This is a genomic window from Actinomycetospora atypica (assembly GCF_042653685.1).
In the GTDB taxonomy this organism is placed as follows: domain Bacteria; phylum Actinomycetota; class Actinomycetes; order Mycobacteriales; family Pseudonocardiaceae; genus Actinomycetospora; species Actinomycetospora atypica.
Genome location: NZ_JBHSIV010000039.1, coordinates 1 through 41,868, shown reverse-complemented (window position 1 = coordinate 41,868; position 41,868 = coordinate 1). Strand labels below are relative to the sequence as shown.

The 41,868-nt window shown below is 74.4% G+C and carries 38 protein-coding genes, 1 tRNA gene and 1 pseudogene; 17 read left to right on the top strand and 23 right to left on the bottom strand.

Annotation, left to right across the window (positions count from 1 at the left end; translation table 11 throughout):
- Nucleotides 1–79: 79 nt before the first annotated feature.
- Genes ACFPBZ_RS25280 through nth form a run of 4 tightly spaced genes read right to left on the bottom strand, consistent with a single transcriptional unit; the run spans nucleotide 80 to nucleotide 3,436 of the window.
- Nucleotides 80–1,279 (bottom strand): MarP family serine protease, encoded by a 1,200-nt coding sequence (locus tag ACFPBZ_RS25280; protein ID WP_378038881.1) that lies wholly within the window; start codon nucleotides 1,277–1,279, stop codon nucleotides 80–82.
- Nucleotides 1,276–2,028 carry an NUDIX hydrolase gene (locus ACFPBZ_RS25275; RefSeq protein WP_378038880.1) on the bottom strand — a complete coding sequence of 251 codons (753 nt, stop codon included), beginning with the start codon at nucleotides 2,026–2,028 and terminating at the stop codon, nucleotides 1,276–1,278. The genes ACFPBZ_RS25280 and ACFPBZ_RS25275 overlap by 4 nt, the downstream gene beginning before the upstream one ends.
- Nucleotides 2,025–2,654 carry a TlpA family protein disulfide reductase gene (locus ACFPBZ_RS25270; RefSeq protein ID WP_378038879.1) on the bottom strand — a complete coding sequence of 210 codons (630 nt, stop codon included), beginning with the start codon at nucleotides 2,652–2,654 and terminating at the stop codon, nucleotides 2,025–2,027. The genes ACFPBZ_RS25275 and ACFPBZ_RS25270 overlap by 4 nt, the downstream gene beginning before the upstream one ends.
- Nucleotides 2,651–3,436: an endonuclease III gene (gene nth / locus ACFPBZ_RS25265; RefSeq protein WP_378038878.1), complete on the bottom strand. Its 786-nt coding sequence runs from the start codon at nucleotides 3,434–3,436 to the stop codon at nucleotides 2,651–2,653. Before nth ends, ACFPBZ_RS25270 begins: the two co-directional genes overlap by 4 nt.
- 115 nt (nucleotides 3,437–3,551) lie before the next feature.
- Between nth and ACFPBZ_RS25260 the strand changes: the two genes are divergently transcribed.
- Both ACFPBZ_RS25260 and ACFPBZ_RS25255 read left to right on the top strand, forming a co-directional pair.
- The gene (locus ACFPBZ_RS25260) at nucleotides 3,552–3,833 is read left to right on the top strand and encodes a hypothetical protein (protein ID WP_378038877.1); all 282 of its coding nucleotides are present in this window, start codon (nucleotides 3,552–3,554) and stop codon (nucleotides 3,831–3,833) included.
- A gap of 228 nt (nucleotides 3,834–4,061) precedes the next feature.
- Nucleotides 4,062–4,736 (top strand): cyclic nucleotide-binding domain-containing protein, encoded by a 675-nt coding sequence (locus ACFPBZ_RS25255; protein ID WP_179796085.1) that lies wholly within the window; start codon nucleotides 4,062–4,064, stop codon nucleotides 4,734–4,736.
- A gap of 43 nt (nucleotides 4,737–4,779) precedes the next feature.
- Here the strand turns inward: ACFPBZ_RS25255 and ACFPBZ_RS25250 are convergent, their stop codons facing one another.
- Genes ACFPBZ_RS25250 through ACFPBZ_RS25230 form a run of 5 tightly spaced genes read right to left on the bottom strand, consistent with a single transcriptional unit; the run spans nucleotide 4,780 to nucleotide 9,692 of the window.
- The gene (locus ACFPBZ_RS25250) at nucleotides 4,780–5,604 is read right to left on the bottom strand and encodes an MBL fold metallo-hydrolase (protein ID WP_378038876.1); all 825 of its coding nucleotides are present in this window, start codon (nucleotides 5,602–5,604) and stop codon (nucleotides 4,780–4,782) included.
- Nucleotides 5,605–5,627: 23 nt separating this feature from the next.
- Nucleotides 5,628–8,309, bottom strand: coding sequence for a hypothetical protein (locus ACFPBZ_RS25245; RefSeq protein WP_378038875.1), 2,682 nt, complete (start codon nucleotides 8,307–8,309; stop codon nucleotides 5,628–5,630).
- Nucleotides 8,302–9,027, bottom strand: a complete 726-nt coding sequence (locus ACFPBZ_RS25240) for a hypothetical protein (RefSeq protein WP_378038874.1) — start codon at nucleotides 9,025–9,027, stop codon at nucleotides 8,302–8,304. Before ACFPBZ_RS25240 ends, ACFPBZ_RS25245 begins: the two co-directional genes overlap by 8 nt.
- A gap of 48 nt (nucleotides 9,028–9,075) precedes the next feature.
- The gene (locus ACFPBZ_RS25235) at nucleotides 9,076–9,534 is read right to left on the bottom strand and encodes a RidA family protein (protein WP_378038873.1); all 459 of its coding nucleotides are present in this window, start codon (nucleotides 9,532–9,534) and stop codon (nucleotides 9,076–9,078) included.
- Entirely contained in the window at nucleotides 9,531–9,692 is a 162-nt protein-coding gene (locus ACFPBZ_RS25230; protein WP_331629688.1) for a DUF4177 domain-containing protein, read from the bottom strand. The genes ACFPBZ_RS25235 and ACFPBZ_RS25230 overlap by 4 nt, the downstream gene beginning before the upstream one ends.
- Nucleotides 9,693–9,857: 165 nt before the next feature.
- Between ACFPBZ_RS25230 and bagA the strand changes: the two genes are divergently transcribed.
- Both bagA and bagB read left to right on the top strand, forming a co-directional pair.
- Nucleotides 9,858–10,913 (top strand): ATPase BagA, encoded by a 1,056-nt coding sequence (bagA, locus tag ACFPBZ_RS25225; protein ID WP_378038872.1) that lies wholly within the window; start codon nucleotides 9,858–9,860, stop codon nucleotides 10,911–10,913.
- Nucleotides 10,903–12,060, top strand: coding sequence for an ATPase BagB (bagB, locus tag ACFPBZ_RS25220; protein WP_378038871.1), 1,158 nt, complete (start codon nucleotides 10,903–10,905; stop codon nucleotides 12,058–12,060). Before bagA ends, bagB begins: the two co-directional genes overlap by 11 nt.
- A gap of 134 nt (nucleotides 12,061–12,194) precedes the next feature.
- Here the strand turns inward: bagB and ACFPBZ_RS25215 are convergent, their stop codons facing one another.
- On the bottom strand, nucleotides 12,195–12,617 hold the full coding sequence (locus tag ACFPBZ_RS25215) for a WhiB family transcriptional regulator (RefSeq protein ID WP_378038870.1): 423 nt from the start codon (nucleotides 12,615–12,617) through the stop codon (nucleotides 12,195–12,197).
- 231 nt (nucleotides 12,618–12,848) lie between these two features.
- Between ACFPBZ_RS25215 and ACFPBZ_RS25210 the strand changes: the two genes are divergently transcribed.
- The 5 genes from ACFPBZ_RS25210 (at nucleotide 12,849) to ACFPBZ_RS25190 (ending at nucleotide 18,407) form a co-directional block, all read left to right on the top strand.
- Entirely contained in the window at nucleotides 12,849–15,248 is a 2,400-nt protein-coding gene (locus ACFPBZ_RS25210) for a penicillin-binding protein (RefSeq protein ID WP_378038869.1), read from the top strand.
- Nucleotides 15,249–15,262: 14 nt separating this feature from the next.
- A complete protein-coding gene (locus ACFPBZ_RS25205; RefSeq protein ID WP_378038868.1) occupies nucleotides 15,263–16,261 on the top strand; it encodes a metallophosphoesterase in 999 nt (332 codons plus the stop codon).
- A 35-nt stretch (nucleotides 16,262–16,296) separates the two neighbouring features.
- Nucleotides 16,297–16,370 (top strand) — tRNA-Pro (locus ACFPBZ_RS25200).
- A gap of 196 nt (nucleotides 16,371–16,566) precedes the next feature.
- The gene (locus tag ACFPBZ_RS25195) at nucleotides 16,567–17,352 is read left to right on the top strand and encodes a hypothetical protein (protein ID WP_378038867.1); all 786 of its coding nucleotides are present in this window, start codon (nucleotides 16,567–16,569) and stop codon (nucleotides 17,350–17,352) included.
- Nucleotides 17,349–18,407, top strand: a complete 1,059-nt coding sequence (locus tag ACFPBZ_RS25190) for a glycoside hydrolase family 18 protein (RefSeq protein WP_378038866.1) — start codon at nucleotides 17,349–17,351, stop codon at nucleotides 18,405–18,407. Before ACFPBZ_RS25195 ends, ACFPBZ_RS25190 begins: the two co-directional genes overlap by 4 nt.
- A 27-nt stretch (nucleotides 18,408–18,434) precedes the next feature.
- Here ACFPBZ_RS25190 and ACFPBZ_RS25185 read toward each other — a convergent pair whose 3' ends face one another.
- Complete coding sequence (locus ACFPBZ_RS25185) at nucleotides 18,435–19,451, bottom strand: alcohol dehydrogenase (RefSeq protein WP_378038865.1); 1,017 nt, start codon at nucleotides 19,449–19,451, stop codon at nucleotides 18,435–18,437.
- 194 nt (nucleotides 19,452–19,645) lie between these two features.
- Here ACFPBZ_RS25185 and ACFPBZ_RS25180 point away from each other — a divergent pair, with 194 nt between their 5' ends.
- Both ACFPBZ_RS25180 and ACFPBZ_RS25175 read left to right on the top strand, forming a co-directional pair.
- Nucleotides 19,646–22,078, top strand: coding sequence for a glycerol-3-phosphate 1-O-acyltransferase (locus tag ACFPBZ_RS25180; RefSeq protein WP_378038864.1), 2,433 nt, complete (start codon nucleotides 19,646–19,648; stop codon nucleotides 22,076–22,078).
- Nucleotides 22,065–23,510 carry an HAD-IB family hydrolase gene (locus ACFPBZ_RS25175; RefSeq protein WP_378038863.1) on the top strand — a complete coding sequence of 482 codons (1,446 nt, stop codon included), beginning with the start codon at nucleotides 22,065–22,067 and terminating at the stop codon, nucleotides 23,508–23,510. The genes ACFPBZ_RS25180 and ACFPBZ_RS25175 overlap by 14 nt, the downstream gene beginning before the upstream one ends.
- Nucleotides 23,511–23,513: 3 nt before the next feature.
- On the opposite strand, the gene gabP is transcribed toward ACFPBZ_RS25175, so the two are convergent.
- The 3 genes from gabP to ACFPBZ_RS25160 all read right to left on the bottom strand — a co-directional run bounded on the left by gabP (nucleotide 23,514) and on the right by ACFPBZ_RS25160 (nucleotide 26,524).
- Nucleotides 23,514–24,887: a GABA permease gene (gene gabP, locus ACFPBZ_RS25170; RefSeq protein ID WP_378038862.1), complete on the bottom strand. Its 1,374-nt coding sequence runs from the start codon at nucleotides 24,885–24,887 to the stop codon at nucleotides 23,514–23,516.
- Between the two features lie 35 nt (nucleotides 24,888–24,922).
- Complete coding sequence (locus ACFPBZ_RS25165) at nucleotides 24,923–25,654, bottom strand: enoyl-CoA hydratase (protein ID WP_378038861.1); 732 nt, start codon at nucleotides 25,652–25,654, stop codon at nucleotides 24,923–24,925.
- A 75-nt stretch (nucleotides 25,655–25,729) separates the two neighbouring features.
- Complete coding sequence (locus ACFPBZ_RS25160; RefSeq protein ID WP_378038860.1) at nucleotides 25,730–26,524, bottom strand: SAM-dependent methyltransferase; 795 nt, start codon at nucleotides 26,522–26,524, stop codon at nucleotides 25,730–25,732.
- A 58-nt stretch (nucleotides 26,525–26,582) separates the two neighbouring features.
- Here ACFPBZ_RS25160 and ACFPBZ_RS25155 point away from each other — a divergent pair, with 58 nt between their 5' ends.
- Together ACFPBZ_RS25155 and ACFPBZ_RS25150 are read left to right on the top strand one after the other, a co-directional pair.
- Nucleotides 26,583–28,430 carry a S9 family peptidase gene (locus ACFPBZ_RS25155; protein WP_378038859.1) on the top strand — a complete coding sequence of 616 codons (1,848 nt, stop codon included), beginning with the start codon at nucleotides 26,583–26,585 and terminating at the stop codon, nucleotides 28,428–28,430.
- Between the two features lie 4 nt (nucleotides 28,431–28,434).
- Entirely contained in the window at nucleotides 28,435–29,184 is a 750-nt protein-coding gene (locus ACFPBZ_RS25150; RefSeq protein WP_378038858.1) for an HpcH/HpaI aldolase family protein, read from the top strand.
- Here the strand turns inward: ACFPBZ_RS25150 and ACFPBZ_RS25145 are convergent.
- The gene (locus ACFPBZ_RS25145; protein ID WP_378038857.1) at nucleotides 29,181–29,729 is read right to left on the bottom strand and encodes a TetR/AcrR family transcriptional regulator; all 549 of its coding nucleotides are present in this window, start codon (nucleotides 29,727–29,729) and stop codon (nucleotides 29,181–29,183) included. The two genes, ACFPBZ_RS25150 and ACFPBZ_RS25145, sit on opposite strands and share 4 nt — an antisense overlap.
- A gap of 87 nt (nucleotides 29,730–29,816) precedes the next feature.
- Here ACFPBZ_RS25145 and ACFPBZ_RS25140 point away from each other — a divergent pair, with 87 nt between their 5' ends.
- Together ACFPBZ_RS25140 and ACFPBZ_RS25135 are read left to right on the top strand one after the other, a co-directional pair.
- On the top strand, nucleotides 29,817–30,737 hold the full coding sequence (locus tag ACFPBZ_RS25140; protein WP_378038856.1) for an SDR family oxidoreductase: 921 nt from the start codon (nucleotides 29,817–29,819) through the stop codon (nucleotides 30,735–30,737).
- Nucleotides 30,738–30,774: 37 nt separating this feature from the next.
- Nucleotides 30,775–31,590, top strand: a complete 816-nt coding sequence (locus ACFPBZ_RS25135) for an ANTAR domain-containing protein (protein ID WP_378038855.1) — start codon at nucleotides 30,775–30,777, stop codon at nucleotides 31,588–31,590.
- Nucleotides 31,591–31,653: 63 nt separating this feature from the next.
- Here the strand turns inward: ACFPBZ_RS25135 and ACFPBZ_RS25130 are convergent, their stop codons facing one another.
- The 5 genes from ACFPBZ_RS25130 to ACFPBZ_RS25110 all read right to left on the bottom strand — a co-directional run bounded on the left by ACFPBZ_RS25130 (nucleotide 31,654) and on the right by ACFPBZ_RS25110 (nucleotide 36,619).
- Nucleotides 31,654–32,130, bottom strand: coding sequence for a Dps family protein (locus tag ACFPBZ_RS25130; protein ID WP_378038854.1), 477 nt, complete (start codon nucleotides 32,128–32,130; stop codon nucleotides 31,654–31,656).
- Nucleotides 32,131–32,237: 107 nt separating this feature from the next.
- On the bottom strand, nucleotides 32,238–33,731 hold the full coding sequence (locus ACFPBZ_RS25125; protein WP_378038853.1) for a catalase: 1,494 nt from the start codon (nucleotides 33,729–33,731) through the stop codon (nucleotides 32,238–32,240).
- A gap of 79 nt (nucleotides 33,732–33,810) precedes the next feature.
- Nucleotides 33,811–34,863, bottom strand: coding sequence for an aspartate-semialdehyde dehydrogenase (locus ACFPBZ_RS25120; RefSeq protein ID WP_378038852.1), 1,053 nt, complete (start codon nucleotides 34,861–34,863; stop codon nucleotides 33,811–33,813).
- Between the two features lie 5 nt (nucleotides 34,864–34,868).
- Complete coding sequence (locus ACFPBZ_RS25115) at nucleotides 34,869–36,134, bottom strand: aspartate kinase (protein WP_378038851.1); 1,266 nt, start codon at nucleotides 36,132–36,134, stop codon at nucleotides 34,869–34,871.
- A gap of 119 nt (nucleotides 36,135–36,253) precedes the next feature.
- On the bottom strand, nucleotides 36,254–36,619 hold the full coding sequence (locus ACFPBZ_RS25110; protein WP_378038850.1) for a hypothetical protein: 366 nt from the start codon (nucleotides 36,617–36,619) through the stop codon (nucleotides 36,254–36,256).
- Between the two features lie 263 nt (nucleotides 36,620–36,882).
- On the opposite strand from ACFPBZ_RS25110, the gene leuA reads away from it, so the two are divergent.
- The gene (leuA, locus tag ACFPBZ_RS25105) at nucleotides 36,883–38,676 is read left to right on the top strand and encodes a 2-isopropylmalate synthase (protein WP_378038883.1); all 1,794 of its coding nucleotides are present in this window, start codon (nucleotides 36,883–36,885) and stop codon (nucleotides 38,674–38,676) included.
- Nucleotides 38,677–38,721: 45 nt separating this feature from the next.
- Here leuA and recR read toward each other — a convergent pair whose 3' ends face one another.
- Together recR and ACFPBZ_RS25095 are read right to left on the bottom strand one after the other, a co-directional pair.
- A complete protein-coding gene (gene recR, locus ACFPBZ_RS25100) occupies nucleotides 38,722–39,351 on the bottom strand; it encodes a recombination mediator RecR (RefSeq protein ID WP_378038849.1) in 630 nt (209 codons plus the stop codon).
- Nucleotides 39,352–39,681: a YbaB/EbfC family nucleoid-associated protein gene (locus ACFPBZ_RS25095; protein ID WP_378038882.1), complete on the bottom strand. Its 330-nt coding sequence runs from the start codon at nucleotides 39,679–39,681 to the stop codon at nucleotides 39,352–39,354.
- A gap of 72 nt (nucleotides 39,682–39,753) precedes the next feature.
- Between ACFPBZ_RS25095 and ACFPBZ_RS25090 the strand changes: the two genes are divergently transcribed.
- On the top strand, nucleotides 39,754–41,559 hold the full coding sequence (locus ACFPBZ_RS25090; RefSeq protein WP_378038848.1) for a S9 family peptidase: 1,806 nt from the start codon (nucleotides 39,754–39,756) through the stop codon (nucleotides 41,557–41,559).
- 16 nt (nucleotides 41,560–41,575) lie between these two features.
- Here the strand turns inward: ACFPBZ_RS25090 and ACFPBZ_RS25085 are convergent.
- A pseudogene (locus ACFPBZ_RS25085) lies at nucleotides 41,576–41,868 on the bottom strand (hypothetical protein); the annotation flags it as partial.

Here is a 41,868-nt window from a genome sequence, read left to right as displayed (position 1 = left end):
AACCTGTCCGCGATGTGCTGAGACACATCTGTCCTAGATGTGCTGAGACATCACACCGTGTCCAGGCACGGACTAGTGCTCACGAAGCGCAGCTACCTGTCGACACCCGCGAGGTCGCCCCGCCGGCCGCGTCGAGCGCGGAGCGCACCTGGTCGGCGGTGAGGACGAAGCCGGTGTCGCCCTGGTCGACCGCGGCGCCGAACACGACGCCGATCACCTCGCCCTGCGGGTTCACCAGCGGCCCGCCCGAGTTCCCCGACTTCACGGTGCCGCGGATCGTGTAGACGTCGCGGGTCACGGTCTGCGAGTCGTAGATGTCGGGGCCGCGCAGCTGGATGCGCTGGCGCACCTTCGCGGGGCTCGAGGAGAACGGACCGTCGAGCGGGTAGCCGAGCGCCACCGAGTTGTCGCCGGTCTTCGCGCCGGAGAAGTTGACCTCGAGCGCGCGGGCCTCGAGGCCCGGCACCGCGAGCACGGCCACGTCGACCTCGGGGTCGTAGTAGACGACCCGGGCGGCCTCGGTGTTCGAGCCGCCGCCGCTCGAGCGCGGCACCTCGACCGACACCTCGCTGGTGCCCGCGACCACGTGGGCGTTGGTCATCACGCGCTCCGGGCCGATGACGAAGCCGGTGCCCTCGAGCGCCCGCGAGCACGACGGCGCCCGGCCCCGGATCTTCAGCACGCTCGCCCGGGCCCGCTGGACCACCGGGTCGCGCACCAGGTCGGCCTCGGGCTCGGGCACCTCGGCGACCGGGGTCGAGGCGAACGGGGAGAGCACGTCGGGGAAGCCGGAGGCGTCGAACATGGCCCGCAGCTCGTTGGGCAGCGCCCGCAAAGGGGTCGGCATCACGGAGTCGACCGTGGAGAGCACCGCGGAGTTCCGCAGCGCCGAGGACAGCGCCACGTTCGACGAGGTGGCGAGCGGCAGCGCGATCAGCCAGGCCACGACGAGGGCGGTGATGGCCTGCAGCACCGACCCGAACGTCGAGTCGACGGTGCGCACCGCACCGAGGCGCATCCGGTCGCGCACGGCCCGCCCGAGGTAGACCCCCAGGGTCTCGCCGAGCGCCACCAGCGCGATGACGATCAGCACGCTGACGACCACGCGGCTGGTGTCGCTCGCGAACGTCCCGACGATCAGCGGGGCGATCTTGAGCCCGAGCAGGGCGCCGCCGATCACGCCGAGGAAGGACAGGGCGGCCACCGCGAGCCCGTGGCGCCACCCGGAGATCGCCGCGGCGATCGCGAGCAGCACGACGACGACGTCGACCCAGCTCATCGGATCGTCTCTCCCTCACGGCGGCCGGCCGTCTCGGTGTCAGGACGGCGGGCCGTCGGGGTGGCGGGGCTGTCGTGGCGGCGGGCCCAGGCCTCGTCCAGGTCGCGGACGTCCCCGGAGTCCCAGGGCACCGTCCACCCCGCCAGATCGAACACCCAGGAGAGCACCACGGCTGTGAAGCCCCAGACGAGCAGGCCCTGCACGGCGAAGGCGGGGCCCACGTAGCCGCCGGGCGAGGTGACGCTGAAGCGGCGGGCCGGGTCGGTCAGCTCGGCCAGCGGCACCCGCACCACCGCGGCGGTCTCGCCCGGGTCGACCACCCCGACGCCGCTCGGGCGGGCCCAGTACGCGACGACCGGGGTCACGGCGAAGCCCGACACCGGGATCGTCACGGCGGGCAGCGTGGTCAGCGGGACGATCCCGGCCGGATCGGCGCCGGTCTCCTCCTGCGTCTCGCGGAGCCCGGCGGTGACGATCCCGTCGAGGCCCGTGCCGTCGGCGGCGTCGAGCCCGCCGCCGGGGAAGGCGACCTGCCCGGCGTGCTCGCGCAGGCTCGCGGCCCGCTCGGTGAGCAGCACGTCGGGGGCGCCGTCCTCGCCCTCGCCGAAGAGCAGCACCACCGCGGCCTCCCGGCCGGAGCCGTCGGGCCGGCGCCGGAAGGGCACGTCGTCCGCGGAGACCCCGGCGCAGGCGGCGACGAGCCCGCCCAGCCAGCCCGGGGCCTCGTCGGGACGCAGCAGCGCGCTCACGCGGCCGCCCTCGCGACGGCCGCCCGGACCTCGTCGGGCGTCGTGAAGACCTGCGGCGGGAGGGGGACCACGGTGCCGTCGGCCTTCACGACGAGGCTCGCGGGCAGCACCGGCGCCGCGCCGAGGCGGCGGGCGACGACCTGCTCGGGGTCGGACACCGAGGGGTAGCGCGCGCCGAGGTCGGCCATCAGGGCGAGGGCGTCGGCGGGGTCGTCCGCGACGTCGACCCCGAGCACCGACGCCGCCCCGGGCTGCGCGGCGTAGGTGCTGATCGCCGGGATCTCCTCGCGGCAGGGCCCGCACCAGGAGGCCCAGAGGTTGACCAGCGTGACCCGGCCCGGCAGGGCGGCGGCGAGGTCGACGCCGCCCGGGGCGCCGAGGCACTCGAGGGTGAGCCCGGCGAGCGGGGCTCCCGCCGAGGTGGGGCCGGGCGTCGGGCAGGCCTCGAGCGCGGCGCGCAGCCGGGCCCGGCCGAGCTCGGCCGGGTCGCTGCGCGCGGTGGGGGCACCGGACACCGGCACGGGCGCGGCGGACGGGCCGGCGGCGTCGCGGGGCCAGAGCGCGATGACGCCGACCACCACCACGATGAGGACGAGCAGGGTCGATCCGACCTCGGTGCGCGTCACCGCTCGAGGCCGACGAGGGCGAGGAGGTGGTCGGCCTCCGGCCCCTTGACGAGCTTGGCGGCCTTCGCGGGGTCGGTCTCGCCGATCCCGGCCGAGGGACAGTCCTTCGCGATCGAGCACGCGCCGCAGGCGGGCTTCTTGGCGTGGCAGACGCGGCGGCCGTGGAAGATCACGCGGTGGGACAACATCGTCCAGTCCTTGCGCTCGATGAGCTCCCCCACCTCCTTCTCCACCTGCACCGGGTCCTCCGAGGCGGTCCACGCCCACCGTCGGGTCAACCGGCCGAAGTGGGTGTCGACGGTGATCCCCGGGACGCCGAAGGCGTTGCCGAGCACGACGTTGGCGGTCTTGCGCCCGACGCCCGGCAGCTTCACCAGCGCCTCGAGCTTCGCGGGGACCTCGCCGCCGTGGTCGGCGACGAGGGCCTGCCCGAGCGAGATGACCGAGTTCGTCTTCGCCCGGTAGAAGCCGGTGGGACGGAGGATCTCCTCCATCTCGACGCGGTCGGCGCCCGCCAGCGAGGCGGCGTCGGGGTAGCGGGCGAACAGCGCCGGGGTGACCCGGTTGACCGTCACGTCGGTGGTCTGCGCGGAGAGCACGGTGGCGACGAGGAGCTCGAGCGGCGTGCTGAAGTCGAGCTCGCAGTGGGCGTCGACGTGCGCCGAGGCCAGGGCCCGGTGCATCCGTCGCGCCCGGCGCACGAGCCCGAGCTGCGTCTCGCCCGGCTTCACCGCGGCGGCCGCCGTGGAGCTGCGCCGCGTCGCGTTCCCCGCCGAGGTCATCCCTGCAGGGTAGAGAACGGGCCCGACGACGTGACGGGGCACGGTCGCCCACGACACGCCGGGCACACCCCCGGTGCCGGGCGTGAGGCGTGCGTGCGGGACCATTCCCCTCACCATGACCGCCTGGATCGCGATCCTCATCCCCCTGCTCATCATGGTCTTCGCCCTGGGCATGGAGCGCCTGGAGACGAGACTGCGTGCGGGCACCGTCCGCGAGGACGAGGTCGAGGACTTCCTCGAGCGCGCTCGTCCCGACGAGGTCAAGGCCCTGTTCCGGCAGGGCATCGGCGGGGCGCTCACGATGTTCCGCCTGCGCAACCTCGGCAAGCGCAACGGCGGGGCCCGCCGGGGCGGTCGACCGTCCGAGCCAGCTGGTCGGAGTACCACGAGCGGCTGACGGTCACCCAGCGGCGTCATGCCTGGCAGGTAGGGTCGTCCATCCGGTGGGACCGACACGTGGCCGACGCCGCGCGGAGAGAACCCGAGGCCATATCCGCCGCGTGTTGCGTGATCTTGTGGTTGCGCACCATTAGACTCGCGGTGGACGTGACCGGTGACACAGCGGTACCGGGAGGATCCACCTCCCCGAGATCGCATGGTCCGACGAGTCGGCGAGGAGCGGACGGTGGACGAGGTACTGGCCCGGGCAGGGATCTTCCAAGGGGTGGATCCGGCCGCGATCGAGGTGTTGACGGAGTCCCTCGATCGCGTCGAGTTCCCACGCGGAACCGTCATCTTCAACGAGGGTGAGCCCGGCGACCGGCTGTTCATCGTGCAGAGCGGCAAGGTCAAGATCGGCCGCCGCTCGCCCGACGGCCGCGAGAACCTGCTCTCGATCTTCGGCCCGTCTGACATGTTCGGCGAGCTCTCGATCTTCGACCCGGGCCCCCGGACGTCGACGGCCACCTGCGTCACCGACGTGCGGGCCTACTCGATGGACCGCACGGCGCTCAAGGAGTGGATCGGGCAGCGCCCGGAGATCGCCGAGCAGCTGCTGCGGGTGGTCGCCCGCCGGCTGCGGCGCACCAACAACCTGCTCGCCGACCTCATCTTCACCGACGTCCCCGGGCGCGTGGCGAAGGCGCTGCTGCAGCTCGCGCAGCGCTTCGGCTCGCAGGAGGCCGGCCTGCTCCGCGTGACGCACGACCTCACGCAGGAGGAGATCGCCCAGCTCGTCGGCGCCTCCCGCGAGACGGTGAACAAGGCGCTGGCCGACTTCGCCGCGCGCGGCTGGCTGCGCCTCGAGGGCAAGAGCGTGCTCATCCTCGAGCCCGACCGCCTGGCCCGCCGCGCCCGCTGAGGCCTTCCCGACGACGGCCGCCACCGGCCGCCGTCGTCGGGGGTCAGCTCCAGCTCTCCCGCAGGTACGCCAGCTGGGCCGCGACGGACATGTCCGCCGCCGGCCACAGTGACTCGTCGACGTCCGCGTAGACGATCTCGACGACCTGCCGGGGCGTCGGCTCCCCGCCGAGCCGCCGGACGGCCTCACGGACCTGCTCGAGCCGCTGCTTGCGGTGCGCGAGGTAGTCGCGTGCGGTCTGCGACGCGTCGGGCAGGTCGGGACCGTGCCCGGGAAGCAGCGTCGTCCCGTCCGGCAGGGCGGCGAGCCGGTCGAGCGAGCCCAGGTAGTCCCCGAGCGCGCCGTGGTGGTCGCCCAGCACCGTGGTGCCGCGGCCGAGCACCGTGTCGCCGGTGAGCACGCTGTGGTCGCCGTCGACGACGAAGCAGAGCGAGTCGGTGGTGTGCCCGGGCGTCGCGAGGACCCGGACGTCGAGGCCCGCCGCCCCGACGGCCTCCCCCGCCCGCAGGCCCTCCGCGCCGAGGCAGAGCTCCGGGTCGAGCGCCCGGACCGGAGCCCCGGTGGCCGCCGAGAACGCCCGGGCGCCCTCGGAGTGGTCGAGGTGGTGGTGGGTGAGCAGGATCAGCTCCACCGGGCCCTGCTCGCGCAGGCGGTCGAGGTGGGCGTCGTCCGGCCCGGGGTCGACGACGATGCAGCCGCGCTGCCCCGGGGCGCGCAGGATCCAGCTGTTGGTGCCGTCGAGGGTCATCCCCGACGGGTTGGCGGCGAGGACCACCCCCGCGGCCGCGGTGACCGGGCGCAGGACCTCGTAGGCCGGGTGGTCGGGGGCGTCGGACGTCGGGGAGCCGGCGGCGGGGTCCTGGGACACGCCGGCGACCCTACGACGACCCTTCAGGCGCCCGCGTCCTCCGGGCCGTGCGGCAGGCCGTGACCGTTGACCCGTCCGTTGGGCGGGGGCTGCGGACCCCGGGGGCCGGCCGGCGGCTGCGGGCGCGACGGCCCCGGCGACGGTCGTCCGGGACGGGACGGCGGGGTGCCGGGACCGGCGAACGGGTCGGCCCCCTCCGCCCGCTCGCGCTGGGCGAGCTCCTCGTGCAGCCGGGCCAGCAGCTCGCGCTCCCGGTCGGAGAGCTGGGCGACCGAGTCGTCCGTCTCGGGGCTCCACGCGGCGGTGGTCTCCGCCGGGTGGGGCTCGGCGGGCGGCGACCACGGAGCCGGCTCGCCCGACCAGCCGGCCGGGCTCGCCGCGGCCCACGGCGGGGCGACGTCCTGCTCGCCGGGGGGCGGTCCGTCGGACGGCCGGGACGCGGGCCCGGCCCAGGAGACGGGTCCGGTGTCGGGCTCCTCGGCCACCCGGCCCGTGGGCGACTCGTGCCGGTGCCCGTTGGTCCCGAGGGTGACGGGGTCGCCGGGGATCTCGACCGGGGACGTGAACAGGGTGTCGGGGCCCGGCACCGGGTGGCTCCCGGTCACGGGCGCTCCCGGCCACGCGGGACCGGAGCCGGCGCCGAACCGGGCGTCGTGCCCGAAGCGGGCCGGGGCGTCGGTCACCTCCCCGTCGCGGGTCCGGCTGTGGCGGGCCCGCAGGACCTGCGCGTCGGTGTCGGCGCTGTCGGAGGCGTCGGTGGGGGCGGTGCCGTTCCTGCTCTCCGGCGGCTGGGCGGGGCCCTGCCCGGGCAGGTCGGCGGTGTCGGCGCGGTCGTCGGCGGTGGGCAGTGGGTGCCCGTTGGACCGCGGGGCGGGGTCGGGCGCCCGGAAGGCCCGGGTCCCGAGGTCGTCGGGCTCCGCGCGGCCGTGGCGCCCGAGGGGCTCGTCGTCGGCCGGGCCGGGCCGGGCGTCGTCGTGCTGCTCGTCCCCGACCGGTCCGTAGGGCTCGTCCTCGTCGACCAGGCCGGGCAGCTCGTCGTCGTCCCCGGACGGGCCCTCGGGCTCGAGCCGGGTGTGCGCGAGCGAGTGCGGCGGCAGCGGGGCGGAGAAGTCCTCCGGCGCGGGGCGGGCCCAGAGCGCGGCGATCCGGCGGGCGGTGACCGAGAGGTCGTCGTCGATGGTCGTCGGGCCCGGGGCGCCGTCGACGGGCTCGTCGGCGGCCGCGGGGACGTCCGGCTCCGCAGGGCGAGTCGGGTCCGGGCGGGCCGGTTCCGGGCGCGTGGCGTCGGGACGGGCGGGTTCCGGCGCGGTGGTGCGTGCGACCCCGGCGTCGGCGACGGTGCGCCACGTCTCGCCGTCGTCCTCGACGACCTCGACGGCTCCCGTGCCGAAACGGGGCGGCTCGGCGCGCTCCGGCGCGGCCGTCTCGGGAGCGGCCCGGCCGGCGGTGGGCTCGTCGGCGGCCAGCGGGCGGGCCGCGGCGAGGGCGTCCCGGTGGTAGGCGGGGAGGCCGGCGCCGGTGGCGAACACCTCGACCGAGGTGCCGCCCAGGCCCCGGGCCGCGTGGGCCAGGTGGTGGACGACGTGGTCGCAGTCGTCGGGGTCGCTCGTCTCGACGAGCACCACGCGGTGCGGGACCGGGCCGGGAGCGGCGCCGGCGGGGGTGACCCGCCAGCTCTCGCGGACCGCGACGACGCCGGTGAGACGGCGGGCGGCGCGGGCCAGCGGCAGCCCCGAGGGCCGGTCGCCCGCGGCCGGGACGAAGCGGTGGACGCGGTGGCGGGCGGCGTCGGGGTCGATGGGGAGCCGGCCGAGCACGTCGGGGTCGACCCGGGCCACCCCGAACCACGGGGCGAGCGCCGTGCGCTCGTCGGGCGTGATCGCGACGGCGTCCGCGAGCAGGCACCCGGCGAGGAGCTCCGCGGCCTCGGCGTCGTCCTCGACCGCGACCATCTCGCGGACCGCGGTGAGGGCGTCGTCGTCGACGCGGCCCGCGAGGCCGAGCAGGACGTCGTGCAGGCGGCCGGGGGTGGGCGGGCCGTCGTCGGGCCGGGCGGACGGGCCCTGGTGGTCGGCCGCCGCGGACGTCCAGGCCGACCCGGGGGTGCGGCGCGGCTCGTCGGAGACCCGGGGCGCGGGGGCGGGCGGGGTCTCGACCACGGGCTCGGAGGTCCCGCGCCCGTCCGTGGCGCCGACCGGCTCGGCCGCTCGCGCGGGGTCGGGGGACCGGGACGGCTCGGCGGGCCGGGGCACGTCAGCGGCCCGAACCGGCCCGGCCTCCCGGGGCGGCTCGGCGTCCCGGGACGCCTGGGCGGCCGATGACACCTGGGCCCGGGGGGACTCGCTGCGCGGCGGCTCCGCGGTCCCGGGCGGCTCGGCGACGGGGACGGGCTCGGCGGCGAGGACGGGCTCGGTGACCCGGGCCGGCTCGACCCGGGGCTGTTCCGCGGTCCGGGGCGACTGCGGGTCCCGCGCGGGCGCCGCGGCCTGCGCCGGGCCGGCGGTGTCGGCCACCGGGGTGTCGGCCGTGTCGGGCTCCGGCGCCGGGTCGGCGCCGCGGCGGCGCTGCTCGGCGACCCGTCGCCAGGCGGCCAGGGCCACCGGGTCGCGCCCGGCGGCACGGCCCGCGCCTGGGGACGGCGGTCGCCCGGCGGGACGCCGGTCGGGACCCGATGGCTCGGGGCGCGGGAATCCGGCCTCAGCCATGACGTACCAGCTCCGCAGGGGACGAGGGGGCGCCGGACCGCTGGTCGGCGGGGCGGGCCGTGGAGCGGGCCGAGGTGCCCTCGGGCGCGGGGACCGGGCCGAGGGTCCCCGCCCGCCAGAGCACCTCGGACGAGGCGAAGGCCGCGCGGTGGTAGCCGGTGGTGGGGGTCCCGTCGCCGATCACCTCGACGCAGGGCGTGCCGTCACCGTGGGCCCGCAGAGCTCGCTGGACGGTGCCGGTGAGGGCGCGCAGGTCGCCCGCGGCGCTGACGAGGACCACGCGGGCGCGGTCGGGCCCGCTGCGCCAGGCCCGCCGGACCTCGCCCACGTCGCCGATCGCGGGGACGAGGGCGCGCAGCACGAGGTCGGCGGAGTCCCACGGGACGGTCGACGGGTCGTCGAACCCGGCGGTGGGGTCCGGCGCCGGGTCGGCGTGCAGCACCGCGTCGACGAGGCGGACGGGCCCTCGCCAGGCGTGGACGGCCTCGCGCAGCAGGGCCCGCTCGGTCTCGGTGACGCCCACGCGGTGGCGCAGCAGCGTGCGCGGCACCGCGGAGCGCAGGGCGACGTCGGCATCCGCGGCGAGCCAGTCCCGCAGCCGCCAGAGCGCGCGGTCGGGCACGCGGCCGGCGAGGGACACGAGCAGGTCGTGGCACGCCCGGGCCGCCTCCGGCCCCGCGCCGACCGATCCCACTGCGTCCTGGCCCGTGCTCGCCACGTCCGTACTCCCCACCGCCGCGGCTGCCCGCGGCTCTCGCACGTCAGCTCACGCGAGGTCGACGACGACCTCAACCTCGACCGGTGCACCCAGCGGCAGCGCCGCCACCCCGATCGCCGAACGGGCGTGTTCGCCCGCCGGGCCGAACACCTCGCCCATCAGTTCCGAGGCGCCGTTCACCACCTGCGGCTGGCCGCCGAACCCCGGCGCGGACGCCACGAACCCGACGATCTTGGCCACCGACACGACGGCGTCGAGGCCCACGAGGGCGTCGATCGCGGCCAGGGCGTTGAGCGCCGCGGTGCGGGCGTAGGCCTTCGCGTCCTCGACCGACACCTCGGCGCCGACCACCCCGGTGGCCGGGAGCTCGCCGCCCACCAGCGGCAGCTGGCCCGACGTCCACACCTGGGTGCCGACCTTCTTGGCCGGCACGTAGACGCCCTTCGGCGGGGCGACCGGCGGGAGCTCGATGCCGAGCTCCGCCAGCCGGGCCGTCGGGCTCGTCACGACAGCGGACGCTTCAGGTACGCGACGTGCTGCTCGCCCGTGGGCCCCGGCAGGACGGTGACCAGCTCCCAGCCGTCGACACCCCACTGGTCGAGAATCTGCTTGGTCGCGTGGGTCAGGAGGGGGACCGTGGCGTACTCCCACGTCTGGGCACTCATGGACGCGAGAGTAGATGTCCACCCCGACACGCCCGGCCGGGCCCCGAGACACGCCACCGCCGGGCCCGGCGCGGACACGCTTCGTGACGGGGCCGGTGATCGCGGTGTGACCCAGCCCTCCGGCCGGGGAACGCGGGTCCGGGACGTCGGACCTACCCTGGATGCGTGAGTACTCAGCGTCGCCCGGGAGGTGTGGGGGTCTACGACGAGGCCGGTGTCGAGCGCTGGCCCGACGCCCTGGCCTCCGCCCGCCTCCACGTCGTGACCGGCAAGGGCGGCACGGGCAAGTCGACCCTGGCCGCCTCCCTGGCGCTCGCGCTGGCCGCCGGCGGGGGACGCACCCTGCTCGTGGAGGTCGAGGGCCGCCAGGGCATCGCGCAGCTCTTCGACACCCCGCCGCTGCCCTACGCCGAGCAGCGCATCGCGGTCGCCCCCGACGGCGGCGAGGTCCGCGGCCTCGCGGTCGACGCCGAGGAGTCGCTGCTCGAGTACCTCGAGATGTTCTACAACCTCGGGCTCGCCGGCCGGACCCTGCGCCGCATGGGCGCGGTCGAGTTCGCGACGACGCTCGCGCCCGGTCTCCGGGACGTCCTGCTCTCGGGCAAGGTCAAGGAGTGCGTCGGGCGCACGGTCGGCGACGACCGCCGCCACCGCGGCTCGCGCACCCCGCTCTACGACGCCGTGATCCTCGACGCGCCGCCCACGGGCCGCGTCGTGAAGTTCCTCGACGTCACGAAGGCGATGGGGTCGCTCGCCCGCACCGGCCCGATCCGCACCCAGAGCGAGGGCGTCGTCGAGCTGCTGCACTCGCCGCAGACGGTGGTGCACGTGGTCACCCAGCTCGAGGACCTGCCGGTGCAGGAGACCCTCGACACCGTCGACGAGCTCACCGAGGCCCGGCTCCCGGTCGGCGCCGTGATGGTGAACCGCGTGCGGCCCGCCCGCCTGCCCGCGGCGCGCCCCGGGGTCGACCAGGCCGGCCTGCGGGCCGGTCTCGAGGCGGCCGGGCTCTTCCTCAAGGACGACGAGGTCGACGGCCTGCTGACCGAGGTCGGCGAGCACACCGAGCGCCTGGGCGTCGAGTCCGGCGTCCGCTCGCGCCTCGACGCGGCCGGGATGCCGCAGATCGAACTGCCCGAGCTGTCCGACGGCGTCGACCTCGGCGGCCTGTACGAGCTCGCCGAGCTGCTGCGCGAGCAGGGAGTGCGTCATGAGCGCTGAACCGGTCGGCCGGAGCGGCGCGCGCCGTCCCCAGCACCTCGACCTCGACGCCCTGATCGACGACCGGTCCACCCACACCCTCGTCTGCTGCGGCTCCGGCGGCGTCGGCAAGACGACGACCGCCGCCGCGCTGGCCCTGCGGGCAGCCGCCCGGGGCCGTCGGGTCGTGGTGCTGACGATCGACCCGGCCCGCCGGCTCGCCCAGTCGATGGGCCTCGAGGAGCTCGACAACGAGCCGCGCGTGGTGCCCGGGACCGAGTCCGACTCGGGCGGCGAGCTGCAGGCGATGATGCTCGACATGCGCCGGACCTTCGACGAGATGGTCGCCGGGCACGCCACCCCCGACCGCGCGCAGGCGATCTTCGACAACCCCTTCTACCAGACGATCTCCACGTCGTTCTCCGGCACGCAGGAGTACATGGCGATGGAGAAGCTGGGCCAGCTCGCCGCCACGGGACGCTGGGACCTGATCATCGTCGACACCCCGCCCTCGCGGTCGGCGCTCGACTTCCTCGACGCCCCGCAGCGGCTGTCGTCGTTCCTCGACGGCCGCATGATCCGGCTGCTCTCCGCGCCGGCCCGGGCGGGCGGCAGCGCCCTGCGCAAGCTCGTGGGGTCGACCTTCAACCTGTTCGCCAAGGCCGTCTCGACGATCCTCGGCGGACAGCTGCTGTCCGACGCCTCGGCCTTCGTGCAGGCGTTCGACACGCTCTTCGGCGGCTTCCAGGAGCGGGCCACGGCGACCTACCAGCTGCTGCGGGCGCCGGGGACGGCGTTCGTCGTGGTGGCCTCGCCCGAGCCCGACGCCCTGCGCGAGGCCTCCTACTTCGTCGAGCGGCTCGGCGCCGAGCGGATGCCGCTGGCGGGCCTGGTGCTCAACCGGACCCACCCCGTGCACGCCACGCTCTCCGGCGCCCGGGCCCGCGAGGGCGCCGAGGCACTGGAGGCCGCGCGCGGCGACGCCACCACCGCGGCCGTGCTGCGGCTGCACGCCGACCGCGTGGAGACCGCCGAGCGCGAGCGCCGCGTCCTCGCGCGGTTCACCCGGGCGCACCCGGGCGTCCCGATCGTCGACGTGCCGGCCATGGCCACCGACGTGCACGATCTCGACGGCCTGCGGGCCATCGGGGAGCTCCTCACGTCCTGAGGGGTCGCGGTGGCAGCGATGGCACATCGCTGACATCCCACATCAGGGAAGTGCCACGCTCGCCTGCCCGGGAACCCGGCCCGGACGGCAGCCGTGGCACTTCGCTGACAACCAATGTCAGCGAGGCGCCACGCTCACCCCGCGCGGCGGTCGCCCTTCGCCGGGCGCTCGTCCGACCCGCCCTCGGCCGCGCGCCGGGCCGCCGGGCGCCGCGGGACGGGCTGCTGGGGGGCGGGCTCCTGCGGGCGCAGGGCCGCCCGCCGGGCCGCCTCGAGCAACGCCGACCACGACACGACGTCGGGCCGGCGCTTGAGCAGCGCCCGCCGCTCCCGCTCGGTCATGCCGCCCCACACCCCGAACCGGATCCGGTTGTCGAGCGCGTGGGCCAGGCACTCGGTGCGCACCGGGCACGACCGGCACACCTCGCGGACGTCGCGCTGCTGCGCGCCCTGCACGAACAGGGTGTCCGGGTCCTCGTCGCGGCAGCGCGCACGGTGCCGCCAGTCCGGTGCCGCCGTCCGCGGCGCCGGGTTCGTCCGTCCTGCCTCGTCGTCCACGTCATCCCGCCCTCGCTGGTGCCCCGTGGCACCGGGGACGCCGGCCACCCCGCCGGCCGCCCCGGTACGCGCGACCCCGCCTGGTCGCACGCTCCGCCCTCTCACGGGGTTCGACGCACTCTAGGTTCGGACGGTTCCACGAACCACCCGGGAAACCGGATCCTCCTCGTGATCGGGTCGAGGGACGCGGGCAGCACGGAACACACCGGGGGGCCAGTAACCTGGACTCCGATGACCGGGGGAACGGAACGGGCCGACACCGACACCGACGACGTCCAGGGGCGGCGTGGCCTCGCCGCGCGCCCGATCGCCCGCCTGCTCGGCCTGTGCCTGGTCGCCGGACTGATCCTCGCCGGGGTGGCGTTCCCCCTGGTCGGTGGGGTCGGGCTGCTGAGCAACGACGCGAGCGACACCGTCAGCGCCACGTCGTCCGACCTCGCGGCCGGCCAGCTGCCCCTGGTCACCACGGTGACCGACCGGCAGGGCGCCCCGATCGCCTACCTCTACGACCAGAACCGCCAGAACACGCCGTTCGAGCAGATCTCGCCGACGATGCGGGCGGCGATCGTCGCGATCGAGGACCGGCGGTTCTACGAGCACGACGGCGTCGACTGGACCGGCACGCTGCGCGCCCTGGTGACCAACCAGTCGGCCGGGTCCACCCAGCAGGGCGCCTCGACGCTGACGCAGCAGTACATCAAGAACTACCAGCTCTACGTCACGGCGCAGAGCGCGTCCGAGCGGTTGAAGGCCACCGAGGCCACCTACGCCCGCAAGCTGCGCGAGGTGCGCGTCGCCCTGCAGCTCGAGCGCCAGCTCGGCGAGGGCACCAGCAAGCGCCAGGCCAAGGACGAGATCCTCCAGCGCTACCTCAACATCGTCTTCCTCGGGAACAACTCCTACGGGGTCGGCGCCGCGGCGCGCACCTACTTCAACACCACGCCCGACCGCCTGACGATTCCGCAGGCCGCGATGCTCGCCGGGATGGTCCAGTCGACCGCGGCGTTCGACCCGGTGGCCCACCCGCAGGCGGCCACCGGCCGGCGCAACGAGGTCATCAACCAGATGGCCCTGCAGGGGATGATCACCCAGCAGCAGGCCCAGGAGGCGCTGGCGAGCCCGCTCGGCGTCTCGAACGCCGCCCCGCCCGCCAACGGCTGCATCGGCGCGGGCGACGCCGCGTTCTTCTGCAAGTACGTCGTCGACTACCTCGGCGAGGCCGGCCTGCCCGCCGAGCAGCTCAACCGCGGCGGCTACACCATCCGCACCACGCTCGACCGGACCGCGCTCACCGCGATGACGGCGGCGCTGCGCGGCGAGGTCCCGGCCCAGGCGCGCAACGTCGCCGACGTCATGGCCGCGGTCGCGCCCGGCCAGGACCGCCACGAGGTCACCGCGATGGGCGCCAACCGCGTCTTCGGCGTCGACGGCGGCGCCCTGGAGACGAGCTACGGCCTGCCCTGGGAGCCGGTCAACCTGGGTGCCGGCTCGGTCTACAAGGTGTTCACCGCGGCGGCCGCGCTCGACAAGGGTCTGGGCATCAACTACCAGATGCAGATCCCGCCCGACGGCTACGCGTCGCCGATCTACCGCGACGGGCAGGGCAACCCGTTCCCGGTGCGCAACGCCGGCACCTACTCCCCCGTGCTGTCGATGACGGACGCCCTCGCGCAGTCGCCGAACACCGGCTTCGTCAAGCTCATGGAGTACACCGGCGTCGCGCCGGTGGTCGACATGGCGGTGAAGCTCGGCATGCGCTCGCTCGCCGAGCCGCAGGGCCGGGGCGGCAAGTCGATCGCCGAGATCGCGAAGGAGCAGAACCAGGGCTCCTTCACCCTCGGCGTCACGCCCACCAGCGTCCTCGAGCTCTCGAACGTCGGCGCCACCCTCGCCTCGCGCGGCAAGTGGTGCCCGCCCACGCCGCTGCTCGGGATCACCGACGCGGGCGGCGCCCCGGTGCCGGTCCCCGAGCAGCCCTGCGAGCAGGTCGTCCCGCCCACGCTCGCCGACACCCTGATGAACGGGATGAGCAAGGACGACCAGCCCGGCGGCACCTCGGCCGCGGCCGCGGGGGAGAACGGCTGGACCCGTCCCATGTCGGGCAAGACCGGGACCACGCAGGAGAACAAGTCGGCGGCGTTCCTCGGGTTCACCCCCGGCATCTCGGGCGCGGTCATCACGTTCGACGACTCGTCGTCCCCGCGGCCGCTGTGCGACGGCGGCGGCGACAGCCCGCCGTTCCCCTGCTCGCGCGGCAACATCTTCGGTGGCAAGACGCCGGCACGGACCTGGTACAAGACGATGACCCCGCTGCTGGCCGCCACCCCGGTGCAGCCGCTGCCCGCCACCGACCCGCGCTACGTGGCCGGTGGCACCGACGAGCAGATTCCCGAGGTCGTGGGGCAGCAGGTCGCCGACGCCACCCGGGCCCTCGAGGACGCCGGCTTCCGGGTCAACCCGACGACGGTGAGCAACCGCGCCCCCGCCGGTACCGTGGTCGGGCAGTCCCCGCGCGGGTCCGCGCTGCCCGACCAGGCGATCACCCTGCAGGTCGCGAGCGGCTCGGTCGCCGCGCCGCCCCCGCCACCCGGTGCCGTGGCGGCCCCGGCGGTGGCCACGGCACCGGGCTGAGCGGAGGCACCCCGGTGACGCAGCGAATTCCCGACGACCGGCCGCACCGGCTCCTGCGGACGGCCGGCCGGGCGGCCCTCGGCGCCACCGCCGCGGGGGTGCTGGGCCTCGGCTACGCGACCGTGCTCGAACGGCACTGGTTCGCGCTGCGGCACGCGACGATGCCCGTGCTCCCGCCCGGGAGCCGGCCGTTGCGCGTGCTGCACGTCTCCGACCTGCACCTGCGGCCCGGCCAGCGGCTCGAGGAGCGGTTCGTCGCCGGGCTCGCGGCGCTCGAGCCCGACCTCGTCGTGAACACCGGGGACAACCTGTCCCACCAGCGCGGCGTGCCGGTGGCGCTGCGGGCGCTCGGGCGGCTGCTCGACCGGCCGGGCGTGTTCGTCTTCGGGAGCAACGACTACCACGGCCCGAAGCCCAAGAACCCCGCGAACTACCTCTTCCGGCCCCAGCACCGCGTCCTCGGTCCGGAGCTGCCCTGGCGGGACCTGCGGGCGGCGTTCCTGGAGCGCGGCTGGCACGACGCGACGCACACCCGCCTGGAGATCGACGTCGACGGACGGCGGATCGCCGTGGCGGGGGTCGACGACCCGCACATCGGCCGGGACGACTACGACCGCATCGCCGGACCCGCCGACCCGGCCGGGGAGACCGGCACCGACGGCCCGCCGGTGCTGCGCCTCGGTCTCACGCACTCCCCCGAGCCCCGGGTCCTCGACGGCTTCGCCGCGGACGGCTACGACCTCGTCCTGGCCGGCCACACCCACGGGGGGCAGCTCTGCCTGCCCGGCTACGGGGCCCTGGTGACGAACTGCGGGATCGACCGCTCGCGGGTGAAGGGCCCGTCGCGGTGGGGCGCCCACATGCGGCTGCACGTCTCGGCGGGCGTCGGGACCTCGCCGTACGCCCCGGCCCGGTTCTGCTGCCGCCCGGAGGCCACGCTGCTCGAGCTCGTGCCCGCTGCCGTCGGCGACGCCACCCGGCCCCCGTCACGCCCGGCCGGCGACGCCAGGTAGAGTTCCGGGTGCAGCGCTGCAGAGTGCCTGATGCTCGGGGTGTGGCGCAGCTTGGTAGCGCGCCTCGTTCGGGACGAGGAGGTCGTGGGTTCGAATCCCGCCACCCCGACAGCAAGGCCCCGGTCCGTCCAGGACCGGGGCCTTCGTCGTGTCCGGTCCGGGAACGCCCTGCAGCGGTCCGGCCCGGTGACGAAAGGCACGAACTGGTCACCGGGAGGTAACGGTGCCATCATCACCCCCGATGACACGGATGGGTGACGCTCGGCCGGGCGTCGCGCACCGATCGGGGACGGCAGGAACGGATCATGGCTAACCACCGCATACCGGACGGCGTCGCGCGCCGCTACACGGTGAACGACTCCGCCGATCGGGCGCCGCAGCGCACCGCAGCGTCACCTCACGCCACCCTCGGCCGTCCGGCCGTGCCGGCGCCGCGGGCCGCCCCGGCCGGGCCGGCCCTGCCGCCCCTCGCGCAGCGACCCCTCGCCGCTGCCCCGGCGCCGCGCACCGTCGCCATGGCGGCCTCGTCGGCCCGGCGCAGCTCGCCCGACGAGATCGCCGCGATGGCCAGCACCACCCTCATCCCGAGCTCGCCGGGCGCGCGGGCCCACTCCGGTCCGATCTTCGTCGACGGCAGCGGGCGACGGGCCCGGCGCTTCAAGGGCGTCGCCGCGGCCGCGGCCGCCCTCGCCGCCGGCTACGTCGGCGTCGTCGTGACCGGCGCCCTCGCGGGCGCCAGCGGACCCGTCGGCGGCGGCGCGGTGCCGGTGGCCGCCGGGGCCTCGCTCGCGCCGACCGGCGCGCCCGCCCCGGCCGTCGTCCCCACCCCGGTCGTCGCCGACGCGTCCGAGGGGGTCACCACCACGACGAGGCCGAAGCCGCGGACCACGACGAAGAAGGCGGTCCCGAAGGCGACGCCGAAGAAGGTCGTGCCGAAGGTCGTGCCGCCCGTGGCGCCGAAGCCCGCGGCCCCCGTGGTCCCGGCGAAGCCGCCCGTCGTCGAGGAGCCGGCGACGCCGGTGACGCCGGACAAGCCCGAGCAGGGCGGGAACCAGCCGAAGCCGGCGCAGCAGCCCACCCTCGACACGTGATCCTCGCCCTCCGCGCCGCCCTGGGCGGAGTGCTCCTGACGATGGTGCTGGTCGCCTGCTCGGTACTGCCCTCGCCCGTGCGCACCGCGGAGAGCGCCCCGGCCGGGGGCGGCGGCACGAGCGCGGCCCCCGCCGCCGCCCGGCCCGGCCCGAAGGCCCCGCAGGGTCCGCTGCCGACCGTGCGGGTCGCCCCGTACGTCGACCTCACCACCCCGCCCCTGCCCGACCTGGGGGCGGTCGCCGACGCGTCGGGCCAGCGCGACGTCGTCCTCGGCTTCGTCCTCGCGGGCGACGGCTGCACGCCGACGTGGGGCGGCACCACCCCGCTCTCCGACCCCGCCGTCACGGCGTCGATCGCGGGGCTGCGGGCGCGCGGCGGAATCCCCACCGTGTCCTCGGGCGGCGCCGTCGGCGACTACCTGGAGACGCGCTGCCCCGACGCCGCCTCCCTGGCGCGGGCGTACACCCAGTCCCTCGACGCCGCGGGCAGCGACCACCTCGACGTCGACATCGAGACCGACAAGGGCCGCGCCGTGTCGATGGCCCGGGTCGCCGACGCCCTCGCGATCGTCCAGCGCGAGCGCGGGGCCCGGATCACGCTCACCGTGCAGGTGGAGAGCGCGTCGGTCGGGATGACCGACGACGCCCGCGAGCTCGTCACCGAGGTCGCCGACCGCGGCGTGGCCACCCGCGTCAACCTCATGGTCATGAACTTCGAGCAGGAGGGGACGTGGTCGGGCTCCATGCTCGACGCGGCCGACATCTCGCTCGCCACCCTGCAGCGGCTCTGGCCGGGCAGCGAGCCCGCCGACGTGGCGAACCGCGTCGGGCTGACCCTCATGATCGGGCGCAACGACACCTCGGCGACCACCTCGGTCGCGGACGCCGAGGCGGTCGTCGAGGCCGCCCGGGCCCGCGGGTACGGCTACGTCGGGGCGTGGTCACTGCTGCGCGACAACGGCGGCTGTCCCGGCACCGAGACCGAGGCCGACGACTGCAGCGGCGTCGCCCAGTCCCCGTGGGCGTACACGCGGGCGTTGCAGCGCTTCGCCTAGCTCCGACCGGCCCCGGCTCCGACCGGCCTAGTTGCCGGTCACCAGCACCATCCGGAACCGCGCGTCGTTCGCCATCATCTTCTCGTAGGCCTCGGCCGCCTTCTCGAGCGGCATCGTCTCGACCATCGGCCGGACGCCGGTGATCCGCGAGAAGTTCAGGGTGTCCTCGGAGTCCTTCGAGGTGCCCGAGGGGTGGCCCGCGACCTGCGCCGCCGGCCCGATGAGCGACATCGCCTGGATCGTGAGCGGGGTCTCGGCGGCGCCGACCACCACCAGCTGACCGCGGGGCGCGAGGCCCGGGACGAGCGCCGAGATCGCCTCGCCGCTCGTGGCGGTCGCGATGATCGTGACGGCCCCGCCCATGTCGGCGAGCGCCTGCCCGGGGTCGGTCGCCTCCGAGTCGATGTGGTGGTGCGCGCCGAGCTGCTTCGCGAGGTCGGCCTTGGCGGTGCCGCGGGAGATCGCGACGACCTCGCAGCCCATCCGCGCCGCGAACTGGATCGCCAGGTGGCCCAGTCCGCCGATGCCCAGGACCGCGACGCGGTCGCCGGGACGGGCCGCGCTCGAGCGCAGCGCGTGGAAGGTCGTCACGCCGGCGCACAGCAGCGGCGCCGCGTCCTCCGACGACAGCTCCTCGGGCACCCGCGCGAGGGCGTCGGCCGGCACGACGACCGCGTCGGCGTAGCCGCCGTCGAAGGTCACCCCGGGGATGCGTCCGTTCGCGCAGGTGATGAAGTCGCCGCGGCGGCAGGACTCGCAGTGGTGGCAGGCCCCGCCGAACCAGCCCACGCCCACGCGGTCGCCCGGGCTCCAGTCGCCCCGCACACCGGGGCCGACGGTGTCGATCGTCCCGACGATCTCGTGGCCCGGCACGATCGGGAACGGCGTGGCGTCCCCCATCGCGCCCTCCTTGGCGAACATGTCCGAGTGGCAGACCCCGCAGGCCTGCACCGTCACCCGGACCTCGCCCTCGCCCGGCTCCGGGAGGTCCCGCTCCACCAGCTCGAAGTCCCCGCCGGCCTGAGGCACCTGTACTGCGCGCACGTCGTCACTCCCACTGCTCGTCGTCGTCTGACCCGGACGGCCTACCCGTTCGTCCACCGGGCATGTGCGTCCGCCCCGTGGCGCGGGGCACGGGGCGCACGCACGGCGCCGAAGGTCAAACCGCCGGGTAGGGTGGTCGCACCCGCGCCGGAGCTCGTCGACGCCCCGCGGGCGCCACGCGCGGGAGGTGCACCGTGGAGTCTCCGACCGACCTCGCGCCGGTCCCGGGCGACCTGCCCGTGACCGTCCGCGCCGCCCTCGCCGACGGTGTCCTGCCCGACTCCGGCGACCGCCCCCTCGTCGTCCTGGTCGACGCGCCGAGCGTGCTCGAGCGGCGGCTCATCGACCGCTGGCTCGCCGACGCGCAGCCCGCCAACGCCCGGCGGGTCGAGTCGCTGCCGACCGGCAGCGAGCAGCTCGCGAGCCGGCTGACCGGCGGGGACAACCCGCTGCTCGTCCCCGTGCGCCTGCTGTGGGAGCCGGCCGTCACCGAGCCGGAGAAGCCGCTGCTGCGGCTGCTCGACCGGGTCACGCGCCGGTCGAAGCTGCGCGACCGGGCGCGGGCCGCGCGGGAGCAGCAGGACCGCGGCGAGGGCCGCCGGTACCGCATCGTCGTCGGGCGCCCCGCCACGGCCCGCGAACTCCTGGTCCGCCACCGCCGGGAGCGGATGTCGACCGACACCGAGGACTTCGTCCGCTTCGTCTCCCAGCAGGCCGCGCTCGCCCTCGACCGGGCCGAGCGCAGCGTGCTCGGCAACCGGTCCAAGGTCCCGCACGAGGTCAGCGACCAGATCGTCGGCGGCGCGCACTTCGCCCGCGAGGTGCGCCGCGTCGCGCAGGAGACGGGGCGCGACGAGGTCGAGGTGGCCGCCGAGGCCGAGAAGCACCTGCAGGGCCTCGTGGCGGCGATGGACCCCACCGCGGTCGACATGTTCTCTGGCGTGCTGCGCCCGATGCACGAGCGCGCCTGGGAGGTCCACGCCGACACCAGCGGGCTCGAGCCGCTGCGCAAGCTCAACGCCGAGCACGCGCTGGTCTTCCTGCCCTCGCACCGCTCGTACACCGACCCGTTCGTCCTCGCCGAGGTGCTGCGGGAGAACGACTTCCCGCGCAACCACGTGCTCGGGGGCAACAACCTGCGGATCTGGGGCCTCGAGGCCCTGGCCCGGCGCAGCGGGATCATCTTCATCCGCCGCAGCTTCGGCAAGGACGAGGTCTACAAGGCGATGGTCCGGGAGTACTTCTCCTGGCTCGCGGCCAAGCGGTTCAACCTCGAGTGGTACATGGAGGGCGGCCGGTCGCGGACGGGCAAGCTGCGCCCGCCCAAGTACGGCCTGCTCTCCGACGTGGCCCACGCCGTGGAGACCCGTCGCACCTCCGACGTCTACCTGGTCCCGGTGTCGATCACGCACGACCAGCTGCAGGAGGTCCACCAGATGGCCGCCGAGCAGGCGGGCGCCCCGAAGACCCCGGAGGGCGTGCGCTGGCTCGCGGGGTACGCACGCGCCCAGCGTCGTCGGGTCGGCGCGGTGCACGTGAGCTTCGGCGAGCCGCTCTCGCTGCGGCAGTCCCTGTCCCTGGCCGGTGACCCGGGGCTCGAGCGCGATCCCGACTCGCTCGACGAGAACGGCGACTCCCCCGCTCGCCGGCTGGCGCTGCAGAAGACCGCCTTCGAGGTGTTCGTCCGCATCAACCGGGTCACGCCGGTGACGCCGATCGCGCTCGCGGCGCTCGCGCTGCTCGGGGTCCGCGACCGGGCGCTGACGCTCTCCCAGGTGCGGCGCGTCGTCGAGCCGGTGCTCGACTACGTGGAGGCGCGCAAGCTCCCGCACACCGGCATCGAGTCGCTGCGCACCAACGGCGGCGTCGCCGAGGCGCTGCTCTCGCTGCGCCAGGAGAAGGTCGTCACCGCCTACACCGAGGGCACCGAGCCGGTGTTCTCGGTGGAGCCGGGCCACCACATCGTCGCCGCGTTCTACCGCAACTCCGCGATCCACCACTTCGTCAACCGGGCCATCGTCGAGCTGGCGGTGCTGGAGGTCGACGACGTCGAGGACGGCCGGGAGGCGCTGGCCGCCGGGTTCACCCACGCCCTGGCGCTGCGCGACCTGCTGAAGTACGAGTTCTTCTTCCCCGACAAGGAGACGTTCCGCAGCGAGCTGGCCGACGAGCTCTCCCTGATCGACCCCGACTGGACCGAGGTCGGCCGACCCGTCGCCCGGACCCAGGAGATCCTGCTCGCGAGCCCGTTCCTCTGCGCGCACCGCGTGCTGCGCTCCTTCGTCGACGCGCAGTGGCTGCTCGCGGAGCGCCTCGCGGCGTGGGAGCCCGAGCGGCCGGTCGTCGAGGCCGAGCTGTTCGACGACTGCTCGGCGGTGGGTCAGCAGCTCCTGCTGCAGGGCCGGCTGCACGGTCCCGAGGCCCTCTCGCGCGAGCTGTTCGCTTCGGCCCTGCGTCTCGCGGGGAACAGGGGGCTCGTGACCCTGCCCGAGAACGGGACGAGCACCGAGCTCGCGGCGCGCCGACGCGCGTTCGCCGACGAGGTCCGGGCCGTCGTGGGCCGGGTCGTCCGCATCGACGAGACCGATGCCCGCAACCGACAGGAGAGCACCGGTGTCCGGCCCTGATCCCGCGACGTTGCTCGAGGACGTCCGCAACTCCCCGGAGGGCCCCGCCGTCGGCGCCTTCTTCGACTTCGACGGCACCGTGATCGCGGGCTACTCGGTGGCGGCGTTCATCCGCCACCACGTCAAGACCCTCGACCTCAACGCCTCGGCCACCGTGAAGACGCTCCTCGCGGGCACGCAGGGGATCGAGACCGAGGAGGACTTCGTCAAGTTCCTCGGGATCACGCTGCGCCTCTGGGCGGGCCGCACCCCCGAGGAGCTCGAGAAGCTCGGGCGGCAGCTCTTCCGCGACGAGATCGGGCCCTCCGTCTACCCGGAGTCGTGGCGGCTGGTGCGCGCCCACCTCGAGCGGGGCCACACCGTGGTGCTCGCGTCGTCGGCGACCCGCTTCCAGACCGACCCCGCCGCGAAGGCGCTCGGCATCCCGCACCAGATCTACACGGCGGTGGAGGTCGGCGAGGACGGCCGGCTGACCGGGCACCCCGACGGCCGCAGCCCCTACGGCGAGGGCAAGGCCGCCGCGGTGAAGGACTTCGCCGCCGAGCACGGGGTCGACCTCGACCAGAGCTTCGCCTACTCCAACGGCAACGAGGACGTCGCCTTCCTCGCGACCGTGGGCCGCCCCACCGCGCTCAACCCGTCGGCGGGCCTGCGCCGTGCCGCCGCCGAGCGGGGCTGGCCGGCCGTCGACCTCCCCGGGCGACCGTGGACCACCCCGCTGCAGGTCGCGCGCACCGTCGGCACCTACGCCGGGATGATGGGCGGCTTCGTCACGGGCCTCGGGCTCGGCCTGGTCGGCGGCTCCCGCCGCGCGGGGCTGAACCTCGGCATCGGGCTCGGCGGCGACCTCTCGCTGCTCGCCTCCGGGGTGCAGCTCGACATCCACGGCGGCCACCACATCTGGGAGGCCCAGCCCGCGGTCTTCCTGTTCAACCACCAGAGCCAGCTCGACGTGCTCGTCCTCGGCGGCCTGCTGCGCGGCAACTTCGCGCCGGTCGCCAAGAAGGAGCTCGCGACGAACCCGCTGTTCGGCCCGCTGATGCGGCTGCTCGAGACGGCGTTCATCGACCGCAGCGACAACGCGCAGGCGCGCAAGGCCCTCGAGCCCGCCGTCGAGCGGCTGCGCTCCGGGGTCTCGGTGGTCATCGCCCCCGAGGGCACCCGCTCGGCCACGCCGAGCCCGGGGACGTTCAAGAAGGGCGCGTTCCACGTCGCCCGCCAGGCCGGGGTGCCGGTGGTACCGCTGGTCTTCCGCAACACCGGCGAGCTGATGAGCCGCAACGCGATGGTCATCCACCCGGGCGTGGTGCAGGTGGCGGTGCTGCCGCCGATCGACGTCTCGTCCTGGGACCCCTCCGAGCTCGACGAGCGCGTCGAGGAGGTCCGTCAGCAGTACCTGACCACGCTGGCGAACTGGCCGGGCGAGGACTGACCCTCACGCGTCCCGCTGCCGGCGCGTGACCACCACCGACACCACCACCACGGCGAGCGCGATCACCGCCGTCATCGCGAGGTCGAAGCGGGAGCCCTCGCGGGTGGCCATGTAGACCAGGATCACCGGGATGATCACGACGACCGCCCACGTCAGGTACGGGTAGGCCCACATCCGCACCGGCATGTCGGTCCCGTCGCGCTCGAGCGCCCGACGCATCCGCAGCTGGGACACCGCGATCACGAGGTAGACCAGCAGCGCCACGGCCCCGGAGGTGGCGAGCAGGGTCGCGAAGACCTCCTCCGGGAAGGCGTAGTTCGCGATCACCGTCAGGAACCCGATCGCGGTGGAGGCCAGCACGGCGGTCCGCGGGACGCCCCGGGCCGTCGTCCGGGTCACCGCGTCCGGCGCCTGCCCCCGGCGGCCGAGCGAGTAGATCATCCGCGAGGCGGTGTAGAGCGCCGAGTTCAGGCAGCTCGCGACGGCGACGAGGACGACCACGTCGACGATCGCCTTCGCCCCGGGGATGCCGAGCACGTCGAGCGCGGCCTGGTAGGAGCCGTCGTCGGGCAGGCGGGGATCGGTCCACGGCACGATGGCGACGACCAGCAGGATCGAGGCGAGGTAGAAGATCGAGATCCGCCAGATCACCGAGCGGGTGGCCTTGCGGATCCGTTCGGCCGGGCGGTCGGACTCGGCGGCCGCGATCGTGACGATCTCGGTGCCCATGAAGCTGAACATCGTCACCAGCACGGCCGCGACCACGGCGCCGAACCCGTTCGGCGCGAAGCCGCCCTGCGACACCAGGTTGGACAGCCCGCTCACGTCGCCGATCGGCAGGACCCCGGCGACGACCAGCGCCGCGAAGACGATGAAGGCGACGATCGCGACCACCTTGAGCAGGGCGAACCAGAACTCGAACTCGCCGTAGTTCGACACGTCGAAGAGATTGGTGAGCGTGAGCAGCGCCGTGATCACCAGCGCCCAGGCCCACTGCGGGACGGAGTCGACCCAGGAGTTGAGGATCGTGGCCGCGGCCGTCGCCTCCACCGGGATCACGAGCACCCAGAACCACCAGTACAGCCACCCGACGGTGAAGCCCGCCCACGGCCCGATCGCGTCGTCGGCGTAGGTGGAGAACGAGCCGGAGTCGGGCCGGGCGGCCGCCATCTCCCCCAGCATCCGCATCACCAGTACGACCAGCGTGCCGGCGAACAGATAGGAGAGCAGCACGGCCGGGCCTGCGGTGGAGATCGCCGTCCCCGACCCCACGAACAGGCCGGCGCCGATCACCCCGGCGATGCTGATCATCGTGACGTGGCGGTCGCGCAGACCCGCCTGCAACTGCGTGCCCGACTCCTGCTCGGTACCGGTCACGTGGCCCCCCCGAGGTGCGTCCGCTGCGGGAGAACCTACTTCCCGACGAAGCGCGGCGCGCGCTTCTCCTCCCGGGCCCGGCGGCCCTCGACGAGGTCGTCGCTCGCCCAGCAGGCGGAGAACGCCGCGCCGAGGGCGTCGAGGGTCTCCGGGTCGGTGGCGTCCTCGAGGAGCCGGTTCACGGCGAGCTTGTTGTACGCGAGCGTCAGCGGGGCCAGCTCCGCCATCTCCCCGGCCCACGCGAGCGCGTCGTCCGGGGTCCCGAGCCGGTCGACCAGCCCCGCCGCCGCGGTGACGTCGAGCCGCTCGCACGCCAGCAGCATCCGGCGCGCCGGCCCGCCGCCCGCCAGCAGCGCGAGCCGGCGGACGGTCCACGGGTCGACCGCCAGCCCGAGGCCGGCCGTGGGGAGGCCGAACACGGCGCCCTCGGCCACCACGCGCAGGTCGGCGGCGATCGCCAGCTGCGTGCCCGCGCCGATCGCCGGGCCGTTCACCGCGGCGACCACCGGGACCGGCACCTCGACCACCCGCTGCAGCATCGCGTAGAGCGCGTCGAGGAAGCCGGCGTCGCCGACGGTGTGCAGGTCGGCCCCGGAGCAGAACGCGGTGCCCTCCCCGGTGAGCACGATCGCCCGGGCGCCGTCGGCGAGCGCGGCGTCGAGGGCCGCGTGCAGGTCCCGGCAGTGCGCGGTGTCGAGGGCGTTGCGCCGCTCGGGCCGGGCGATGCGGAGCTCGGTTACGGCGCCGTGGGCCAGGGAGTCGATCACCTCGCCATGGTGTCAGCGATGGCACGTCGCTGACACTGGACGTCAGTCAGGCGCCACGCTCAGGCCGCCGGTATCTCAGACCCGCCGGGCCACCACACCCCACTGAGCGGAGCGGGTCTCCGCCGGGCCCGGGACCGCGGCATCGTCGGGAACCCAGTGCGGCGCCGACACCCAACCCGGCGGGAGGATCTCCCAGTCGGCCAACCACTGCGCCAGCTCCTCGAGCGGGCGCAGCCGCGGCGGGTAGGACAGGCCCTGGTGGGAGTAGGCGACCCAGTCGGTGATGTCGGGTCGGCCGACGTCGGTGATCGCGTTGACGGCGACGACGCTGCCGGGGACCACGGCCGCGTGCAGCTCGCGCAGGGCGCGCCGCGCCTCGGCCTCCTCCACGTAGTGGAGCAGGCCGATGAGGAGCACGCCGAGGGGGCGGGCGAGGTCGATCGTCCTCCGGAACGCCGGGTCGGCGAGGATCGCCGGGACGTCCCGGACGTCGCCCTGCAGGGCCACCAGGCCGGGCCGGTCGGGCAGCAGGCGCCGGGCGTGCTCCACCGTGCGGTCGTCGACGTCGACGTAGACGACGCGGGCCCCGGGCGCGACCTCGTGCACGGGCCGCACGGTCGGCAGGCCGGAACCGATCTCGAGGAACTGGTCGATCCCGGAGGCGGCGAGGTGGCCGACGACGGCCCGGGAGAAGGTCCGCACGTCGCGCGCGATCGGGGCCATGTCGGGGAGGACGACGCGGGCGGCGGCGATGAACTCCCGGTCGACGAGGGTGTTCGCGTCGCCCCCGAGCAGGAAGTCGAAGGCGCGGGCCGGACTGGGGAGGTCGTCGTCGGGCGGATCCGTCCGACTCGTCGCGTCACGCTCCATCGCGCACGCATCCTGCCCGACGGGCGCCGGAACCCGTCGGGCCGGGCATGATCGGGCCGTGGACACCCGTACCGACCCCACCGTGGACGTCCCCGAGGCCCTGTTCGCCGATCCGGAGGCCGAGGCCCGATGGCGCGGGCGGTTCACCGCCGCCCGCATCTCGGTGCCCGACTGGGCCCGCGACGCCCCGGCCCGCAGCGTCTACTCCTCCAACGCGAGCGGGACGTGGGAGGTCTACGCCTGGGACCGCGGCAGCGGCGAGCAGTGGCAGGTGACCGACCGGCCGAACGGCACCCGCGGGGCCACCGTCTCCACCGACGGCGAGTGGATCTGGTGGTTCGACGACACCGACGGCGACGAGTTCGGCACCTGGGTGTGCGAGCCGTTCGCCGGCGGGGACGCCGCCCCGGCCGTGCCGGGCGCCGAGCGCGGCTACCCGGCGGGCCTCGACCTCGGCACGACGACCACCGCGATCGGCTGGTCCACCGACGACGGCTCGGTGCTGGCCGTCCGCGTCGGGGAGACCGACCTGCGGACGGTCTACGCCCACACCGAGGACGCCGGCATCGGCGCCCTCTCGCGCGACGAGTCGCTGCTCGCGATCTCCCACTCCGAGCACGGCGACTCCCGCCATCCCGCGATCCGGGTGCTCACGGTGGCCGACGGCTCGGCGGTCGCGGACCTGTACGACGGCGAGGGCAAGGGGCTCGACCCCGTGGAGTTCGCGCCGGTGGCGGGCGACAGCCGCCTGCTCGTGGCCCACGAGCGCCGCGGCCGCGACGAGCTGTTGATCTGGGACCCGGTGACGGGCACCGAGACCGAGCTCGACATCGACCTCCCCGGCGACGTCAGCGCCGGCTTCTACCCCGACGCGAGGGCGCTGATCGTGGCGCACACCCGCGCCGGCCGGACGTCGCTGCACCGCTTCGACCTCGAGACCCGCGAGCTGACCGACCTCCCCACCGCGCAGGGCTCGGTGGGCGGCGCGGACGTACGGCCCGACGGCTCGATCGAGTACGGCTGGTCCTCGGCGGAGCAGCCGTCGTCGGTGCGGGTGCTGCGGCCCGACGGCACGGACGAGGTGCTGCTCACCCCGCCCGGCGACCGGCCGGCCCCGTCGGTCCGGCTCGACGACGCCTGGGTCCCGGGCCCGGGCGGCGACGTCCACGCGCTCTACGCGCGACCCGAGGGCACCGAGGGCCCGGTCCCGACACTGTTCATGATCCACGGCGGTCCGCAGGCGGCCGACGAGGACCGGTACTCCGCCGTGCGGGCGGTGTGGCTCGACGCGGGCTTCGCCGTGGTGCACGTGAACTACCGCGGGTCGTCGGGCTACGGCACGGCGTGGCGCGACGCGATCGAGGGCCGACCGGGCACCACCGAGCTCGAGGACCTCGCGGTCGTCCAGGCCTGGGCCGTGGAGTCGGGCCTGGCCGATCCGCGGGCGTGCGTGCTCGAGGGCTGGTCGTGGGGCGGGTACCTCACGCTGCTCGGCCTGGGGGTGCAGCCGGAGCGCTGGGCCGTCGGGGCCGCGGGCGTGCCGGTGGCCGACTACCTCGCGGCGTACGAGGACGAGATGGAGCCGTTGCGGGCCTTCGACCGCTCGCTGTTCGGCGGCTCGCCCACCGAGGTGCCGGACCGGTACCGGACGGCCTCGCCGCTGACCTACGTCGACGCGGTCGTCGCGCCGGTGCTGGTGCTCGCGGGCGAGAACGACCCGCGCTGCCCGATCCGCCAGATCGACAACTACCTGGCCGCCCTCGCCGAACGCGGCAAGCCCTACGCGATGGTGCGCTACGACGCCGGGCACGGTTCGCTCGTGGTCGCCGAGACCCTGCGCCACACGGCGGCCGAGATCGCGTTCGTGCGCCGCGCCCTCGACCTGTCCGTCCCGATCGGAGGATGACCCCATGACTCTCGCGGAGAAGCTGCGCAGCGGGGCGCGGACCGTCGGCTACTGGGTGCTCAGCGACAACCCGCAGGCCGTCGAGCGGATCGCGGGTACCGGCTACGACTACGTCTGCTTCGACGCCCAGCACGGCCTGCTCGACTACCGGGCGATCCTCGACGGCCTGACCGCGCTCGACGCCCGGGGCTGCGCCGGGCTCGTCCGGGTGCAGGACAACCGGCAGTTCTGGATCGGGCAGGCGCTCGACGCGGGCGCGGCGGGCGTGATCATCCCGATGGTGAACTCCGCCGAGGACGCCCGCGCCGCGGTCGCGGCGTGCCGCTACCCGCCCGTGGGACGACGCTCGATGGGCCCGGTCCGCGCCGAACTGCGGTTCCCGACGACGCCCGCGGAGACCGACGCGGCCGTGCTCTGCCTCCCGATGATCGAGACCGCCGAGGGTCTGGAGAACGTCGAGGAGATCGCCGCGACCCCGGGCGTCGACGGCCTCTACATCGGCCCGTCCGACCTGCGGCTCGGCCTCGGCGGCGCCACTCCCGACGACCCGGCCTACGACGACGTGTTCGCCGCCGCCCTCGAGCGGGTCCGGGCGGCGGCCGCCTCGGCCGGCGTCGTCGCGGGCATCCACACCCCGAGCGGGGACGGGGCCGCCCGGCGCTTCGCGGAGGGCTTCACCTGGGTCAGCGTCGCGAGCGACCTCACCCACCTCGAGCAGGCCGCCCGCAGCCACCTGGGGACGGCGCTCGGTTAGCCGACGACGGCGCGGAGCTCGGCGAAGGTCTCCCGCAGGACCTCGTCGAGCCCGCGGTCGGCGTCCTCGGCCACCCAGCGCCCGAACGCGACCCGGAAGACCGTCACGCCGGACTCGGCCGCGAGCGTCGCGGCCGGCTCCCCCACCCCGCGCCCGCGCAGCGCCGCCGCCACGCCCGCGGCGACCCGGGCCAGCTTCGCGAGCTCACGTTCCTGCAGCTCGGGGTGGGCGTCGACGACCTCCTGGCGCACCCGGGCGCCGGCGCGGCGGTCGGCGAAGAACGACGTCGCGCCCTCGAACGCGCGGACGACCGCCTCGAGGGGCGGGCCGTCGGTGATCCCGCCGACCACGAGGTCGACGAGGCCGTCCTGGCCCGCGAAGAACACCTCGCGCTTGTCGGTGTAGTGCCGGAAGAAGGTCCGCTCGGTCAGCCCGGCGCGCGCGGCGATGTCGGCGACGGTGGTCTGCTCGTAGCCGCGCTCGGCGAACAGCTCGTAGGCCGCCTGCTGCAGGCGGCCGCCCGCGCCCGGTGCCCAACGACCCATGAGCCAGAGTCTAGTGATGGCAGCACCTGACATCGCAGTGTACGGTCCATGTCAGTCCCTGACATGAGAGTTCGAGAGGTCGTCCCCATGCGCGTCTTCGTCACCGGTGCCTCCGGCTGGATCGGCTCCGCCGTCGTCCCGGAGCTCGTCCGGGCGGGCCACGACGTCCGGGGCCTCGCCCGCTCCGACGCCTCCGCGGCGGCGGTCGAGGCCGCCGGCGCCACCGCCGTCCGGGGCGACATCGGCGACCTCGACGTCCTGCGCGCGGCCGCCGCCGACGCGGACGCCGTCGTCCACCTCGCCTTCCGCCACGACGTCGCCTTCTCGGGCGGCTACGCCGAGGCGATCGGCTCCGACCTCGCGGCCATCGAGGCCCTGGGCGGGGCGCTGCCCGACGGCGGCGCGCTCACCATCGCCGGCGGGATCCTCGGGCTCGCCGACGGTCGGCCCGCCACCGAGCGCGACGTCCCGCTCCCGGGCACCCCCGCCGCCGGCCGGCAGGCGAGCGCCGACCTCGCCCTCGGCCTCGCCCCGCGGCTGCGCTCGAGCGTCGTCCGCCTCTCCCCCACGGTGCACGGCGAGGGCGACGGCGGCTTCGTCCCCACGCTCGTCGGGATCGCCCGCCGGCGGGGCGTCGCGGGCTTCCCCGGGGACGGGTCGGCCCGCTGGACGGCCGTGCACGTGCAGGATGCGGCGCGGCTCTTCCGCCTGGCGATCGAGGTCGCGCCGGCCGGGTCGGTCCTGCACGGGGCCGACGACGAGGGCGTGCCGGTCCGCGAGATCGCCGAGGTGATCGGGCGCCACCTCGACGTGCCGGTGCGCCCGGTGCCCGACGACGAGGCCGGGGAGCACTTCGGCTTCCTCGCGATGTTCCTCGGGCTCGACAGTCCGGCCTCCAGCGCCCTCACCCGGGAGGTCACGGGCTGGGCCCCGACCGGGCCCGGGCTGCTGGAGGACCTCGAGAAGGGGCACTACTTCGAGGCGGGTTCCGGCAGCAAGTACGCGTGATGGTTGAAGGCCCACCGACCGGGGCAGACACCGTGTCATGGCGACCGACGAGCAGTGGATGCTGGCCCGGCGCCGCTTCGTCGACGACGGGCACGGTGAGAGCGTCGACGGCGTCGTCCTGCCGCGGCAGGACGAGCTCGGGCCGCTCGCCGAGCAGTTCCTGGCGTTGAGCCACGATCTGTTCACCGTGCCGCCGGAGGAGGGCGTCGTCGGGGTCCTCGAGCGCGTGGTCCGCCGGGCCGCCGAGATCGGGCCGAAGACCGCGACCGTCTCGGTCACCCTGCGGGAGCCCGACGGCACCTTCCACACCCCGGTCGAGACCGACCCGACGGCCTCGCGGGCCGACGAGATCCAGTACGGGACGAACGAGGGGCCCTGCATCGAGGTCACCGCCGACTCGAGCTCGGCCTTCACCGTCAGCCGCGACCTCGCCCACGACGAGCGCTACCCCCGCTTCGGCCCGCGCGTGGCCGAGCTGGGCTTCCGGGCCGTGTGCGCCACGGGCATGTTCCCCGGCGGCGAGCGGCCGCGGCTGGGGGCGCTCAACCTGTACTTCTCCGATCCCGACGACGTCGACGGCGTCGACCGCGACTCGATGCTGCTCCTCGCCGCCCACGCCGCCGTCGCCCTGCGCGCGGCCCGCCACCTCGAGGCCGAGAAGCTGCGGACCGCCCAGCTCACCGAGGGGCTCGAGTCGCGCGACGTGATCGGCCAGGCCAAGGGCATCCTCATGGAGCGCCGCGGAGCCACCGCCGACGAGGCCTTCGACATCCTGCGGCGCACCTCGCAGGACCTCAACGTCAAGCTCCGCGACCTCGCCCGGACCCTCTCGCAGCGGCGCTCCGAGCTCTGAGAACGACGCAGGGCACCGCCGGCCGGAGCCGGCGATGCCCTGGGGGGTCGGTCGCGCGGAAGGTCAGGCCTGCTTGGCCTGCCACATCCAGTGGGCCTCCTCGAGCGCCGCGGTCTGCCCGATGAGCAGGTCCTCGGTGACGGGGTCGGCGTCGGAGGTGGCGGCGATCCGGGCGCGGTGGCGCTGGATCAGGACCGCGAGGATCTCGACGACCGCGGCGGTGACCTCCTCGACGGAGTGCCACCCCTCGTCGAACGCCGGCAGGCCGCTGGTCTTGGCGACGGTCTCGGCGCGCCCGTCGGGCGAGACGCCCAGGGTCGCCGCGCGCTCCGCGACCTGGTCGGTCTGCGTGCGGGCGAGGTCGACGAGCTCGTCGAGGTGGAGGTGCGCGTCGCGGAAGGTGCGGCCCAGCACGTTCCAGTGCGCCTGCTTGCCGATGATCGACAGGTCGGTGAGGTCGGCGACGGCCTCCTGCAGCACCCGGCCGACGACGTCCTGCGCCTCGGCGGGGAGCGGGCTCGTAATGGGTGCGCCTGCCATGGTCTTCTGCCTCCTGAGCTGGTGATCCGTGCTGATAGATACAACAGCGACGGGCCCGGTCCGCATTCCTGCGGCCGGGCCCGTCGTCGTGCTGTCGTGGCGGCGGATCAGCTCTGGGAGAGCTGCGGGACCTCCTGGCCGAGGGCCTCGCGGGTGGCCCGCTCGACGCGCTCGCCCATGCCCTGGTCGATCGACTTCCAGTAGTCGAACGCCCGCTCGAGGACGTCCTCACCGACCCCGCCCGCGAGGTGGCCCGAGACGTTGGTGACGAAGCGCTCGCGCGCGGCGTCGTCCCAGACCTCCATCATCAGCGTGCGGGCCTGGCCCTCGTCGGAGTCCTCCGGGTGCTGGACGTACGCGGCGCGCTGGATGTCGCCGTCGGCGTACCAGGTGGGGACCTGGTTCACGTGGCCCTGCGGGACCTGCGGGCCGCCCTTGGAGTTGGGCGCGTACACCGGGTCGACCGAGTTGACCACCCGCATCGCCCCCGCGTGGGTCTGGGCGTTCGTCGGGTTCTTCGGCGCGTTGACCGGGATCTGCTTGTAGTTGACCCCGAGCCGGGCGCGGTGCGCGTCGGCGTAGGAGAACCCGCGGGCCAGCAGCATCCGGTCGGGCGAGAGCCCGAGGCCGGGGGGCTGGTTGTTCGGCTCGAACGCGACCTGCTCGATCTCGGTGTGGAAGTCGACCGGGTTGCGGTTCAGCGTGAGCCGCCCGACCTCCTGCAGCGGGTAGTCGCCGTGCGGCCACACCTTCGTCAGGTCGAACGGGTTGAAGCGGTAGGTCTTCGCGTCCTCGAAGGGCATGACCTGCACCTTCAGCGTCCACGACGGGAACTCACCGCGGGCGATCGCGTCGAACAGGTCGCGCCGGTGGTAGTCGTTGTCGATCCCGCACATCTCGTCGGCGCGGTCCTGGGTCATGGTCTGCACGCCCTGGTCCGAGATGAAGTGGTACTTCACCCAGAACTCCTCGCCCTGGGCGTTGATCCACATGTAGGTGTGGCTCGAGTACCCGTTCATGTGCCGCCAGGTCTCGGGCACGCCCCGGTCGCCCATGAGCCACGTGACCTGGTGCTTCGACTCCGGCGAGAGCGTCCAGAAGTCCCACTGCATGTCGTGGTCGCGCAGCCCGTTGTCGGCGCGGCGCTTCTGCGAGCGGATGAAGTTCTGGAACTTCATGGGGTCGCGGACGAAGAAGACCGGCGTGTTGTTGCCGACCATGTCCCAGTTGCCCTCGCGGGTGTACAGCTTCAGCGACCAGCCGCGCGGGTCGCGCCACGTGTCGGGGCTGCCCCGCTCGCCGGCGACGGTGGAGAACCGGATGATCCCCTCGGTCACCTCGCCGGGCTGGAACACCGCGGCCTTCGTGAAGCGCGAGACGTCCTGGGTCACCTCGAACGTGCCGAAGGCGCCGGAGCCCTTCGCGTGCGGCTGGCGCTCCGGGATGCGCTCGCGGTTGAAGTTGGCCATCTGCTCGATCAGGTAGTGGTCCTGCAGCAGCAGGGGTCCACCCTGACCGACGGTGAGCGAGAACTCCTGGCTCTGTACCGGAATCCCGGCGTCGTCGGTCGCGACGTTCGTGGTGAGGTCGTTCTGGGTCACGGTCACTCCTCGTCGGCTGTGGTGTACGCCGTCCCGGAGAGAGTGCCCTACGCGGCCGTCCGTGAAGCCCGTCCGGGAATCAGGAGCGGACGAGCTCCTCGGCGATCTCGTAGGTGTTGAGCGCCGCGCCCTTGCGCAGGTTGTCCCCGCACACGAAGAAGTCGAGCGTGTTCGGGAAGTCGAGCGCCTGCCGCACGCGCCCCACGTAGGTGGGGTCCTCGCCGACGACGTCGGCCGGCGTGGGGAACCGGCCCTCGCGGGGCTCGTCGACCAGCACGATCGACGGCTGCGCCGCGAACACCTGGCGGGCGGTCTCGACGTCGACCGGCGAGGCGAACGTCGCGTGCACGGCGAGCGCGTGGGTGGTGATCACCGGGACGCGCACGCAGGTCGCGGAGACCTTGAGGTCGTCGATCCCGAGGATCTTCCGCGACTCGTTGCGGACCTTGAGCTCCTCGGAGCTCCACCCGCCCTCGCGCCACGAGCCGGCCCACGGCACCACGTTCAGCGCGAGCGGGGCCGGGAACGGGGACTCGTCGGACAGGCCCGCGGCCGACAGCGCCTCGCGCACGTCGCCCGAGCGGTTCCCGACGTCCTTGCCCGCCACCGCGGCGATCTCCGCCTGCAGCCGGTCGATGCCCTCCTGGCCCGCGCCCGAGGCCGCCTGGTAGCTCGCGACCACCAGCTCGGTGAGGGTGAAGGCCCGGTGCAGCGCGCCGACCGCGGCCATCATCGACAGCGTCGTGCAGTTCGGGTTCGCGACGATGCCCTTGGGCCGGGAGTGCGCGGCGGCCGCGTTGACCTCGGGCACCACGAGCGGGACGTCCGGGTCCATGCGGAAGGCCCCGGAGTTGTCGACCGCGATCGCCCCGCGGGCGGCGGCGACGGGCGCCCAGGCGGCGCTGACGTCGTCGGGCACGTCGAACATGGCGATGTCGACGCCGTCGAACGCCTCCTCCGAGAGCGCGACGACCTCGATCTCCTGCCCGCGCACGGTGAGGCGGCGCCCGGCCGAGCGCGGGGAGGCGATGAGCCGAATCTCCGACCACGGCACGGTCTCGCGCGCGTCGATGATGTCGATCATGACGGAGCCGACCGCACCGGTGGCCCCGACGATGGCGAGGGTGGTCATGGGAGTCACCTTCCCGTTCCGGCGTGCACGACGGCCTCGGTGTCGCCGCCGAGGTCGAAGGCCTCGTGCAGGGCGCGCACGGCGTCGTCGAGCTGGGTGTCGCGGATGAGCGCGGAGATGCGGATCTCCGAGGTGTTCATCATCTCGATGTTCACGCCGGCCTCGGCGAGCGACTCGCAGAACGTGGCGGTGACGCCCGGGTGGCTGCGCATCCCCGCGCCGACCAGTGTCACCTTGCCGACGTGCTCGTCGTAGATGACGTCCTCGTGGCCGACCTCGCCCTGCACCGCGGTGAGGGCCTCGACGGCGCGCGGGCCGTCCTTGACCGGCAGCGTGAACGTCACGTCGGTCTTGCCCGTCATCAGGTGCGACACGTTCTGCAGCACCATGTCGATGTTGACGTCGACGTCGGCGAGCGCGCGGAAGATGCGCGCCGCGAAGCCGGGCTTGTCGGGCACACCGACGACGGTCACCTTGGCCTCGGACCGGTCGTGCGCCACGCCGGTGAGGACGGCCTGTTCCACGCTGAGCTCCTCGATGGACCCGACGATCGTCGTGCCGGGCTGGTCGGTGTAGGAGGACCGCACCCGCAGGGGCACGCCCTCGCGGCGGGCGTACTCCACCGCGCGCAGGTGCAGCACCTTCGCGCCGCACGCGGCCATCTCGAGCATCTCCTCGTAGGTGATGGTCTCGAGCAGCTTCGCGTTCGGGACGATGCGCGGGTCGGCGGAGTAGACGCCGTCGACGTCGGTGTAGATCTCGCAGACGTCGGCCTGCATGGCCGCCGCCATCGCCACCGCGGTGGTGTCGGACCCGCCGCGGCCGAGCGTGGTGATCTCCTTGGAGTCCGCGCTCACGCCCTGGAAGCCCGCGACGAGGGCCACCCCGTCCTCGGCAAGCGCCGAGAAGATGCGGGCCGGCGTCACCTCGACGATGCGCGCGTCCCCGTGCTTGCCCGTGGTGATCATCCCGGCCTGGGAGCCGGTGAACGACCGGGCGCGCCCGCCGAGAGCGTTGATCGCCATGGCCAGCAGCGCGTTGGAGATGCGCTCGCCCGAGGTCAGGAGCATGTCGAGCTCCCGCGGCGGCGGGCTGGGGTGCACCGCGAGCGCCAGGTCGGTCAGCTCGTCGGTGGTGTCCCCCATCGCGGAGGCGACCACGACCACGTCGTTGCCGTCCTTGCGGGTGCGCACGATCCGTTCCGCGACGCGCTTGATGCGCTCCGCGGACTGGACGGACGACCCGCCGTACTTCTGGACGACGAGCGCCACGTTCGACCGACCTCCGGGGCGGAGTACCTGCAGGAATCGCCCGCCACCCTAGCCGAGGCGTCCCGGCCGTGGCCGGGACTCACGTCACGGGAGACGGCGCCCGCGGGACCCGACCCCGGTCAGGGCGCGAGGGCGTTGAGGATGCGCGCGACGACGGCCCCGATGACCAGCCAGACCACGGCGGCGAGGCCGTAGTTGAGGATCACCTTGAGCGACTCGCTGGAGGGGAGGAAGAGGTCCCCGATGCCGAGCGTGAGGCTGTCGGCGGCGTTGGCGAAGAACGTCGTGATGCCGTTCTGGGGGTTGGCCCCGGCGACCGTCAGCACGATGTGGATGACGAGGATCGCCGCGAAGATCGTGCACAGGATCTTGATGACCGAGGCCGCGAGCGACATGGACTTGCTCGCCAGCGCGCGAAGGTCCTGAGAGGTGTTCGCCTTGCGCTGGGTGCCGGTCTCGGCGTCCTGGGACATGGCGTAGATCATGGCACGCCCTCCTACCGGGTGGTAGTGCAAGGTCCCTCCGGGTGGGACCTGGATCACCCGGTGGAGCGGGTTGCCCGTCACCCGGGCCGGGGGTCTACCGTGGGCGACGATGTTCAGCGTGCTGCTCCTTCCCAGCCGCGGCGGGGCCTGACCGAGACCGGCTCCCTGCCGCGGGTGATGCGCGCTCGCCGGTCGCCCCGGACCTCGTCCTCCGGGAACCCCGCACCGCAGCACGGAGACCTCCCATGAGCATCACTCCCGACATGCCGTCCGCCGGCATCCGCGAGACCGTCATCCACCCCGACGGCGACATCCCGGCCGACCAGCCGGCGTGGAACACGCAGCGCCCGAGCCGGATGCCCGTCCACCGCTACACGACCTTCGAGAACGAGGTCGAGGACGTCTCGCTGCCCGACCGCACCTGGCCCGGCCGGCGCATCACCAAGGCGCCGCTGTGGGGCGCGGTCGACCTGCGCGACGGCAACCAGGCCCTGATCGACCCGATGTCCCCCGCCCGCAAGCGCCGCATGTTCGACCTGCTGGTGCGCATGGGCTACAAGGAGATCGAGGTCGGCTTCCCCGCCGCCTCGCAGACCGACTTCGACTTCGTCCGCGAGATCATCGAGCAGGACGCGGTACCGCGCGACGTCCGCATCCAGGTGCTGACCCAGGCCCGGCCGGAGCTGATCTCGCGCACCTTCGCCTCGCTGGAGGGCGCGCACTCCGCGGTCGTCCACCTCTACAACTCGACCTCGATCCTGCAGCGCCGCGTCGTCTTCCGCTCCGACCGCGCCGGCATCACGAAGATCGCCGTCGACGGCGCGAAGCTCGTCCGCGCGGAGGCCGAGAAGCGCCCCGGGACCGACTGGCGCTTCCAGTACTCGCCCGAGTCCTACACCGGCACCGAGCTCTCCTACGCCAAGGAGATCGTCGACGCCGTGGGCGACGTCTGGGAGCCGACGCCCGAGAAGCCGATGATCGTCAACCTGCCGGCGACGGTGGAGATGGCGACCCCGAACGTCTACGCCGACTCCATCGAGTGGATGCACCGCCACCTGGCGCGCCGCGACTCGATCATCCTGTCGCTGCACCCGCACAACGACCGCGGCACCGGCGTCGCCGCGGCGGAGCTGGGCGTGCTCGCCGGCGCCGACCGCGTCGAGGGCTGCCTGTTCGGCAACGGCGAGCGCACCGGCAACGTCTGCCTCGTGACCCTGGGCATGAACCTGTTCAGCCAGGGCATCGACCCGCAGATCGACTTCTCCGACATCGACGAGGTGCGGCGCACCGTCGAGTTCTGCAACCAGCTCCCCGTCGGCGAGCGCCACCCCTGGGGCGGCGACCTCGTCTTCACCGCGTTCTCCGGCTCGCACCAGGACGCGATCAACAAGGGCCTCGAGGCGATGCGGGTCCAGGCCGACGAGGCCGGGCACCCGATCGACGAGCACCCGTGGGAGGTCCCCTACCTGCCGATCGACCCGAAGGACGTCGGCCGCACGTACGAGGCGGTCATCCGGGTCAACTCGCAGTCGGGCAAGGGCGGCGTCGCCTACCTGATGAAGACCGAGCACCAGATGGAGCTGCCGCGCCGGCTCCAGATCGAGTTCTCGCGGCGCGTCCAGGAGGTCACCGACACCGAGGGCGGCGAGGTCTCGGCCAAGGAGATGTACGACATCTTCGCCGAGGAGTACCTGCTGCGGCGCACGCCGCTGGAGCTGGTCCGCTCACGGGTATCCACGCACGACGACGGCAAGGCCGAGCTGGAGGCCACCCTGCGGGTCGAGGGCGACATCCACGAGGTGACCGGCGTCGGCAACGGCCCGATCGCGGCGTTCGTCGACGCCCTCGCCTCGGTGGGCTACGACGTGCGGGTCCTCGACTACGCGGAGCACGCCATGTCGGCCGGGGACGACGCCCGGGCCGCGGCCTACGTCGAGGCCGCGGTGGGCGACGGCGCCGGTCGCGACCTCGAGGTCTGGGGCATCGGCATCGACGGCTCGATCCTCACCGCCTCGCTCAAGGCCGTGGTGTCGGCCGTGAACCGCGCGTTGAGGTGACTTCGTCCTGTGAGCACTGATCCGTGTCCAGACACGGATCAGTGCTCACGGGGACGTGGGCCTCCGACCGGCGAGGGCCCGGCCCAGGGTCAGCTCGTCGGCGAACTCGAGGTCGCCGCCCATCGGCAGCCCGCTGGCGAGCTTCGTGACCGACAGGCCGGGGAAGTCGCGCAGGAGCCGGACGAGGTACGTCGCCGTGGCCTCGCCCTCGGTGTTGGGGTCCATCGCGAGGATGACCTCGGCGATCTCCGGCTCCCGCTCGCCGCCCTCGGTCTCCTGGCCGCCGATGCGGCGGAGCAGTTCCCGGATGCGTAGCTGGTCGGGGCCGATGCCTCCCATGGGGTCGAGTGCCCCGCCCAGCACGTGGTAGCGCCCCCGGAACTCCCGGGTGCGCTCCACGGCCATGACGTCCTTGGGTTCCTCGACGACGCAGACGAGCGTCGCGTCGCGGCGGGCGTCGGCGCAGATCCGGCAGCGCTGCTTCTCGCTGACGTTGCCGCAGACCTCGCAGAACACGACGCCGACCTTCACCCGGCCCAGGGCGTCCTGGAGCCGGGTGATGTCGGCCTCCTCGGCCCCGAGGAGGTGGAACGCCAGGCGCTGCGCGCTCTTCGGCCCGATCCCGGGGAGCCGTCCGAGCTCGTCGATCAGGTCCTGGACCGGGCCTTCGAACACCTACATCCCCAGCTGCGGACCCGCGGGCCCGCCCATGTCGAGCCCGCCGGCGAGCGGGCCCATCTTCTCGGCCTGGAGCTGGGCCGCGGCGTCGGCGGCGTCGGCGAGCGCCCCGAGGACGAGGTCCTGGAGCGTCTCCACGTCGGAGGGGTCGACGATCTTCGGGTCGATCGTGAGGCCGCGGATCTCCCCCGCGGCGGTCTGGGTGACCGTGACGAGACCGTTCCCGGCCTGGCCGGTCACCTCGGTCTCGGCCAGTTCGGCCTGGGCGTTCATGAGCTGCTCCTGCATGGCCTGGGCCTGCTGGAGGAGGGCACCCATGTCGGGCATGTCCGGCTGTTCTGGCTGCACGCCCCCAGGGTAGGACGTGTTCGCGCGGGCGAACCGGGCAGAGTGGGGCCGGTGAGCGACACCGCCGATCTCGTGCACCGTCTCCTGTCCGTCCGCACCTGGCGCGCGTTCGACGTCGGCGCCGACGGCCACGTCCTCGCGGGCGACGACACCTCGGGCACGGTGCAGCTCGTCGAGCTCGCCCCCGACGGCTCGCGGCGCACGCTCACCGCCCTCGAGGGCGCCTGCTCGGGCCGCTACCTCAAGGGCGTCGAGCCCCGCACGGTCCTCGTCTCGCACGACACCGACGGCAACGAGCGCGCCCAGCTGTCCACCCTTCGTCCCGACGAGGTCGCCGAGCCGCTCACCGTCGACGGCCTGACGCCCCTCGTGCGCGACCCGGCCGCGATCCACTCGCTCGCCGAGGTCCTCGACGGCGCCCGCGTCGTCTACGCCACGAACCGCCGCAACGGCGTCGACTTCGACCTCGTGCTCCGCGACCTCACCACCGACGCGGAGACGGTCCTCTACGACGGCGGCGGCATGGTCGGCGGCGCCGCGGTGTCCCCGGACGGCTCGCGGGCCCTCATGACGAGGCCCGGCGGGCCCGCGATGAGCTCGCAGGTGCTGCTGCTCGCCGGCGCCACCACCACCGAGGTCACCCCCGCCGACGAGCCCGCCCTCCACACCGGCCTGCAGTGGCTCCCCGACGGCTCCGCCGCCCTCGTCACCACCGACCACGACCGCGACCACACCGGGATCGCGCGCCTCGACCCCGACACCGGGACGATCGAGTACCTCGTCACCGACGACGCCCACGACGTCTCCGGACGGCTCTCCCCCGACGGGCGCCTGCTGCTGGTGGTCACCGACGACGACGGCGCCTCCCGGCTCGCCGTCCACGACGCCGCGACCGGCGAGCACCGGCTCGACGTCGTCACCCCCGACGTCGGGGTGGGCGACTTCCTGACGCTGCCGCGCTGGTCGGCCGACTCCGGCGGGCTCGCGCTGACCTGGACGTCCCCGACGATCCCGGCCGACGTCGTCCTGGTCGACGCCGCCACCGGGCGCAGCGGCACCGCGGCCTCGTCGTCGGGCGACCTCGAGGGCCTGGAGCTGGTGACCCCGACGAGCGTCGGCATCCCGACCCCGGACGGCGAGACGGTCCCGTGCTTCGTCTACTCCCCCGCCACCCCGTCGGGCTCGAGCGTGCTGATCATCCACGGCGGGCCCGAGGGCCAGGCGGTGCGCTCGTTCTCGCCGATCACCCAGGCGCTGGTGGCGCGCGGCCACACCGTGCTGGTGCCGAACGTCCGCGGCTCGGTGGGCTACGGCAAGCGCTGGTACTCCCTCGACGACGTCGAGCGCCGCCTCGACTCGGTCGCCGACCTCGCCGCGATCCATGCCTTCCTGCCCCGCCTGGGCCTCGACCCCGCCCGCTCCGCCCTGTGGGGCGGCTCGTACGGCGGCTACATGGTGCTCGCGGGCGCCGCCTTCCAGCCCGACCTGTGGGCGGCGGGCGTCGACATCGTCGGGATGTCCTCGCTGGTGACGTTCCTGGAGAACACCTCGCCCTACCGCCGCGCCCACCGGGAGCGGGAGTACGGCTCGCTCGAGCGCGACCGCGAGTTCCTCGAGCGCGCCTCGCCGCTCAACCGCATCAGCGACGTCCGCGCCCCGCTGTTCGTCATCCACGGCGCGAACGACCCGCGGGTGCCGTTGTCCGAGGCCGAGCAGGTGGCCGCGGCGGTGCGCGGGAACGGCGTGGAGGTGGAGCTCGTGGTCTACGGCGACGAGGGCCACGGGCTCGCGAAGCGAGCCAACCGGCTCGACGCCTACCCGCGGGCCATCGATTTCGTGACGCGCGTCCTCGGCTGAGTCCCCCGGGCCCGGCCTAGCGGGCGGGACCGGTGGCGCCGTCGACCCGGCGGGCCCCGAGCTGCTCGGTGAGCAGCTCCATGGCGATGTCGTCGGGGGTCCGACGATCCACGGTGCCGCCCCCGCCGTCCTGCGCCTCGGCGTACATGTCCTCCTCGGACACCTCGTCCTCGTCGGGCGGCTCCGGCGGCGGCGGGATGTCCGGGGCCTGCGCGGCCGGTCGGGCGGCTCCCCGTCCCGACGACGCGTCGGGGCGGGCCGGCGACCCGGACGCCTCCGGACCGGCGGGCGCCGCGGCCGCGGCGGCGG

Coding starts and splice junctions, on each gene's coding strand:
- ACFPBZ_RS25245 (WP_378038875.1), bottom strand. CDS start 8,309: ATGGCTGAGGCCGGATTCCCGCGCCCCGAGCCATCGGGTCCCGACCGG.
- ACFPBZ_RS25150 (WP_378038858.1), top strand. CDS start 28,435: ATGACTCTCGCGGAGAAGCTGCGCAGCGGGGCGCGGACCGTCGGCTAC.
- ACFPBZ_RS25280 (WP_378038881.1), bottom strand. CDS start 1,279: ATGAGCTGGGTCGACGTCGTCGTCGTGCTGCTCGCGATCGCCGCGGCG.
- bagB (WP_378038871.1), top strand. CDS start 10,903: ATGAGCGCTGAACCGGTCGGCCGGAGCGGCGCGCGCCGTCCCCAGCAC.
- ACFPBZ_RS25210 (WP_378038869.1), top strand. CDS start 12,849: ATGACCGGGGGAACGGAACGGGCCGACACCGACACCGACGACGTCCAG.
- ACFPBZ_RS25260 (WP_378038877.1), top strand. CDS start 3,552: ATGACCGCCTGGATCGCGATCCTCATCCCCCTGCTCATCATGGTCTTC.
- ACFPBZ_RS25230 (WP_331629688.1), bottom strand. CDS start 9,692: ATGAGTGCCCAGACGTGGGAGTACGCCACGGTCCCCCTCCTGACCCAC.
- nth (WP_378038878.1), bottom strand. CDS start 3,436: ATGACCTCGGCGGGGAACGCGACGCGGCGCAGCTCCACGGCGGCCGCC.
- ACFPBZ_RS25095 (WP_378038882.1), bottom strand. CDS start 39,681: ATGCCCGACATGGGTGCCCTCCTCCAGCAGGCCCAGGCCATGCAGGAG.
- leuA (WP_378038883.1), top strand. CDS start 36,883: ATGCCGTCCGCCGGCATCCGCGAGACCGTCATCCACCCCGACGGCGAC.
- ACFPBZ_RS25140 (WP_378038856.1), top strand. CDS start 29,817: ATGCGCGTCTTCGTCACCGGTGCCTCCGGCTGGATCGGCTCCGCCGTC.
- ACFPBZ_RS25120 (WP_378038852.1), bottom strand. CDS start 34,863: ATGACCACCCTCGCCATCGTCGGGGCCACCGGTGCGGTCGGCTCCGTC.
- ACFPBZ_RS25160 (WP_378038860.1), bottom strand. CDS start 26,524: ATGGAGCGTGACGCGACGAGTCGGACGGATCCGCCCGACGACGACCTC.
- ACFPBZ_RS25145 (WP_378038857.1), bottom strand. CDS start 29,729: ATGGGTCGTTGGGCACCGGGCGCGGGCGGCCGCCTGCAGCAGGCGGCC.
- ACFPBZ_RS25195 (WP_378038867.1), top strand. CDS start 16,567: ATGGCTAACCACCGCATACCGGACGGCGTCGCGCGCCGCTACACGGTG.
- ACFPBZ_RS25130 (WP_378038854.1), bottom strand. CDS start 32,130: ATGGCAGGCGCACCCATTACGAGCCCGCTCCCCGCCGAGGCGCAGGAC.
- ACFPBZ_RS25110 (WP_378038850.1), bottom strand. CDS start 36,619: ATGATCTACGCCATGTCCCAGGACGCCGAGACCGGCACCCAGCGCAAG.
- ACFPBZ_RS25135 (WP_378038855.1), top strand. CDS start 30,775: ATGGCGACCGACGAGCAGTGGATGCTGGCCCGGCGCCGCTTCGTCGAC.